The organism is Idiomarina sp. OXR-189 (assembly GCF_034373425.1).
Taxonomy (GTDB): Bacteria; Pseudomonadota; Gammaproteobacteria; order Enterobacterales; family Alteromonadaceae; genus Idiomarina; species Idiomarina zobellii.
Genome location: NZ_CP139706.1, coordinates 2,068,132 through 2,125,603, shown reverse-complemented (window position 1 = coordinate 2,125,603; position 57,472 = coordinate 2,068,132). Strand labels below are relative to the sequence as shown.

Here is a 57,472-nt window from a genome sequence, read left to right as displayed (position 1 = left end):
TTGATAGCTTGGGTGACGACTATATTGTCGCACTTAACCTCGCACCGGCAACACCCGAGTGGCTGAAAAGCTTAGGTGCCCAACCAATGAAACTCGGCCTCGATTTACGTGGTGGTGTCCACTTCTTAATGGAAATCGATATGGACGAAGCAATGTCCAAAATTGTCGATGGCATGAAAGACACCGTAAGAGCTGAGCTGCGTGAAGAGCGTATCCGTTATAGCGCCGTTCGAGTTGACGACACAGCCGTTGAAGTCGAGCTTCGTAACGACGAAGCGTATCAGCAGGCAGCCCAATACCTTGATAACCGTTATCAAGGTTATGTACTTGTTGAAGACGAAGAAAATCGTACTCTGCGCTTAGAAATGAGCGAACAGAAGATTGTCGAAACGCGCGACTACGCAGTTGACCAAAATATTACCATTATGCGTAACCGTGTGAACGAGCTTGGCGTCGCCGAGCCGGTCATTCAACGCCAGGGCTCCAATCGCATTGTTGTTGAGTTACCTGGTGTTCAGGACACTGCCCGGGCAAAAGAAATTCTCGGCGCGACAGCAACGCTGGAATTTCGCATGGTCGACACTGAAAACGATGTCCGTGATGCGCAAAATGGCCGCGTGCCTTTTGGTAGTGAATTATTGCCAATGCGAGATGGTCCACAGCAACTGCTTAAAGAAGACGTTATTTTAACGGGTGACCACATTGTTAATGCTGGCGTTGGCTACGACGAATATAACCGTCCTCAGGTAAATATAACGCTAGACGGTGCTGGTGGTAACAAAATGTCGTTGGCAACAAAGGACAATGTCGGTAAGCCAATGGCAACGGTCTTTATTGAGTATGAAGCAACTGAAGAGCGCGATTCGGAAGGCAACCTGCAATTCACGAAAAGTGCTGAGGTTATCAACGTCGCGACCGTACAGTCTCGTCTTGGAAGTAGCTTCCGTATTACCGGTGTTGGTGCTAACGAAGCGCAAAACCTGGCGCTGCTGCTTCGCGCCGGTGCTCTTATTGCGCCTATTCAAATTGTTGAAGAGCGAACCGTTGGTCCAAGCCTGGGTCAGCAAAACATCGATTCAGGTATACAGGCTATTTTCTGGGGCTTCGTTTTAGTGTTGGCCTTTATGGTCGTGTATTACAAGAAGTTTGGTCTGGTCGCAAATGCGGCATTGGCAACCAACTTAATTTTAATTATTGGCGTTATGTCGATGATACCAGGAGCGACACTGACCTTGCCGGGTATGGCAGGTATTGTCTTAACCGTTGGTATGGCGGTCGATGCGAACGTACTTATTTTTGAGCGTATACGTGAAGAAATAAAAGCGAAGCGCAGTCCGCAACAGGCTATTCATCATGGTTATGACAGTGCTCTGTCGACCATAGCCGATGCCAACGTCACGACATTAATTGCCGCACTTATTCTGTTCGCTATTGGTAACGGGCCTATTAAAGGCTTCGCTATTACTCTAGCAATCGGCATTATTACATCCATGTTTACAGCCATTGTCGGTACGCGTGCCATTGTTAACTCCGTTTGGGGTGGCAAGCGCTTATCGAAGCTGTCGATATAAGGGAGGTACAGGAATATGATTAATTCAGAAGAACGACTTCCCTTTATGCGCTTCCGGGGTATTGCCGGAATCATCAGTGCATTATTGGTTATTGCGTCTATCGTGTCATTGTCGGTAAACAAACTGAACTTTGGTCTCGATTTTACCGGTGGTACTTTGTTGGAAGTTGGCTTTGAAGAGCCTGCGGACCTCAACCGAGTACGTAGCTCGTTAGAAAGCGAAGGCTTCGGCGATGCTGTTGTTCAGAATTACGGAACGCAGGAAGATATTCTTATTCGCCTGGAACCCCGTGCTGACGTAAAAGCCGAAGAGCTTGGTTCAAATATCCTCGAAGCACTGCGTGCAGAGTTCGATAAGACAGTTGAAATGCGCCGTATTGAATTCGTTGGCCCCAATGTTGGTGACGAGTTCATTGAGCAGGGCGGTTTAGCTATGCTGACAGCGCTAATCTGTATTTTGCTTTACATTGCGATGCGCTTTGAATGGCGTTTAGCGGTCGGCGCAGTCGCTGCGTTGGCGCACGATGTGACTCTTACACTTGGATTGTTCTCAGTGTTAGGCCTTGAGTTTGACTTAACGGTACTGGCAGCGCTTCTTGCGGTTATAGGTTACTCCATTAACGATACCGTTGTAGTGTGTGACCGTATACGTGAAACGTTCCGTAAGTACGCTAAGTTAACGCCTATTCAAACTGTGAACCGGGCACTGACTGACACATTAAGCCGTACTTTGGTCACGTCCATTACCACTATTTTGGTGTTGCTGACGTTGTTCTTCTTAGGCGGTCCATTAATTCACGGTTTCGCAACAGCGTTGTTATTCGGTGTGGTTATCGGTACCTACTCGTCAATTTACATTGCAAGTACCGTCGCCTTAGCCTTTGGTGTAAGCCGAGAAGACTTAATGCCTCCGGAAGTTGAAAAAGAAGGTGCAGACCAGGATCCTCTTCAATAAGAGGGTCCTGAGTTAACATTACAGGAGATTAGAGCATGCTAGCCGTTGTTTCACCTGCTAAAAATCTAGACTATGACAGTGACTTGCCGAAGTTAGACGTCACCCAGCCAAGAATGCTGGACCAGGCAGAGGCCTTGGTTAAAGTCTGTCGCAAATTAAGTCCACAAGACTTAGGCTCGCTAATGAAAATTAGTGATAAGTTAGCCGGGCTTAACGCTGCGCGATTTGAAGAGTGGCAACGGCCGTTCACGGAAGAAAATGCTCGTCCTGCAATGTATGCGTTTAACGGAGATGTCTACACGGGTTTAGAGGCAGCTTCGTTAGATGCTGAGGCAGTGAATAATGCGCAGCAGCATTTACGCATATTGTCAGGGCTATATGGTGTATTAAGACCTCTTGACTTAATGCAGCCATACCGCCTGGAAATGGGCACGAAGCTGCAAACCGAGAAAGGCAAAAACCTTTATGAATTTTGGGGTGAGTCGATAACAGAACAGCTCAATAAAGACCTGGACGCTATCGACAGCTCAATCTTAGTTAACTTGGCATCGAACGAGTATTTTTCTGCGGTAAAACCAAAAGCGCTGAACGCAGACATTGTAACGCCGGTGTTTAAAGACGAAAAAAATGGTCAATACAAAGTCATTAGCTTCTATGCTAAGAAAGCAAGAGGCATGATGGCGCGCTTTATTGTGAACCAAAAGCCACAATCTGTGTCTGATCTTAAAGAGTTTGATGCGGCCGGATACAGCTACAACGAAGACCTGTCAAAAGGTAATGAGTTGGTGTTTTGCCGGGCAGAGCAAAAATAAGGAGCCCTGAATGAGTGAAGACAAAGTAGAAAACTCTCCGGCAACAGAAGATGCCAGCCGGAAAACAACCTGGGCCGTTGTTATTGTCATTGTGGTTGCGGTCATTGCTGCTGTTATTTGGTGGTGGTTGCCCTCGGAAAAGCCACAGCAGCAAGAAAAGGTTGTTGTGGAGCAGTCAACCTCAACAGAGGTAGAAGCAGAGTCATACGAACCTGAAGAGCCTGCAGAACAAGAGCCGGAAACTTTACCCGAACCCGTAGAGCCAGAGCCTGAACCGGTTGAACAAACCGAAGAAGACCCCGAGCCTGAACAAATAGCACTACCAGAGCTTAACAACAGTACGCCGACGGTTTTACAGGAGCTGGACTCAAGCGATATTAACATTCGTCCGCTGAAAAGCTCTCAGCTTATCCGCGACGCTGTCGTATTAGCCGACAATATTAGTAATGGCAGTATTGTTCGAGACCGCACTATTGTGCAGCGCCCGGATGGTCGTTTTAGCGTTATAGAAGTGGATGGTGAGCTTTATATTGATGAGAGTTCCTACCGTCGTTACGACGCACTAGTCGACTGGTTCGTTAGTCTGGACGCCTACGCATTAGCTGACAACTACGAGCTCTTTAAGCCTTTAGTTCAGGAAGCGTATGCGGAAATTGGTTACCCGGATTCAAACTTTGATGACACCCTAATCGAAGCTATCGATGTGCTGCTGTCGACACCAGTGCCGGAAGGTTTGGTCGAGGTGAACGCTGACAGCGTCATGTATACTTATGCGGATGATGCTTATGAAGCGTTACCGGCAGCCCAAAAGCAATTGTTGCGCATGGGGCCGGACAATATCGAGCGTATTAAACAAAAACTTAGAGAAATCCAAAGGGCACTGCAGTAGTTTATGAAAAGTAACGATCAGCTTCCTGAATTTGTAAAAGGCGAATTTCCTGTCAGAGATAATCGTTTCTTGCGCTGGGTTGGCCGTGTTGGAATGCGTCTCATGGGAGGCTGGAAAATTAACGGAAGTATGCCAGCGGTTAAAAAGGCGATTCTTCCTGTGGCGCCACATACGTCAAACTGGGACTTCCCGGTTGGCGCGTTCGTTATGCTTGCTATGGGACTTAAACTGAATTACCTGGGTAAGAATAGCCTGTTCCGCTTTCCTATAAAAACGCTGATGACCAAGCTGGGAGGCATTCCTGTAGATAGAAGTGCCGCTAATGGGGTAGTTGGCAGCATGGTCGAGCAGTTTCGTAGCAAGGACGAGCTTATTCTGGTTATCACCCCGGAGGGTACGCGTAAAAAAGTCACTGAATGGAAAAAGGGCTTTTTGCACATGGCGAAGCAAGCAAAAGTACCGGTTATACCAATTGCATTCGACTTTGCCCGTAAAGCCATTGATATTGGCCCAGCGTTAATGATCACCGACGAAATTGAAAAAGAACTACTTCGTGTGAAGTCGTTTTTTGCGCATGCGCAGGGCAAACGGAGTGAAGCATCGTGCTAAGGACCTTTGTTGCAGTCATTACAAGTGCTCTTTTGCTGGTCGTAATGCCAGTAAAAGCCGGCGACTTTTGGCAGCAGCAATGGACAGTGCCCGGTGAAACAGAAAGCAATAATTTAACCATTCGGCCGCTAAGAGAATCCGACAAGGCACGTTTTTTCCATGCTTATATGACCTCGCAAAAGTGGCTTTACAAAAAGCTTGGCTGGTCGTGGCCTTCAGAGAAAAGCACACTCGAGCAAAACAGTACAATGGTGAACTACCATCTGGAACAGGCAGCCGAAAAAACGGCGTTTACCTACATTGTGATTGATAAGTCAGACAGCTCGATTGTCGGCGCTGTGTACATGGTTCCGGTAGCGCCCGAGCGGCAGGAGCAAAGTGGTATTTCAAGAAATGCTTATAACGCTGAAGTCAGTTGGTGGTTACTAGAAAGCGCAGTCGACAACAACCTTCACAACGACCTTTTCTCGTTACTAACACGTTGGCTCGGTGAGAGTTGGCCGTGGCGGCAGGTCATGTTTCCTGTTTCAGACAATAATGCTACTGCCTTGCAGCTGTTGGAAAGCAGTGAGGCGCGCTACATCGGCAGAAACCTCGATACACAAGAAAAGTATTTCTCATACGCAATTTCACGCAAATAATTCCTCGTTGTGCTATGATCGCGCGCAATTCGCTATTGAGTATAAAAGACAGGTTAATTAAGGAAGACTTATGCAGGTAATTGAAGGCGGTATCAATGCGGCTGGCAAAAAATTTGCCATTATCGTATCTCGCTTCAACCATTTCGTTGTTGAAAGCTTACTGGACGGTGCTGTTCAAACATTAAAGCATTATGGCGAAGTGGCAGACGAAGACATTACTGTGGTACGTGTTCCTGGTGCTTATGAAATTCCGGTTACCGCGAAACGTCTGGCGCAGTCGGGTAAATACGATGCCATTATCGCTGTTGGTGCAGTGATTCGCGGCGGCACGCCTCACTTTGAGTTTGTCGCAGGCGAGTGCAATAGCGGGCTGGGTCGTGTTGCAACCGAATTTGGATTACCGGTAGCCTTTGGTGTTATTACCACAGACTCATTAGAGCAAGCTATTGAACGAAGCGGCTCTAAAGCGGGTAACAAAGGTTCCGAAGCCGCTTTAAGCGCGCTCGAAATGGTCAACGTACTGGATAAAATCTGAAGATGAAACCTGCAGCACGAAGAAAAGCACGAAAGTTAGCGGTTCAGGCTATTTACTCCTGGCAGTTGTCGCAAAACAGTTTTAGCGATATTGAAGCTCAGTTTTTAACAGATACGGACACCGACAAAGTCGACGTAGATTACTTTCTTGAGCTAGTGCGAGGCGTTGGCGGTCATTACCGTTCGCTCGACGAGTCTTTGAAGCCATTTTTGGCACGTCCGATAAACGAGCTTGATCCTATCGAGCTGGCGGTTCTGCGTATTGCGGCTTACGAGTTAAGCGAACGCATGGATGTTCCGTACAAAGTTGCCATTAACGAAGCGATTGAACTTGCCAAGTCATTTGGTGCTGACGAAAGCCATCGTTTTGTGAATGGTGTTCTGGACAAAGCGGTAGATACCTTACGACCCGCACGAAAATAGTTATGCCTAACGACGAGTTTTCTCTCATTAACGATTATTTTGCAAATCGCTCCGCTCGTCGGAGCGATGTTGTAATAGGCATTGGCGACGACGGCGCTGTCGTTAAACCCATGCCCGAGCACGATATCGTTGTGGTTACTGACACCTTAGTTGAAGGTGTACATTTCGACAAAACCACGCCGCCAAGAGCCATCGGCCACAAAGCTGTTGCCGTCAATTTAAGCGACCTGGCGGCAATGGGGGCGCAACCAAGTTGGGTGAGCTTAGCGCTGACGTGCCCCAATACTAACCAAGATTGGTGGACAGAGTTCAGTAGCGGCCTTGATGAAATCTGCCGTTACTATGACTGCCAGCTTATCGGTGGTGACACAACCAAAGGCCCTTTAACGATAACTGTTACTGCTCATGGGCAGTTGCCTTCAGGAACTGCAATTAGCCGAAGCGGAGCAAAGCCCGGCGACTGGGTTTACGTGAGTGGCTCACTTGGTGATGCTGGACTTGGCTTACAAGTCACACAGAATAAAGTCAGCACAACAGGCCGCCACTTGCAGCACGTTATTGAGAAGTTACATTACCCAACGCCTCGTGTGGCAATGGGGCAGGTACTTCGGGGCGTTGCAACGTCTTGCATTGACGTCTCTGATGGCCTGATAGCCGATTTAGGGCATTTACTGAATCAGGCACAAGTTTCCGCGCAAATCAATTTAGAAAAATTACCCCTGTCATTGGCACTTACCGAAACATTAAACGCCAATGAAGCCCTGGCTATGGCGTTAACAGCCGGTGACGACTACGAGCTATGTTTTACATTGCCTGAAGAGCACCGTGGTCGCATGGAAACGCTGACATCGCATTTAAAGACCAAGCCCGTTTGTATCGGCCGGATAATGAAAGGTGCTGAAGCAAAAATTAACATGCACTACGAAGGCGAGCCGTGGGAACTTCCGCAAGGCTATAAGAGCTTTAACCACTTTGCCGAAGAAGAAATAGTCAAAGAAGGCGAGTAAGTCATGCCGAAACTGAATTGGTTTAACCCCATCCACTGGCTTTCCCTTGGTTTCGGCACAGGGTTAGCCCCAAAAGCCCCCGGCACCTTCGGCACACTCGTCGGCATCCCCTTTGTCTACCTGATTACCCAACTCACATGGCAGTGGCAACTCATCGCCCTGATACTGGCTACAATTATCGGTATCTTTCTGTGCCAATACACCGCCAAAGCCATGGGCGAGCACGACCATCCATCCATCGTATGGGACGAAATAGTCGGCTACGGCTTCGCCATGTTTGCATTACCTTTTGAAGCAACCTGGCTCATCGCCGCCTTTCTTCTATTCCGCCTTTTCGACATCTGGAAACCCGGCCCCATCGGTTGGTCCGACAGAAAGCTCACCGGCGGCACCGGCATAATGATGGACGACGTCCTGGCCGGCATCCTAACCACCGCCATCTTGCATGGCGTAGGCCTGATAATTTAGAGAAATAGCTCTTTCGGAAGCGCTGAGGTTCCAGAACATCCTTTTGAGGACGCCCGTGAATACATCCCTGTAGGGCTTGAGCAGCGCCATCCATGGCGCTGCACACCTCAATAGGATGTCCCGGAACCTTTGAGTGCGCTCCCTTCGATCTATTTCTCTAAATTATCAGGCCTAGATGTATGCAAGAAGGGGAGGTTGAGCACTTGTAAGCGTTAAAAGCATAGAGCTTCCCCCTGGCGGAGTGTCGAAGGCCATGGATGGCCTTCGTCAAGCGTTCATGGATGAACTTGTAGCGTCTCCGCCAGGGGGAAGCTTTATGCTCAAGCGAAGCAAGTGAACAACCTCCCCCCTCAGCGCTCGCGTTTTCCTCGATTTAAACGAAGCGGGTTTTGACTTGCTTTTCTATGCCTTTGGCGTCGAGGTTGAGTTCGGTGCGGATTTCGGCTTGGGAACCGTGCTTGATGAACTCGTCGGGGAGTCCGAGTTGCAGGACAGGAATAGACAAGCCTTTGTCGGCGAGATATTCCAGCACAGCACTGCCAGCGCCACCGGCTGTTACGTTCTCTTCAACGGTGACTAAACTGTCGTGTTTGGCAACGGCGTCTTCAATAGCTTGCGTATCCAGAGGCTTCACAAAGCGCATATCAATAACACTGGCGTTTAATGCGTCTGCCGCTTGCTGAACTTCGGGCAATAGTGTGCCAAAGTTCAGGAATGCTACTTTTTCACCTTCTCGGACGGTTCTGGCTTTGCCTATTTCTAGTGGCTTGGGGTCTCTCAACTCGAGCCCGACACCGGCACCGCGTGGATACCTTACTGAAGCAGGCCCTTTATACTGATAACCGGTGGTCAGCATATCCAGACACTCTTGCTCGTCACTAGGCGTCATTATGACCATATTCGGTATGCAGCGCATGTAACTAATATCGAAAGCGCCCTGGTGGGTTGGGCCGTCGGCACCAACAATACCGGCGCGGTCAATCGCAAACAACACATCTAAGTTCTGCAGCGCCACGTCGTGAATTAACTGGTCGTAACCGCGCTGTAAGAACGTCGAGTAAATAGCAACAACAGGTTTCATGCCGGCAATGGCTAAACCAGCGGCGTAAGTAACACTATGCTGCTCGGCAATGGCGACATCAAAGTACTGCTCTGGATAGGCCTGTGAAAATTCGACCATACCTGAGCCTTCCCGCATAGCGGGTGTTATTGCCATCAAGGACTTATCATTTTGAGCTGTGCTACACAGCCACTGACCAAAAATATCGGAGTAACTTGGAACACCCGGTGCCTTTTGTGGCAGCTCTGATGACTTAGGGTCAAACTTGGGCACACCGTGGTAACCAATAGGGTCTTTCTCAGCGGGCTTATAGCCTTTGCCTTTTTGCGTCACTATATGCAGTAACTGAGGACCTTTCAGGTCTTTCATATTACGTAGGGTGTCTACCAGCGCATTAACATCGTGACCGTCAATGGGGCCTATATAGTTAAAGCCAAGCTCTTCGAAAATTGTGCCCGGTGCCATCATGCCTTTCATATGCTCTTCGGCACGGCTGGCGAAATGACGAATATGAGGCAGTGGACTTAGCAGCTTCTTGCCGCTCTCGCGTAATGAGGTATAAAAACGACCAGACAGTAAGCGCGCGAAATGATGGTTCAGCGCACCGACGTTCTCTGAAATTGACATGTCATTGTCGTTCAGAATAACCAGCATGTCGGGCTTTATGTCACCCGCATGGTTCATTGCTTCAAAAGCCATACCGGCGGTCATGGCGCCGTCACCAATAATGGACACCACTTTCTGCTCACGTTTTTGACGCTGCGCGGCAACGGCTAAACCTAAAGCCGCGGATATTGATGTACTCGAATGCCCAACAGAAAGTACGTCATAGTCGCTTTCTTCGCGCCATGGGAAAGGGTGCAAACCGTCTTTTTGGCGAATGGTATGCAGCTGTTCTTTGCGACCGGTCAGAATTTTGTGCGGATATGCCTGGTGCCCAACGTCCCAAACTAATTTGTCATTTGGCGTGTGATAAACGTAGTGCAGAGCAACAGTAAGCTCAACAGTTCCCAGGCCAGAGGCTAGATGACCACTGCTTTGACTGACTGAGGTCAGTAAAAACTGACGCACTTCAGCGCATAAATCGGTCAGTTGACTCGGCGCAAGCTCGCGCAAATCAGCTGGAGAATTAATTTTATCGAGTAACGGGTAATTTTGTATCATTCGCTCAGTGATCCCGCTTCAGCAGGACGTCAGAAAATTGTTCGAGTTTTGCCGTATTGTAAGGGATATCGGCGAGTGACAGTAGTGCTTTCTCATGCAACGAGCTTAAGTATTTTTGAGCACCTTCGACGCCTAATAGCTGAACATAAGTCGACTTGTCTGCCGCTGTGTCCGAGCCCTGCGGTTTGCCCAGTAGCTCTGTGTTGCCAATAACGTCGAGAATATCATCCTGAACCTGAAATGCGAGCCCCAAATGGGTCGCAAACTCTTCAAAATGAGGCTGCCATTTTAGTGCTTCCTCTTCACCACACAACACGCCTATTGTTGCCGACGCTTCAATTAAAGCACCGGTTTTATGTCGGTGCATGTGTTCAAGTTCGTGTTCGTTTACCTGTTGACCGGTGGCTTGTAAGTCAATTGCCTGACCGGCGCACATACCCGCACTGCCACTCGCACGAGCCAATGCATTCACCATAGACAACTGACGCTCTGCCTTCAACCCACCTAACGGTGATTCTGACAACAATTCGAAGGCCAGGGTTTGCAGAGAATCGCCCGCCAAAATAGCGGTCGCTTCGTCAAATGCAATGTGGCAAGTGGGTTGGCCGCGCCTGAGGTCATCGTTGTCCATGGCCGGCAGATCGTCGTGAATCAGTGAATACGCATGAATCAATTCAATAGCACCGGCAGCGGTCAAAGCGGCTTGTTTATCGCCACGGCAAATTTCGGCAATAGTCATTAGTAAATAAGGACGGACACGCTTGCCGCCCAATAGCACGCCGTGCTCCATCGCTCGTCTTAGCGTTTCGTTAATAGAGTGACGCGCCAGCTGCTGTTTTAAAAATGCGTCGACTTGCTCGCGCACATCAGCCGTTAACGCATTAATGCTCACATCACTTCTCCGTCATCATTATCAGCAGAGCCTTCCTGAGCAGCCATGAGTGTCGTCACTTTTTGCTCTGCCTGTTGTAACTGCTGTTGACTGGTGCGAGCCAGCTGAATGGCCTTCTCAAACTTTTCCAGCGACTTTTCCAGTGGCAGCTCACCATGCTCAAGCTCATTAACTAATGACTCAAGCTCTTCTAATGCTTGCTCAAACGAAGGGGCTTTTTGTTGTTCTGACATAATGCTTCTTGCGCAATTGTTGTGTGTTAGGACTAATTATCCGATAAAGAATCCCGAATGTCAGCCGATGATCTCATTATTCCTGTGTAACATAACAAGAAGATGCTTGTCAGAGCAGCGCTATTGTTTAAGAATGGAGCGTAGCTGGAATGGCAAAACGTGAATTGGGGAGGAGAACTGAGTGGATATTGCAACGCTCATAGGAATCATCGGCGCCATTGGCTTCGTGGTTGTGGCGATGATTTTAGGGGGAGACATTGGGCTATTTCTTGATACTCGCTCATTTTTTATTGTTTTTGGCGGCTCCCTGTTCATTACGCTCGCAAACTTCTCGCTTAGCCAGTTTCTGGGCACCGGCAAAGTTGTCGTAAAAGCCTTCTTTTTCAAAATTGAACACCCGCAAGAGCTTATCGACACTGCGGTTGAAATGGCTGATGCTGCCCGTAAAGGTGGTTTTTTAGCACTGGAAGAAGCCGAAATCCCCAATAAATTCTTCCGTAAAGGTGTCGACATGCTGGTCGACGGCCACGACGCAGAAGTTGTCAGAACAACTCTTTCGAAAGACATAAAAATGAGCTTTGCGCGCCATGAAGAGGGCGCTCGAGTCTTTAAAATTCTCAGTGATGTAGCACCGGCCATGGGTATGATAGGTACGTTGATTGGCCTGGTGGCTATGCTGTCCAACATGGATGACCCTAAAGCCATTGGTCCGGCAATGGCCGTTGCCTTGCTGACAACGCTGTATGGTGCGTTTCTGGCTAACGTTATTGCTATTCCAATCGCTAACAAGCTAATGCTGCGTGCCGAGCAGGAAAAGCTTAATCAGCAGCTGGTTCTGGATGCTATTTTGGGCATTCAGGACGGCCAGAACCCGCGTGTTATTGAAGGTATTCTGCGTAATTACTTGGCTGAGTCGAAACGTGTCGGCGATGGGGACGAGGAAGAGTAATAATGGCCTCTGAAACAGTAAGAGACGAAGAAGAAGAGTGCGACTGTCCACCACAGGGACTTCCCATGTGGATGGCAACGTTCGCCGACCTGATGACACTGTTAATGTGTTTCTTCGTCTTGCTGTTGGCGTTTTCAGAAATGGACGTGCTGAAGTTTAAGCAAATAGCGGGTTCAATGAAGTACGCACTTGGTGTGCAGAATAAAATTGAAGTGAAAGACATTCCGAAAGGCACTAGCGTTATTGCTCAGGAGTTCCGTCCGGGGCGTCCTGAACCAACCCCTATTGAAACCATTCAGCAGCAAACCGTTGAAATGACCCAGCAAATGCTGGAGTTTCAGGAAGGTCAGTCCGATTTTGCCGGCGGTCAGCAAACCGAGCGTGGCGGTCAGGAAGCGGACAGTCAGGAAGACGAAAAGCAGGCGGAATCAGAAAACACCGAAGCCATGACTCAGGTATCTAAAGAGCTTATGCGACGCATTGAACGGCAGCTCGAAAATGAAATTAAAGCAGGTACCATTGAATTAGAGCAGCATGGTCAGCAAATCATTATTCGTATTCGTGAGCAGGGTTCATTCCCGGAAGGGTCGGCGTTTTTGCAGCCACAGTTCCGGCCAATTATTCAGGAAGTAGCGACTGCGCTTAAAGAAATTCCGGGTGAAATCACTATTTCAGGACACAGTGACAACGAGCAAGTCGTGTCAGAAATTTACTCCTCGCGTTGGGACCTTTCCAGCAAACGAGCCGTAGCAGTTGCCGAAGAAATGCTTAAAGTTGAAGACTTTAGCGAAGATCGTATGGTGGTTATGGGGTATTCAGACACCAAACCACTGGTGCCTAACAACTCTGAAGAGAACCGCCGCCGTAACCGCCGTGTTGAAATATCGGTGATGCAGGGTAAAGCGGCAGAGTCTGAACAGCAGGTTGACGTTATAGACTAAGCGCTGGTTTCTGGCGCTTAGGACACGTATAATTGCCGACTTTCCCCCAACGTCTAATGATATTGCTATGAAGTTTGTTGTTCGTCTGCACGCCGAAATTACCATCAAAAGCGCATCCGTCAGAAAACGCCACGGTAAGGTGTTAACCAATAACTTGCGCAAAATTTTGGCGCCGATACATCCGTCCATTTATGTGAAGTGGCTTTGGGATCGCATTGAAGTAGCGGCAGATACCGACAGCAATGATGCGCGTGCCGCCATACGTGAAACGCTTAGGCATACTCCGGGCATTTCATGGTTTGCGGAAGTTATCGAACAGCCGTTAACGACCTTTGACGACATTACTGATTTAGTGGGTGAGCATTGGAATAAGCGGCTGCAAGGTAAAAGCTTTGCGGTGCGTGTAAAGCGGCAGGGTAAACACGAGTTTAACTCACAGCAACTTGAACGCTACATCGGCGGCTATCTACTGAAACACGCTGAAAACTCCCGTGTTCAGTTAACCCGACCTGACGAAGAAGTGCAGTTGCAAATTACCAATCAGGTGGTTCATTTAATTGGTGAACGTATCGACGGCCTGGGCGGCTTTCCTATTCCAACTCAGGAAACGGTTCTGTCTTTGCTCAGTGGCGGTTTTGATTCGGGCGTTGCCAGTTACGAGTTTATTCGCCGAGGCGCACGTACTCATTTCTGCTTTTTCAACTTAGGGGGCGACGCTCACGAAGTGGCGGTGCGTCAAATTGCCTATTTCCTTTGGAAAAAATACAGTTCATCGCACCCTATTAAGTTTATTAGTGTCGACTTTGCACCTATTGTCGATGACATTTTAACGAATGTCGATAATGGCCAAATGGGGGTTGTACTAAAACGTCAAATGCTAAGAGCGGCTGCCCGGGTTGCGCACTATGTAAAAGCCCAGGCTTTAGTCACCGGTGAGGCTATAGGTCAGGTGTCGAGCCAGACATTGTCAAATTTACGCGTCATTGATCAGGCGACACCGGCACTGGTGCTACGCCCGCTAATTACCAAAGACAAACAGGAAATTGTCGATGAAGCGAAGAAAATAGGCACCGAGCCGTTAGCTAAGTCAATTCCTGAATATTGTGGGGTTATTTCGAATAAGCCGACGGTTAAAGCTGTGCCTGAAGTTATCGAGGCGGAAGAAGCGAAGTTGAACCAGGATTTGTTAGAGCAGGTCGTGCGTGCATCGAATGTGTTGAGTATGCAGGATATTGCTGAGCAAACTGAAAACGAATTGAAAATGCCGGACACTACAGCGGAACTCAATAAACAGAGTGTCATCATAGATATTCGTAATGACGATGAAATAGAAGCTGCGCCATTGAACGTGAGTGCAGAAATCATCGAAATTCCGTTTTTTAAATTAGCCACGAAGTTTCCTGAGCTGGATCAAAGCCATGACTATTTGCTTTACTGTGATCAGGGAATTATGAGCCGTATGCAGGCGTTGCTATTGCACGAAAATGGCTTTACCAACGTATCTGTTTATAAGCCTGACTAAAGAGACGTATTTATGCTGGCAAGAGTGCTGTTTTTTATTCTGTTAACCGTCACCACGGTGTTGTTTTTATGGCAATTTCCAACGACTGGTGCCCAAAGTATACCTTACTTAGATAAAGCGGTTCATTTTGGAATATTTTTTGTGTTGGCAATGACCTTTCATAAAGCCTTTGCCCTGTCTGCACGATTGTCGCTGTTATTTTTAGCCTGTTACGGCTTGGTTATTGAAGTCGCACAAAGCTATGCACCAGGACGCGGTGCCGATGTCTACGACTGGATAGCCGACGCTTGCGGTGTTATTGCTTACTTTGGCTTACACCATGTATTAAAAAAGTCGCGTTCTTAACGCGACTTTTTAGGTTTTTTCGACTTAACCGGCTTTTTCCCTTTCGTATCTTTCTTCGCCTTTTTCTTAGGCTTAGACTTTTTCGTCGACGGGAATTTGTGTTGAGGACGAAGCCCCTCAATAACACGCCTGTCGAGCTGTGCATCTAAATAGCGCTCAATTTTGCCAAGCAATAGAGCATCATGCGCTTCGATTAATGAAATTGCTGTACCTTTTTGCCCACCACGAGCGGTGCGGCCAATACGGTGCACATAAACGTCAGCTTGTTTCGGTAAGTCGTAATTAACCACCAGGGCAATGTCATCAATATCCAGTCCGCGGGCAGCGACATCGGTCGCAACTAGCGTGATGTTCTGGTTTTCCTTCAGCGTATTAATAATTTGCTGACGCTCGTTTTGAGGCATGTCACCTCTTAGAGTGACAATTTTACGTGTATCAGTAAATTCACTGCGCAGGAAGTTAGCAACTATTTCAACCCGCTCACGAGTACGCACAAACACAAACTGGCGGCCGTCAAAGTCTTTTAGGGATGAGACTAAAAGCTTACGCTTGTGCTCATCGGTGTCAGCCAAATGAACCCACTGAACAATTTTACCGCGCTCGCGCTTGGGTGGTTGCACGTCAATGTACTCGGGCTCTTCCAGCAGTTCTTTAGAAAACTTAATAACCCCAGAGCTACCCAAAGTTGCTGAGAACAACAGCGACTGCTGTCTGTGTCGCGCTTGCAACGCCATTTCTTTTACCGTAGCGGCGAAACCCATGTCCAGCATCCGGTCGGCTTCATCAATAACCAGCCACTCAACGCTTTCTAAGTTGTATTGTTCGGCTTCCAGTAAGTCCATCAGACGACCTGGCGTCGCGACCACAATGTCGTGGCTTTTTTCCAACTGAGACAGTTGACTGCCATAATTGATACCACCAGTGACAACCACTGACGACAAACCCGTTGCTTCAGAAAACAGTGAGGCTTGCTGGTGTATTTGCTCGGCTAACTCACGCGTCGGAGCTAACACCAAAATGCGCGCCGGTCCCGGTTGTTTACGAGGAAAATCCAGCAAATGCTGCAGCGCGGGCAATAAAAAGGCCAGCGTTTTGCCGGTACCTGTTGGCGCACTCACTAACAAGTCCCGACCGTCGAGCGCTTGTGGAATACTTAATTGTTGAACCTTGGCCGGCTTGTTTAAATCGGCCGCTTTAAGAACGCCAATTAAGCGATCATCCAGTTCTAACTCTTCCCAGTCTGGGACCATCTTCTTTCCTCTTAAAAAGCAATTAACGCAACAACAGCAAAGCCGAGTTGGTTGTTTGTAAAATACTGGTGGTGGTACTGCCGACCAGGAATTGACGAATGCGGGAATGACCGTAGGCGCCCATAACCAACACGTCAATATTGTGCTCATTCTGATACGCGTGCAGCGTTGGCTCAACCTCGCCCGAGCGTATTTCAAAGCGTACATCGTGGCCAAGCTCTCGCAGGTGGTTCGCGGCCGACTCAATTGAGGCATGATTGTCGTTGGTGTCAGCGCCAACCATGACTAAATGCAGCGGTAAACCTCGGAATATAGGGCTTTCAGCCAGCAAGCGTATACCTTTTCGAGAAGAGTCACTGCCATCATAAGCCAACATCACGCTTTTCGGTTCAGTAAACTCTTCAGGCGCCACCAGAATAGGGCGGTGCATAGTTCTTACCACGGTTTCCAACTGGCTACCGACACGGTTAGTACGAGTTGTGTCCTCGCCGTGTAACCCCATAACCAACAGACGCATAGAGTCTTCAATTTCATGCAGCGACTCGGCTAAGTCACCATGACGCTGGCGCAGATTGACCTGTTCGACACCATCTTCCAAAGCGCGAGCTTTCGCGCTTTCCAGCATATGATGCCCTTGTTCAAGCGCTAACTTACTGCGTTGTTGGTCGAGTTCTGCAAGCTGTTCCAATAATGCCTCACGACTACCTAAACCAATATTGCCCGTCATATCCGTTTCAGTCGGATAACGCGCTTCGTCCAGTACGTGGAAAAGCGTCAGTGGCGTTTCCAGCCGCAGCGCTGCCCAGCTGGCGTAATCGCAAACCGATTGCGTCGAGGCAGATCCATCAATACAAGCAACAACATGTTTCATCATCGAATTCCTTTTTAGTGGCCGCCGATTAATTTATCAACCGCTTCTGGTTTGTCATGAACACCAAAGCGATCCACGATGGTGGCACTGGCTTCGTTCAGCCCAATTACTTCGACATCAGCGCCTTCACGACGGAATTTAACCACAGCGCGGTCGAGTGCTTCAACGGCGGTGATATCCCAGAAATGGGCATCACTGACATCAATAACAACCCGTTCGACACCTTCTTTAAAGTCAAATGCGGCAAGAAACTTCTCAGACGAGCTGAAAAACACCTGTCCAATAACACGGTATGTGCGTTTTATGCCGTCGGCATCGATGTCTGACGTAATGTACAGATAGTGCCCGATTTTATTGGCAAAGAACATAGCGGCAAGCAATACGCCGACTAATACACCTAACGCCAGGTTGTGCGTTGCGACAACGACAGCAACGGTGCTCACCATAACGATGTTGGTCGATAGCGGATGCTTCTTTAAGTCTCGGATAGAGCTCCAGCTAAAGGTACCAATGGAGACCATGATCATGACAGCAACCAAAGCAGCCATGGGTATTTGTATTAAAATACTGTCCAATACCAAAACCATAATGAGCAGGAAAATACCCGCAACCAGTGTGGATAAGCGCGTACGACCACCTGATTTTACATTAATAATCGACTGACCAATCATGGCGCAACCCGCCATACCGCCGAGTAATCCAGAGCCTATATTGGCAATACCCTGACCTTTACATTCACGATTTTTGTCGCTGGACGTGTCGGTTAAGTCGTCAACAATGGTTGCTGTCATTAGTGACTCGAGAATACCGACAACGGCAAGTGCCGCAGAGTATGGGAAAATGATTGCTAATGTTTCGAAGTTTAACGGAACGTCAGGCCATAAGAATATCGGCAGGGCATCCGGCAGTTCGCCCATATCACCAACGGTGCGAATGTCTAAGCCTAAGAACACGGCAACAATGGTTAAAGAAACAATACAAACCAACGGAGATGGTAAAATTTTTCCGATAACCGGAATGTAAGGAAAGCCATAAATAATAGCCAGGCCAGCCGCCGTCATTGCATACACATGCCAGGTGACATTAGTCAGCTCGGGCAGTTGTGCCATAAATATCAAAATAGCCAGGGCATTCACAAAGCCTGTCACCACCGAGCGCGAGACAAAGCGCATGAGGTCCCCTAACTTGAGGTAGCCCGCAATTATCTGCAGCACACCGGTCAACAGAGTGGCGGCTAGCAGGTACTCAAGCCCGTGGTCTTTGACCAGGGTGACCATAAGCAACGCCATAGCGCCCGTCGCAGCGGAGATCATACCCGGGCGACCGCCGGTAAATGCGATAACCACCGCAATACAGAACGACGCGTACAAACCCACCTTCGGGTCAACACCGGCAATGATAGAAAATGCGATAGCTTCAGGAATTAGCGCTAGGGCAACGACAATACCTGAGAGCAAATCACCACGTATATTAGAAAACCAGTTCTGCTGGATAGACTTCAACATAGTTAAATGACACCAAATTTTTAAACACAATAAAGTATAAGTGGCCGGAATATGGCCAGAAAAGCAGTGAACAGCCTACTGCGCACCTGTGACAGGGAAATGACGGCTAGGGTGGCGTAATACGCGTCAGCACGTAGGTGGCTCCTTATGGTTTGAGGCTGGTCAAAAAAAGAGCGCGAATTTTAGCATAAAATGTGCCAACTACAAGTGCTTTCCACATCGGCGTAGCCTGACATATCAGACGCGATGCTGCTCCCGCTCGGGCAAAAAGCTAATTGCAGCCGTGGATAATAGCAATAGCAGCGTTGATATCATTAGGCAAGTAACCAGCCCCCATTGTTGATACACCCAACCCGATAAAATGGTGCCCAGCAGACGGCCAGCCGCATTCGCCATGTAGTAAAAACCAACGTCTAAAGACACACCGTCGGCCCGTGAATAAGAAACAATTAGGTAACTGTGTAAGGATGAATTAATGGCAAACAGAATGCCGAACAGTCCTAAACCAATAATAATGCTTTGGGCAACCGGCAATTGTTGCCAAAGCGCCAGGGTTAACGCAAGCGGACTCAGCGTCAGTAACGCATTCCATACTACCGCCTGAGTTTTTGGTACGTTATCACCATTTCTCGTGAATTTAGGCGCAATGCTTTGCACAAACCCGTAGCCAATAACCCACAAGGCTAAGAAGCTGCCGACCTGCCAGTGGTTCCAGTCCAGTTGGCTGGCTAAGAACACCGGGAGTGCCACCACAAACCAGACATCGCGGGCACCAAAGAGGAGAAAACGGGCACCCGATAAAATATTGATCGGTCGGCTTTTAGATAAAATGTCTTTGAATTTAGGCTTGAACTTAGCTTTGCCGGATTCTTTTTTCAGGAAGATTAAGCTACCGACCCAAACTACGCTGAGCATAATTGCCATGGACAGCACTGCCCCCTGAAAGCCAATTAACGTCAGCAACAAGCCACCCAGGAAAAAGCCAACGCCCTTTAAGGTGTTTTTTGAACCAGTGAGTATGGCCACCCACTTATACAGCTGAGCCTGTTTGTCGTCCGGCACCAATAGCTTAATGGTGCTTTTGGCGCTCATTTTATTGAGATCTTTGGCAATACCGGACAGCGCCTGAGCCGCCATCACCCAAATAACAGTGAGCATAGAGCTGGGTACCAGCAGCATGGCCAGTGCCACAATTTGTATGCCGAGCCCAATGTTCATGGTGCGGTTGAGTCCCCATCGAGCCCCCAGCCAGCCACCAAACAGGTTGGTAACTACACCAAAAAACTCATAGAACAGGAACAACATCGCTACTTCTAACGCACTGTAACCCAACTGGTGGAAGTGCAGCACCACCAGCATGCGCAGCGCGCCGTCAGTCAGGGTAAAGGCCCAGTAATTACCGGTAACAATTAAATATTGGCGTATTGCCGGCGACAGCTGACGCAGCATTATCCGACCTTTTCGACCAGTTCAACCGCGCGGTTGGCATAACCCCATTCGTTGTCATACCAGGCATAGATCTTAACGTGGGTACCGTTAATGACCTTGGTGGACAGCGCATCGACAATGCTGGAGCGCGGATCGGTTTTGTAATCTATCGACACTAACGGGCGCTCTTCGTAACCCAGAATGCCTTTTAGCTCACCTTCTGCGGCTTCTTTCATCCAGCCGTTGATCTCTTCCACCGAAGTGGCCTTTTCGACTTCGAACACACAGTCGGTTAACGACGCATTGGCAAGGGGTACGCGAACCGCATGGCCGTCAATCTTGTCCTTAAGCTCCGGGAAAATCTCGACAATAGCCGTTGCTGAGCCGGTAGACGTCGGAATCAAGCTCATGCCGCAGGCACGGGCACGGCGCAAGTCTTTGTGTGGCGCGTCCAGAATGCTTTGGGTGTTGGTCAAATCGTGAATAGTAGTGATAGACGCGTGTTTAATACCAATTTTGTCCTGCAGTACTTTGACTACCGGCGCCAGACAGTTGGTGGTGCAAGATGCAGCAGTGACTATTTGATGTTTTTCCGGGTCATAAAGGTGATCATTAACGCCCATAACAATGTTCAGCGCACCGGGCTCTTTGACCGGAGCTGATACGACAACTCGTTTTACGCCTTGTGACAGGTAATCATTCAGAACCTTTACGGTTTTCATTTTGCCGGAAGCTTCTAAAACCACATCACAACCACTCCAGTCGTTGTCAGCAATGGTTTTGTGTTGAGTGAAAGCTACGCGTTCATCACCAATTTGAATGGCGTCGTCCACACCTTCAGCTTCATAACCCCAGCGACCGTGCACCGAGTCAAAATTCAGCAAGTGCGCAAAGGTTGCCGCATCAGCGCCTGGGTCATTCACCTGAACAACCTGCAGCTCAGGATTGTTCCAAGCCGCGCGCAAGGCTAAACGCCCAATACGCCCCAAACCGTTAATTCCAACCTTAATCGTCATAAAAGACTCCTTATGTATCTTTTATCTGCCCGTTATAGGGCTTTGGGGGAGTTTACTGTCTTGTTTCGCTTGAGCATTGAACCTCCTGTGGCGGAGACGTTACGAGTTCATCCATGAACGCTTGACGAAGGCCATCCTTGGCCTTCGACACTCCACCACAGGAGCTTCAACACTCATAACGCTTACAAGACAACAAACTCCCCCTTCTATATCTAAAGGGTTTTAGCATTCATGATTTAAACCAGTGTTTCGTCTTATTCGCGAACCACACTAAAGAGAGCATTACCGGAACTTCAACCAGTACACCAACAACCGTGGCTAACGCTGCGCCGGACTGCAAGCCAAATAGACTGATAGCCACAGCCACTGCTAGTTCGAAAAAGTTTGAGGTACCAATCAAGCAGGCCGGAGCCGCAATTCTATAAGGCAAGTTAATCAACAACGCGATAATAAAAGTGATAGCAAAAATGCCGTAGGTTTGTATCAGCAATGGCGTTGCTATCATGGCAATGTCCAATGGACGTGTAAGCAGAACTTCCGCTTGAAAGCCGAACAGCAGTACGACCGTTAGCAATAGCCCGATAATAGACCAGGGCTTCATGCGCGTATCAAAGGCTTTCAGTGCGGGCTCGACATTATGCTGTCGCGATGTTGCTTTGCTCTTTAGCCGCTGGCGCGTTAACAGCCCGGCAATAAGCGGTGCCACGACGTATAGGCCAACACTTATCAGCAAGGTTTGCCAGGGCACAATAATATCGGTGATACCCAGCAGCAGAGCGGCAATGGGGGCGAAGGCAAAAATCATAATGACGTCGTTGACCGACACCTGTACCAGCGTATAGCTGGCATCGCCTTTGGTCAGCTGACTCCATATAAAAACCATAGCCGTACACGGCGCAACACCGAGTAGAATGACCCCGGCCAGGTACTCGTTAGCAGTTTCGGGCTGAATGAAATCAGCAAATACGCCTTTGAAAAACAGCCAACCCACGAACGCCATTGTAAATGGCTTAATAAGCCAATTAATAACGACCGTTAAAATAAGCCCTTTCGGCTCTTTAGCAATTTGGGTAATAGATTCGAAGTTTACCTGCACCATCACCGGATAAATCATCAGCCATATCAGTACCGCTATAATCAGGTTAACCTGCGCAAACTCAATACCTGACAGCACTTCGAAAATTGCCGGGAAGACATTGCCCAGTAAGGTTCCTGCAATAATCGCCAACGCCACCCAAACCGATAAAAACCGTTCAAACACACCCATTATCGACATCCTTGACCTGTTGAGGAATTAACGACGCGTGATAAGCCGCCGTGGTTTTAATCATAGTCGCCATCCAGTCCTGTAGGGCGGGATTAATTCGATAATACACCCAGCGCTGATCTTTACGGTCGGCTAATAAGCCGTATTCGCGCAGTTGCGCCAAATGCCGCGACACTTTTGGCTGTGACATACCAGTCGCGTCCACGAATTGGCAAACACATAACTCACCATGGTGTTGCAGCATTAGAATCATTTTCAGGCGCAGGGGGTCAGCCATAATTTTGAAGAACTCATGAGGTGCATCAAACAGCTGCGGACGGTCACTTTTCTTGCGTAAAATAAGCAACAGCATCTTTATACGCTCGCTTAATTCATGCGCCGTTTTCTTAAAAGCATCCGCTTTTTTGCTGGTCACCGGGTCGGGGAAGTCCCAGGCAATGAAGTGCTGATCACCGCACAAAGCTTGGCACTCAGTGCGAGCCCGATCACACAGGCTTATCACGTAATCAAAGCTATTGAGATCAATATCAGCAAGCGCTTTTGAATGCAGCCCATCAGTTTCAACACCCAAGTGCTCTAATGCCGCTAAAGCACCCGGCTCAGGTTTTGTCGGCTCAGTACCCGCACTGGCAACCTCAAAGTCATCACCAGCAAACTGCCGAAAAATAGCCTCCGCCATCAAAGACCGCGCAGAATTCGCCGTACATAGAAACAAAACTTTCGTCATCAGGTAACACCATATATTCGATATTCCATATATATGTTATACCGAATATATTGACTGCGCAATAGCCAAGCTGGGAGGAGGGCCGGTTATCACTTGTTTCGCTTGAGCATTGAACCTCCTGTGGCGGAGACGCTACGAGTTCATCCATGAACGCTTGACGAAGGCCATCCTTGGCCTTCGACACTCCGCCACAGGAGGTTCAACACTCGTAACGCTTACAAGTGAGCAACCGGCCCTATCTACCATTGGTCGTGTGGGGGAATGGACCATGAGTGCGCCCAATGGTTTCGGGAGCTACTGAGGAGGTGTGCAGCGCCATGGATGGCGCTGCCCAAGCCCTACAGGGATGTATTCACGGGCGTCCTCCGCAGTAGCTCCTGAAACCTCAGCGCTCGTGGTTTCAGCCCCACTCTCACAGCTAAAGCCCCAGCACGTCTTTGCCTTGTTTGAAGGTGACGTCAACCGGGATGCCGGCGTCGGCGAGTTTGTCGAGGTCGGCTTTGAGCTGTGGGCTGACAACGCCTAAGGTTGCAACCAGTTCAGCCACACCGTTGTAGTCACCGTCGCCTTGCAGGGTCAGGATTTTACGAGACAAGCTATTCATGGCGGCACGCATTTTGTCCATATCAATGGCGTATTGGCCTTTTTCATTGCGCTTGAAGGCACCTGCATCGGCAAAGTAGTTGAAACGAATCATGTTGGCTTTGCCGTGGGCACTGGATGCACCAAAGCGCACTGAACGGAAAATACTGGCCATAAAGGTGGTGTAATAGTCTTCCAGTTCACCTTCAGCTAAAACGCCTTGTTCAAACAGCTGAGTCACCATGTAAAGCCCCAGAATATCGGCTTTACCTTCTTCCAGTGCTGAAGCGTGTTCTTTCAATGCCGAACGCACGGTACCTTTGTCATTCAGTGTGTTTTTAATACCCAGGCCGTGTGCCACTTCATGGAACATGGTATTGGCGAAGAACGCATTAAACGTAATGTTTTCGCGCTGCTCCGGTACAATTAACTGCTCGGCAATAGGTACCAGAATTTTATCGAACTTAGCCTGCATGGCGTTTTTCAGCTGTAAGCGGCGGGTGCCTTTTTCTAGCTGAACTTCTTCGTCGTTAGGCAGGTTTATCGCAATAGTTTTGCTGCCGGCGTTTGAGTGCCCCGCATAGTAGACTGCATCGTAAGCGTTCAACTGGGCATTGGCGCCCGGCATTTCTGCTTTATAAGCGTCTTCAACTGGCAGGCCACGTTGCAATTCGGGCAGGTATTCAGCGTATTTCGCTAAGCGCTTGCTCCATGCTTTGTCTTTAATCAATACGTAAGACTCAAACGCGGTTTTGTAGCCGTATAAATGGTCTTCGTAGTTTTCGATAGGGCCAATAACCACATCAACATCGTTGTCGGTCATCTCCATCCAGGCCATATCAGACGGCTGATACTCGTTGCTTAAAAACGCCTCGGCGCGCAGGCGCAAATACTTCGCAAAGTCTTCGCTTTCCGCAAGTTCAGCGGCTTGACGCAGTAACTCCGCCGCTTCAGTCAGTGAATCATTAAACGCTTCAGAGTAAGGAACCGTCATTAAGTCGCCGTTTTCATCACGACGCAATAATGTATAAAGGCTGTCTTTGTCAGCAAGCTCTGCATTTTCAAACTCGGTTTTGGTCATATCTTCCGGGTAGAAGTTAGCGCCTTCAGGCTTATCGTCAAAGCCGGTTAAAAAGGGTTGGTTGTTGTTAAGGCGATCCCACGGGCCATAGTTAATCACTGTGAATTCTTTAGCCCGCTTTTCAACTTTAGCCAGCAGCTCGTCTTTGCTGCCCGGGAAAGCTTGCTGCCAGAACAGATCATCCATTATTTTCGACGCATCAATCAGTAAGCCGATCATTTTCTTCTGGTCGCTGGACAAGTGCGATAGGTCACTGGTCAATTCATATGGCGTGTAAATATCGAGTCTATGCTCTTTTCCTTCAACCAATTGGTAGCTCTCAGGGGCTGCGGTTTCGGTACTTTCAGTGGTTGTTTGTTGACCGCAGGCGGCTATAGCAAGCGCCAGCGGCGCAATAAAAAAGGCTGATTTTTTCATAATGATACTTTTGTCAAATTGAGTTGTTGGAAAGTTCTGTTAATCTACTGCTATGCCTGACTAGAAGCAATAGAATAACCATAAAAAAGGATCTCTCAATGGCATCGCAGAATGCGCTTTATTTACTCATTGATGAACGGTTGCAGCGTGACGAACTTACCTTGCCGGGGCTACCGAAAACGGCGGAGCAAGTGCGTAACGCCACGCTCGATCCTGACTGTAATTTGCATGACCTTGCGCATATCATTCAGCAAGATGCGGTATTGTCAGCCCGGTTAATACGACTGGCAAACAGTGCCTATCTGGGGGGCCGAAACAAGGCAGAAAGCCTGATGCAGGCGTTAACACGTATTGGCATGCGTCGAATTCGCACGCTGGCTTTTGCAATGGCAATGGAGCAGGTGTTTAAACCCGACAACGACATTGTGAAGATGTTCTCAGAGCAATACATTAAGGAAAGTCGGCAAATTGCAGCAGCGTCGGTGGTTATTACGAAAGACCTCCAACGCCGCGGAATAGGGCACCGGCTGCATCAGGACGTCTCTCTGCTGGCAGGCATGGTATCCAGAATAGGGGTAACACCTATTCTAAGAATGGCCAGTGAATTCGAGGACAGCTTTGCAAACCCAACGTTTATTAACGAATGTATTTCACAGCTAAGTTCGCCGCTAGGCACCAATATTTTGAAATACTGGCAGTTCACACCAAACTTGGTGCAGGTGCCACTACATTACGATAAAGGACGTACCAACCTCGACGACGCCATTACCGTTAACTATTGCGACATTGTGCATTTAGCGAGCCTTTTAACCGGAAATAATTCAGGCGAAAGACAGAACGTGACCGTGGTGGAGTATGAAGTAAGAGGGGTTATTGAAAGCGCGGACTTCTGGCAGCAAGACTCGACTCAAGAGTCTTACCACCAGGTGCTGGACTTATTTGGCTAACTCGCGTTACTCAAACGCCTTTTTCAAATCATCAAATAGCTGCCCGGCTTCGCCGCTAATTAGTGCAAAATCGGCATCCACTTTCTCTTCCGGGGTTGGGTCTACCAAATCATCTTTTGCGTCCAGTAGTACGTCGGTTGGCTTAACACGTTTTAGTGCCATATCGGCTTCAAGAATAAACTCCAAGTTTTCCTGCCACACCAAACCTAACCGAGTCACTTGCTTACCGGCAGTTAAATGAGCCTGAATGTCGTCACGAGTCAGGTCTTCTTGCTTACAGCGAATGATGCCACCGTCGGCCTGAGGTGAACGCAGCTCTGCTTCGTCGCCCAGTTCAAAGGGGGCAGGAATGTCTTGTTTTTGTAGCCAGTCGGTCAAGTACACTTCAACTGCCTCAGACGGGCTGAAAGGTCTGACAGGTAAAGACCCCACTGAGCCACGCAATAAACCAAGAAAATCTTCTGCTTTATTCGCCGCCGACTCGTCAACCGCAATAAATTGACGGTCTAAATCAATGTAGCCCCAGCTTAAGCGAAAACGGCTAAACGCCTGTGGCAATAACTGATGAATTAAGTCTTCTTTTAAGTTTTGTTTTTCTTTGCGCGGCACAGAGCGGCCTTCGGCTTCACTAATCTGACGGACTTTTTCATCGAGTTGAGCATTAACAACCGTGCTGGGAAGCACTTTTTCTTCTCGCTTAGCGCAGAGTAACCAGCAGTTACCGACGCTATGGGTTAACGTCTCGTTGTCTGGGCCAAAGGGAGAGAACCAGCCAAAACTGCTTTGCTCAGTGCGAGAGCACGGATGAAAACTATGCTCCGCTAGCTGCTCTTCAAAGTTTTCGGGCAACGAGAAGTTTTCACTGAAATGATAAAAGCGAAGGTTTTTAAACCACATAAATAAGGGTTCCTGTCCGGCATTAGAAACCCTGAATTGTATCGACTAACGGCGTCTGTGTCAGTTTAAAACCTGTACAGGAAATGAAAAGGTGTAAGTCAGCCCTTCACCCGGTTGACTGGTGGCGTCAATATCGCCCTGCAGGGTTTGGGTAACCAGGTTACGTACAATGTGAGTTCCCAAACCACTGCCACCGTCATTGAGCTTAGTGGTGAAAAATGGGTTAAAGAGCTTGGTTAAAGCGTCTTCTGAAAGACCATTGCCGTCGTCTTTATAAACAACATGAAGCTCGCTGTCGCGCAGCTCAATATCAATGATCATGGTACCTTGCTCAATGCCGTCGAAGGCATGACGTAATGAGTTTAAAATTAAATTGGTAAATATTTGCGACAGCGCACCCGCCGGGCAACGAATAAATAAATCGTCGGCACAGTTCAATTCTATTTTATGCTTGGTTTTCTTTAAGTGCGGTTGCAGCGACTGAATCAGCTCTTCTATGTAGCGTTTCACATTTATATCGCGAATGGCGTCAGACGCCTGGTCGACCGCTACCTGCTTAAAGCTACTGATAAGATCAGAGGCTCGATGCAGGTTGTTATCCAGTAAGCTGAGGCTTTCTCTGCCTTCTTCTATAAACTTTTGTAGTTGTTGCTGTGTCAGCTCTTTACTGGTCAAAGCCGAATCCAGCGAATCCAGTTTTTCTCGCAGGTAAGAAGCCGCAGTCACACTAATGCCTATTGGTGTATTCACATCGTGAGTAATACCGGCAACAAGTCCACCTAACGACGCCATTTTTTCCGACTCAATAAGTTGCTGCTGAGTTTCGCGTAAGTGGTTCAACGACGACTCAAGCCGCTGGTTAGACTGACGCAGCGTGTTTTCCATAGCACGACGCTGGCTAATCTCTTTTTCGAGTTTTTCCTGTCGCATTTCCAGTTCGTTTTTGCGCTGTTCAAGATCCAGCATCACCTGGCTGAGGCGAGAGGTTTTGCGGGCCACCTCCTGCTCTAAAATCGCATTTTGTTCATCCAGCTGTCGGTTTGCCGCTTTCAGTTTATTCTGTGTGCGTTCCAGGTCAGCCTGATATTCTTCAATGTTATCGAGTAACTGATTATACGCCTGCTCAATAAGTACCAACTCGTTATTGTGTTGGTCTTTTAAGCGAATGCGGGAGCGCTCGAGGTTATCCAGGCGGAAGCTCTTAATTTGCTGAGTTAAGTCATTGAGCGGGCGGCTCAACATGCGGCTGAATGCGACCGTAAACAGAATAATTAAAAAGGTACTCTTTATAAGCGCGTTACCAATAATAAAGCCCAAACTGACTTTAATGCGGTCTATGGCTATGTCTCGCGTTGAAAACAGGCTAACGTCGCCGACCTTGGTGGAATGCCCGGAAAACTCGAAAATGAGCGAGTTGTGGTAGCCAAAAATACCGTTACGCTCAGGAAGCAGAATTCCTTCACTGGCTTCTTCGGGCAAGTCAGATATTTCTGAGGTTTCACCCAACTGAACCAAAATATTACCGGCGTCGTCGCGAATCAATACTCCGGCAATAGCCGGAATGCCAATAAGGCCGTCGGCGATGCTGTCAATTTGGTCACTATTAAATTCCCAAAGTGAGCGCGTCAAAGACCCATTAAAGGTTCGTTGCTGGTTTTGCAGCTCGGCAATCAGTATGCGCTTGGTATCAAAGTATTCCGCACCAATTTGTACTGCAGTGACAATAAGCGTCAGCACAAAGTAAACGGACAGAACCCGTGTCAGCAGCGATGATGAAATACTTTTGATGGCCATATAAAAGAGGTGTGTGTAAATTTTTTGTCAATATGACCTTAAACTAAATCATTGCTACCCATAACGCAATAAAGCAAAGCGCCCAGCCCTAAGCAATTGACATAAAACTGACACATTTTGGTCATTAAGCTGTCACTAAAACTCACTAAAGTTGCCACAAATTAATTCACAAGGGTCATAACTTATGAAGTTCATTACCTCCGCTGGCGCTTTCGTTTTAAGCTCTGCGCTTTTTTTACCAGCGCTGACAACTGCGGCGTACGCAGCTCCAATACAAGAGCAGGACAAACTTGAGCCTGTTGTTGAAGAAGCCTCTTCAATTAACCAGTCCGCGCGTCAGTCACAACTGACCATTGACCAAATTTCAGACAACATGCAAGAGCGTTTGCAACAGTATAAACGCATCATGAAGGAAATTGATGGTTTAAAAGTGTATACCGCACAGCTTGAGCAGCAAATTGGTAACCAACAAGAGGAAAAGCAAGACATCAATGACTCAATAGACAAGGTCAGTTATGTCGAGCGTCAAATTACTCCGCTGATGTTACGCATGATCGACTCGCTCGAGTCTTTTGTTGAACTGGACGTTCCGTTCCTTGAAACCGAGCGTAACGAGCGTTTAGTGCAATTAAACGACCTGATGGAGCGCGCCAACGTCGACGTTTCTGAAAAGTTCCGCCGTGTTATGGAAGCTTATCAAATAGAAGCAGACTACGGCCGCAACATTGAAGCCTACACGGCAGAGCATGAAATTAACGGCCAACAGCAAGACGTCACTTTCCTGCGCATTGGTCGGGTAGCGCTTATTTATAAAACCCGCGACGGTCAGCACCTGGGTATCTGGAATCAGCAGGAACGCAACTGGCAAGAACTTGATAGTAAGCACTTACCAGCCGTTGAAGAAGCTATCCGCATAGCCCGAAAACAGTTAGCACCGGACATGCTGATGATGCCCGTTTTTGCTAACAAAGCCGCCACAAACAGCGCCGCTGGCCAATAAGGAGTCGCACCAATGAAATTAACACAACGAATTGTTCAGTGGTTCTCAGTTATTGCGCTGGCAGCGACCTCAAGCGCTGCACTCGCCGCGCCGCTGCCGCAAGACCCAATTAACTTAGACCAGCTGTTACAGCAGTTGGAGCAGGGTAAGTTCTCGCAGTCAGAGAGTAATAAGCAACGCGAGCAGCGTTTCCGCGAAAAAGAGCAAGAGCAAAAAGCCATGCTCGAAGACGCAATTGCTCAAAGAAACCAATTGGAGCAACGCGCCGAGCAACTGGAAACTGATTTTGAACAGAACGAAGTCGATTTAGGCAACTTAAGCGACACTCTGACTCAGCGCATGGGCTCACTCAAAGAGCTGTTTGGTGTGCTGCAGCAGGTTGCTAATGATGCTTCAGGCAAGTTCGACAACTCGGTTATTTCAGCGCAGTACCCAGGCCGTTCAGATGCGCTTGAGGAGCTAGCAGAAAACATGAGCTCGTCGTCTAAACTGGCGTCTATTGAAGACATTGAAAGTGTCTGGTTTGCCCTGCAAGAGGAAATGACCGAATCGGGTAAAGTCGCTGAATTCACGACTGAGGTGACAGCAGCCAACGGCGACAAAGCTGAACAAGAAGTCGTTCGTGTTGGTGCTTTTAACCTGGTTTCAAATGGCAAGTATTTAGAGCGCATGAGCTCAACCGGATCTGTTGCTGAGCTGGTACGCCAACCCTCAGGTCGCTATCTGGACACTGCTGAAAATATCCAGCAAACCGACAGTGGCATTGTCACATTCGGCGTTGACCCAACAGGCGGCTCAATTCTTGGTTTATTAGTTCAGGCACCAAGCTTAGGTGAGCGTATCGACCAAGGCGGTACCGTGGGTTACATCATTCTTGCTTTGGGTGCTATTGGCTTGCTGTTTGCGTTAGAGCGCTTTGTGTCACTGATGCTACTGGGCAACAAAGTGAAACGTCAGCTTAAGAAAGACAAGCCAAGTCAGGACAACCCGCTGGGTCGAGTCATGCTTATTAAGGACAAGTATCCGCAAGCCGACACCGAAACGCTGGAGTTGAAGCTCAGTGAAGGTATCTTGCGCGAAGTTCCTAAAATTACACGCAACCTGACGTTCATAAAAATCATTTCTGTGGTCGCACCGTTGATGGGTCTGTTGGGTACCGTGACAGGCATGATCAATACCTTCCAGGCGATAACACTATTCGGTACGGGTGACCCGAAACTGATGGCAGGTGGTATTTCTCAAGCCCTGGTCACAACCGTACTCGGCTTGGTGGTCGCAATACCCATGACCTTATTGTTTGCCACCTTACACACTCGCAGTAAAAACCTGATTCACATATTGCAGGAGCAGGCGTCCGGCATTATTGCGGAGCGCTCAGAGCGAGGAGAGTAACCGTGTTATTTCTCATCGAGTTTAATAATGCGATTAGAGATTTCATTGAGGCTGGCGGGCAAGTCCTGCTGGTCATCGGAATCCTCATTTTTAGTATGTGGTTAATGATTCTCGAGCGCATTTTTTACTACCTGAAAGGGCATCGTGCGCGTGTTAAAGACACGCTTAAGCGCTGGCAGCAACGTGAAGACAAGTCATCCTGGAACGCAGAGCAAATTCGTCAGGCAATGATCTCACGCGTCGGGTTGGCTCTGGGCGGTAACTTACCAGTGATAAAAGCCTTAGTCGCGTTATGCCCGTTGTTGGGTCTTATGGGTACCGTTACCGGCATGATTGAAGTGTTCGACGTTATGGCAGTAACTGGTACCGGCAGCGCCCGCTCTATGGCATCGGGGGTGTCAAAAGCCACTATCCCGACAATGGCGGGCATGGTTGGCGCACTGTCCGGCGTATTCGCCGCCACCTGGTTACAGCGCACCACCCGTCGCGAGCGCATGAAGCTGGAAGACAAAATACTTTTAGAGCGTCACTAAGGTGAGGCTGAGGAAACAACTATGAAACAGCATTTTGCCAACTTAATTGAAGAAGAAGAGAGCAACATCGACATGACGCCCATGCTGGATGTGGTGTTCATTATGCTGATTTTCTTCATTGTTACCGCGTCTTTTGTCAAAGAAGCGGGTATCGATGTAAACCGCCCTGACGCAGCAACGGCGGTGCAGAAGAACCGTGCCAACATACTGGTTGCTATTAGTGACAACAATGAAATTTGGATAAACAAACGTCAGGTGGATGTGCGTGCAGTGCAGGCTAACATCGAACGCTTGTATGCGGAGAATCCGCAAGGCTCTGTGGTGATTCAGGCCGACGAAGAGTCGAACACACGTGTCCTGATTAAAGTAATGGACGCAGCGCGAGCCGCTGGTGTGTATGACGTATCTGTTGCAACTGACGAAGAGTAACCCGCAATGAGACTTTTGGCAGCATTATTGGTCGCCGCGTTTGTCACTATTGGACTGTTTTACTTGATGCAGTCGTTAATAAGCGGTGGCGAAGGGGCAATGAGCGAGCCGCCGCGAGGCAGTGTGCTGGACTTTGTGCGTACACCAGAGCCTGAAGAAGTGCAGGAAAAGGAGCGTAAGCCTGAGCGTCCCCCAGAGCCTGAACAGCCGCCTGAAGATTTGCCGCAACCACAAATGGATAACGACATTGCTGATGCGGATAGCGGCTCAGGTTACGACTTCTCGGCCGGTATGGATGCCGGTGCCGACATTGGCAATGGCATGTCACTGCAAGCCAGCGACGGCGAGTATCTGCCTATTGTGAAAGTGCAGGCGGCTTACCCTCGGCGTGCGTTACAGCGTGGTATTGAAGGTTATGTGGTGGTGGAATTTACTGTGACCAAACAAGGCTCGGTGCGTGATCCTGTCGTTGTCCAGGCAGAGCCGGAAGGCATTTTTGATCAGGCCGCCATGGATGCGGTACTGAAGTTTAAATACAAACCACGGGTCATTGACGGCGAAGCGGTAGAAGTGGACGGAGTCAGAAACCGCATGACCTTCGAAATGAACTGATTGGGTGACTTATGAATATGAAATTTGTGGTTATTGCCGCCTTAAGTGGCTGGATAGCGTTAACGCAGCCAGTGCTTGCACAACAGACAGAACGTGTGCCAGCACTGCGCGAAAAAGTATATGGTCAGCTGGCACGGGCGCAGGAACAAGCCGACAGCGGTAATGTTCAGCAAGGGCTCAGCATACTGTCAGACATTGAAGGTAAAGCCGACAGTATGAACAGTTATGAACGCGCCATGCTCTGGAACTTCTATGGTTTTATGTATTACGAGCAGGACCAAATAAGCCAGGCCATTAACTATTTTGAAAAAGTCGTGAATGAGTCGCCAATTCCCGAGTCGCTCAAAAAAAGTACCTTGTTCAGCCTGGCTCAGCTGGCGTTAAGCGAAGGTCAGTATCAACGCTCTGTAGAATTTCTGGGGCGCTGGGAAGCGTTGGCTGAACAAGACGAATTGGGCAAAGCCTGGGTATTAAAAGCGCAAGCCTTTTATCAGTCGGGAGACTTTAATAAAGCGCTGCCGCTCATTGATAAAGCCATTGCTAATGCCGACGCCAACAATAAAACGCCCGACGAAAACTGGTTAATTCTCAAGCGCGCACTGCACTACGAACTACAGCAGCCGAAGCAAGTTGCCAAAGTCATGGAACGCCTGGTCACAGACTACAGTAAACCGGAATACTGGCTGCAACTGGCAGGCGTTTATGCGCAGTTAGAGCAGGACAAAAAGCAGTTAGCGGTTTTGGAAGCGGCGAATCAGCAGGGTTTTATTGAAAAAGCCAGCGACTGGCGTCAGCTCGCACAAGCGTACTACTTTAATGAACTGCCGTTCAAAGCAGCTGAGACATTAAGCAACGCCATGCAAAAAGGAACGGTTGAAACGAACGTAGACAACCTGAAGTTTGTGGCGCAAGCCTACGCTCAGGCAAAAGAGTACGAATTAGCCATTCAGGCCTATGAGAAAGCGTCAGAGCAGGTCGACCATGGCGACTTTGCCGCGCAAATTGCACAACTGCATTTAAACCTGAACAATAATGACCAAGCCATTAAGTACGTTGAACTAAGCCGTAATAAAGGCCAGGTTTCAAACCCGGGACATTTGCATTTAGTAGAAGGAATGGCGGCGTTAAATTTAGAAGACTACAAACTGGCGCTACAAGCCTTTGAACAGGCAAGCGAATATGAAAAAACAGCATCTGCTGCAAAGCAGTGGTTAAAGTACGCGAAAGCGCAATATCGACAAAAGGAGCAGTTGGCTTCGTTAATTGACTTATAGCTGTCATAAAGATGTAACAAAAAAGACATAGAATTGACTCATGGCAGAAAAATAACTGCAATAATTCTTATCGTGTCGATAATGCGGTTAAGAATTAGGCAGTTTAGTAATGAGTTAATGAGGGTTCTATGAAAAAGTCTTTAATTGCGTTGTTAATTGCAGGTGCCACGTTTCCAGCATTTGCGAACGATGATGGCACCTTGACCGTTTATGGTCGTGCCAATGTGTCTTTACAAAGTAATGACACTGGTGACGGTGCTGAAGCCGAAGTAGTCAGTAACGCGTCGCGCTTCGGTTTTAAAGGCGCGGCTGAGCTTAAGAGCGACTTGGAGGTATTTTATCAGCTTGAATTTGGCGTTGATCTGGCAGACTCCAGCGACGACAAAGATGCGGTAACTAATCGTAACCAAGTTGTTGGCCTGCGCGGTAACTTTGGTGAAGTCATGATTGGCCGTTACGATACCTTCCTGAAGGACTCGCAAGGCTCTATCGACGCGTTTAAAGACTACGAAGCAGACCTAAAAAGCTTATTCGTTGGTGAGGAACGCCCGGACAACACGGTAACCTATTACTCGCCAACCTATAACAACTTCACCTTTGGTGTGACTTACATTGCATCTGAAAACGACGCAGAAGATGACGGCGTTTCAATGGGGGTGTTGTACGGAGACGACAAACTTAAGAAAACACCATTTTACGCTGCCATTGCGGTTGACCGTGACGTCGACGGTTACGACACCGAGCAACTCAGTGTGCACACCAAATTAGGTGACTTTAAATTAGGTGCCGCTGTTCAGCAGTTTGAAAGTACCGACGGCCTGGAAGACGGCGACGGTTATTTGCTGAGCGCGACTTACCCAATTAATAACTGGGTATTGAAAGGCCAATATCAGTCAGTCGACGAAAGCGGTGAAAGCGATGCGTCGTTCTCGTTCGGCGCTGACTATCATTTCACCGGTGACACTCGTGTTTACGCATGGTACACCGGTCGTGAGTGCGACATTGCCACCTACGAAAGCCGTGGCTGTGGTGCAACACCAGGCGCAGAGCAAGACTTTTTCGCCGTTGGCATTCGCCACGACTTTTCCTGGTAAGCGTCTAAAGCAGACTAATGTAGCCTGATCGCCTCGGTCAGGCTACACTATAGGCGTCATTCTCAACCTCTGTACTTAATATGACCAACCTGGCGGTACTTGGCTTTTACCTACTTATTGGTTTTATTCTAAAACGCTCCGGGAAGTGCCCCGACAACACGGCCGAAGTTCTTAACTTATACGTTATTTATGCTGCGTTACCCGGCGTTATTTTTAGCAAAGTACCAGGTCTGGAATTTTCCGCTGACTTACTTATTCCGGTTATTATTCCCTGGGTGCTGCTGGCGTTTAGTGCCGTGTTTATCTTCCTTATTGGCAGGGCACTGAACTGGCGCAAAGAAATTGTCGGCGCTCTGTTAGTTTGTGTTCCTTTAGGGAATACTTCTTTCTTCGGTTTTCCGATGATAGAAGCCTTCTACGGCAGCGACGCTATTGCCTATGGTTTGCTCTATGACCAGTTTGGCTCGTTCTTCGGGTTGGCCATTTACTCAACCGTTATTATTGCGCTTTATAAAGACCAAGACGAAAAGCCGACCGTGGCAGGTGTTTTTAAAAAAATTATTACTTTCCCGCCGTTTATCGCTTTGGTGCTGGCGCTGTTAACCAAAAGCCTGAGTTACCCGGATGTTTTCCAGCGCCTCATTGAGTCATTAGCAGTCACCTTAGTACCGGTCATTATGATAGCCGTTGGCTTTCAGCTGAAGTTTCGTCTGCCCAAGGGCAGTAAAACACCGTTGGCCATTGGCTTGTTAACCAAACTGGTACTAATGCCGGCGGTCGCTATGTTACTGCTCTTCAGTTTTGGCTTCGACAGCACACTTATTCAAGTTACTGTCTTTGAAGCGGCTATGCCGCCGATGATAACGGCTGGTGCCGTTGCGATTATGGCGGGTTTGGCGCCGCGGCTATCGGCAGCCATGGTCGGTTACGGCATACTACTGGCCTTTATCACACTGCCGTTAACCTACGAATTAATGCAATTTTTGGCGTAAAACAGGAAGCGGCTATCGCCGTTTCCATGCTTTAAACATGGCTTCGGTAATACCTAAGCCGATAATTGCGCCTTCATGTAATTGCTCTAAGTCGGCTATTGTCATAGCAATAAACTTGTCTGGCTGCTCAATCTGGTTGTCATGGCAATAACGGCTCAAAAACGCACTTATTTTTGCTCCGCTAATGTCATTTCTTATGACCAGTCCCATCGCTTCTTTTCTGGCCGCTCGGTATTTAATGCGGTAGGCATCGATATCACCCAAAGACTCTTTTACCACATCATACTGTTCACAAGACTTTTTATAAGCCCACTCAAATAGCTCCAAAGCTGGCTGTACTTCGTTAGTTTCATAAAAATACAGCAGAGCCTTAAAGTAGTCCTCTTGCGGCACATCAGTAAAACTTAACGGGCATAAGTTGCCCTTTATAAATGGAATGTTACAGGTAAGCCGGGCTGTTCGTTTGTTCACATCTTCAAATGCCTGCAAGTAAGACAAATGCACTAGCAGAAAAAAGCTTTGTTCAAAAGGGTCGCTAATTTGCTCGGCTTTTAACAACACGCGTGCTAATACTTCTTTAATTTGGTGAGGGTTGCTGAGAGGTGTATACGCCGACTTCCCAATAGTCACTTCAAGCTCTCGCTCTCTTCCACACGCATTAGGATTCGCCAGTAAGTCTTGAGACAACAAGTAATGAATGTTTCGAACGGTAAAAGAGCTGAGTGTTATATCTTCTGCATTTTCAATCAGAAATTCGATGGCTTCCTTATGGTTCATTATCATCACGGTTTCTTCATGAACCTTACCCTCTGCTGATACCCCTTGTTCTATCAGTTTCTGAGTGTCGAGCTTAGAGTACGTATTGCCCTCTAAACGGCTTGAGTTGTACGACAAGTCTATAAGTAGTTTTTGTCCAATCTCTTTAGCATAAGTCCCAGCAGCCAACGCTTTGTCAACTCGCTTACCCATTGTGTGAAGCTTAGTGCGCACAGACAACGGCACGTAAAAAGTCTTGTTAGGAGTATATTGCTCGACTAACTGCCGTTGGTAAGTACTTTTAGTTCGGCCATAGGGGGGCGTGTCCAGGTAGGCTAACTTGGTCAAGGACTCTGCAGAAAAAATGGGGTGTTGATTATATTCATTCCCTTTTTCATTTAGTACAAGGCTTTCCGTAACTGAACGCTCTGTTGCAGAACTGCTAATACCATAAGATGCCAGGCGATAAGTACGAGCTTTCTTCTCACCGTCAGCAATGACTTGTCCATGTTCAACCAGCTTTTTCAGCCTTCGCTGTAGCGTCTTTTTGGGCATGTCGACTGCTAGGTGGTTTTGCAAGGCACCTATGGACAAGGGCTGTCCAATACTTTCCAGACATGTAAGTATAGCTTCTAATTCAGCTTGAATGGTCATAAAACTCACTTTATTGGACAGCTAATGCAATATTAATGTCCATTAAAGCATATTTATTGGACATTGCACAGTATTTTTGTCCAATAAATGAAGCGATATTGGACAAACAGACCCAAAATCATCATAAACAAAAGAAATCTTACAGCAATGTGTCGCTGGTCATAAAAATGTCATATTCTTTAGTAATAATTGGCTCAACTGATCCAATAAGGGACTAAATACATGTCGCGTAGAATTCTAATAGTAGAAGATGAAGCACCCATTCGTGAGATGTTGAGCTTTGTTATGGAGCAACACGGCTATCAAGCAGTCGAAGCTCATGATTTTGATGCCGCTGTCAGTAAAATTGCAGAGCCATATCCCGATATGGTTCTGCTGGACTGGATGCTGCCGGGCGGCTCAGGTATTCAACTGGCCAAAAAAATTAAAGGCGATGACTTTACCCGCAATATACCTATTATAATGTTGACCGCCCGCGGCGAAGAAGAAGACAAAATAAAAGGTCTGGAAGTCGGCGCTGACGATTATATTACCAAGCCATTCTCGCCCAAAGAGCTGATGGCAAGAATGCGTGCTGTATTCCGCCGTGTAGCGCCAACGGTGTTAGACGAGCCGTTGGAAGTTGAAGGCTTAAAGCTCGACCCCGTATCGCACCGCATTTCGGTTGGCGACAACAGTGTCGACATGGGACCAACTGAATTCAAGCTACTGCACTTTTTTATGACACACCCAGAGCGCGTGTACAGCCGTGAACAACTGCTAGACCACGTTTGGGGCACTAATGTTTATGTCGAAGACAGAACCGTCGATGTGCACATTCGTCGCTTACGCAAAGCGTTGGCTGACCATGGTTTCGACCGGTTAATACAGACCGTGCGAGGAGTCGGTTATCGTTTCTCGAGTCGTTAACAGCGGGTCTGCTTGATATGGACAGAGACTATTCAAACTGGCAGTCGCTGCGCAATCTGGCGCTTTTTCTGCTGCCATTTATTTTTGTCGGCTGGCTGTTCGATATTCTCTGGCCGCTGCTGACGTTTGCTCTGCTGGGCCTGGTGTGCTGGCATTATTTTTATCAGCAAAAGCTCATTAAATGGTTATGGCAAAGTCGTACCTTAATGCCGCCATCAGCGCCGGGTAGCTGGTCCTATATTTATGACGGCATTTATCGTTCGCAACGCCGCAGTCAAAAGCGCCGTAAATCGCTGGCGCGCTTGTTAAGACGTTTTCGGGAAGCGGCAGAAGCATTGCCGGACGCAGCTATTGTCTTTCGAGCAGACGGTGCGCTGTTGTGGAGCAACAAACTCGCACAGTTTTACTTCGGCCTGCGTTGGCCGGACGACGCCGGACAAAGGCTGTCTAACCTTATTCGTCACCCGGAGTTTTCGGTGTATCTCAGCAAAGGCCAGTTTGATGATGCTCTCACTATTCCTTCTCCTGTGCGTGACAGTCTCGACATTGAAATTCGCATTATGCCGTACAGTGAAGACCAGTTCTTACTGGTGGCGCGTGACGTCACCCAAGTTAAACGTCTGGACTCAATGCGTCGTGAGTTCGTTGCCAACGTGTCGCACGAGTTAAAAACGCCGTTGACGGTGTTGCAGGGGTACCTGGAAATGCTGGAAGAGCCGGAACAAACGCCGCCGGCTATGCTGAAAAAAGCGGTCGAAAATATGAACGCGCAAAGTGATCGCATGGCCAACCTGGTTGACCAACTTCTGGTTCTGTCTCGCATGGAAACTCCAAGTGACGACGTGTTCGACCACGAAGTGAATGTGCCTGCTTTACTGGAGCAGCTACAAACGGAAGCGCATCGCCTTAACGAACAGAAGCAACACAAGCTACAGTTTAATGTCGACCCCATCCATATTTACGGCAAAGAATCGTTACTACGCAGTGCCATGCAGAACCTGATTACTAACGCCATTCGTTACACGCCGGAAGGTGGCGAAATAGAGGTGTGCTGGAAAGAGACCTCGGGCGGCGTTGAATTCAGCGTGACCGATAATGGTAAAGGCATACCGGCGCAGCATTTGCCGAGACTGACTGAACGTTTTTATCGCATCGATGAAGACCGAAACAGCGCCAGTGGCGGAACCGGGCTAGGGTTGTCTATCGTTAAGCAAGCTGTCGAACACCATAACGCACAACTGGACATAAGCAGTACACCGGGCAAAGGCAGTCGCTTTGCTTTTCAACTGCCGCACGGATTAATTAAGTCATAAATTTTTCACATTGTCATAAAGCTGTCATAAAACGTTCTTAAACTACGCATTATCGAAGAACGACTTTCTGAAGTTAGACAAAACCCATAGAGGTGAAAAACATGTTTCAATCTACTTTGAACAAGACATTAACTGGTTTAGTAGCGGCGGGCACTTTAATGTTCAGCTCGCTGGCAGCAGCAACCGACGACTTACCAGAATACGAAAAAGTCAGCGGCTTATCAGGCAACTTATCATCGGTAGGCTCTGACACCCTGGCAAACATGATGACGTTTTGGGGCGAAGAGTTTAAGCGCATGTACCCAAGCGTTAACATCCAAATTCAGGCGGCGGGCTCTTCTACTGCGCCACCAGCACTGACCGAAGGCACTTCAAGCTTCGGCCCTATGAGCCGCGCGATGAAGTCAAAAGAAATCGAAGCTTTTGAAAAGCGCCACGGTTATAAGCCGACACCAGTGCGTGTTGCTATCGACGCGTTAGCGGTATTCGTGCATAAAGATAACCCAATCGAAGGTTTATCGATTGCCGAAGTTGACGCTATTTTCTCGTCAACCCGTAAATGCGGTGCTAACCAGCAAGTGAACCGCTGGGGACAACTGGACTTAGACGGCGACTGGACTAGTCGTGACTTACAGCTGTACGGTCGCAACTCGGTGTCAGGTACTTATGGTTACTTTAAAGAAGTGGGTCTTTGTGACGGTGACTTCCGCTCTAACGTAAACGAGCAACCTGGCTCAGCGTCAGTTGTTCAGTCAGTCTCTACGTCACTGAACGCAATTGGTTACTCAGGTATTGGTTATGTCACTTCTGGTGTGAAAGCGGTACCTATTGCTAAAGGCGACGGCGACGACTTTATTGAAGCGTCACGCGAAGAGGCGTTAGCGGGTAAATACCCACTGGCACGTTTCCTCTACGTATACGTGAACAAGCACCCGAACAAACCATTAGGTAAAGCAGAAGCTGAGTTCATGAAAATGATTCTGTCGAAACAAGGTCAGGACATAGTGAACAAAGACGGCTACATTGGTTTGCCGAAGCAGGTTGTTGACGCTGAGCTTAAAAAGCTAGGCCTTAGCCACTAAAAAATTACGTCATAACAAAGCCGGTAGTTCTTTGAAGCTGCCGGCTTTTTTCTATTTTGACAGTTTAGTGAAGAAAATATGACGGTACTGTAACAGTACTGTCATAAAACTTTACTACACTATCACTCAGTTAAATTTGAAGTCATTTTAGAGTCCGAGGTCACAATGGCAACACAATCTGCCCAACAGCTGTCGGCCAATCGCATGCGATTGTTCAAAGACCGTTTCGCACGTTATGGCGTAACGGCTGGCGGCGTTATGGTATTGGTCGCACTGCTTCTGATCTTCTTCTACCTGCTTTATGTGGTGCAACCGATATTCGAGTCGGTCAGCCTGAAAAAAGTAAACAGCTTTAACCTGCCCGAATCGGGACAGGTCGAAGCCGTAGGTATGGAAGAGCAGGCCGAAATTGGTTATCGCTTTTTAAGCAGTGGTGAACTGCAGTTTTTCTCCCTTATCGACAAAAATGATCGTCGCTCAGGCGATATTTTACTAAGCGAAACTTTTGTCGAACCGGAAAATGTTAGCAGCTTTGCGAAAACCTTACCGGTAAACCACCAGTACGCCTATGGGTTAGAGTCGGGTGAAGCTGTTGTGGTTGAACCTAAGTTTTCTGTGACTTTCCCGGAAACCGCCGCAACCGCTGCAACAGACAAAGTTGAACGTGTCATTACGCCTCGCTTTGAGGTGAAAAATGACGGGCAGCCGCTGGTTGTCGATGAAAACGGTCGCGCCCTTGAAAAGCTCGCCTATGAAACCGACGGCGACGGCATGCTGTTCGCGGCAGCGGTGGAAAACAGCACCTTACTGATAACGCACTTTGTTGCTGAAGAAAACTTCATGACCGGCGCCGTCACATTAACGCCGAACTACACTGAAATTCCTTTAAATACCGCTATTGATGACATTGTTGTCACGCCGGACTTACGACAAGTCATTGCGCGTCGTGGCAACCGCGTGCACGTATTCGATATTTCCATTAGTGGTAACGTAACCGAGCGTGAACTACTGCCTATGCGCACGCGCGAGCTGGGTAATGCCACCGGCATGTACCTGCTGGCCGGGGCGTCTTCTGTGTTGTTAACCCATGACACAGGTAAAGTCTCACAGTGGTTTGAAGTGCCGGGTGACGATGGCCGTCAGTATCAGTACATTCGCAGCTTCGACGCCGGCTCACCGATCACTGAAATTGAAGTAGAATATTATCGCCGTACGTTTTACACCTTGTCTGAAAACGGCGACATGAACATTTTTCATACCACGGCAGAGGCAGATCTCTATCGAGGTAAGCCCGCCGAGGCTAAAGTTCAAGCAGTCATGGTTGACCCGCGCGCTAACTATCTGCTGATGAAAACAGCCGAAGGTTATGGCTTGTACGACGTCGACAATGAGCACCCGGAAGTCAGCTGGAGCGGTTTGTGGCAGGAAGTCTGGTACGAAGGTTACCCAGAGCCGGAATATACCTGGCAATCCACTTCAGGCTCTGACGACTTTGAGTCCAAATTCAGCCTGGTGCCTATTTCTTTCGGTACTATAAAAGCAGCGGCTTACGCCATGTTATTCGCGGTGCCTATTGGTTTAGCGGCAGCGGTTTACACGGCTTACTTTATGTCGTCGTCGGTGCGCAGATACGTCAAACCGACCGTCGAAATAATGGAAGCATTGCCTACGGTTATTCTTGGTTTTCTTGCCGGCCTTTGGTTAGCACCCTTGGTCGAGGCCTATTTGCCTGGGTTTGTGGCGGTGCTCTTGCTGGTGCCCTTGGCCATTATTCTTATGGCAGCCCTGTGGAGCCAGTTACCGACTCAAATTAAGAGCAAAGTCAACGACGGCCGCGCCGCGTTACTGTTAATTCCTGTTGTCCTGGCAGTGGGTTGGTTCTCGTTTGAAATCAGTCCGTGGGTCGAGCAGGTCATGTTTGACGGTGATGCACGTCGCTTTATTACTAACGAACTTGGCGTTACTTTCGACCAACGTAACTCGCTGGTGGTGGGTATTGCAATGGGCTTTGCGGTTATCCCAACCATATTCTCCATTGCTGAAGACGCGGTATTTAGCGTGCCCAAGCACTTGTCCAACGGTTCATTAGCTCTTGGTGCTACGCCGTGGCAAACCCTGACCAAAGTCGTGTTGCTGACCGCCAGCCCGGGCATTTTCTCCGCAGTGATGATGGGGCTTGGTCGTGCTGTGGGTGAAACCATGATAGTGCTCATGGCCACGGGTAACACGCCAATTATGGACTGGAACATATTTGAAGGTATGCGCACCTTGTCGGCGAACATTGCGGTTGAAATGCCGGAGTCAGAGGTAGGCAGCTCGCATTACCGCATTCTGTTCCTGGCAGCCTTTGTGTTGTTCATATTCACCTTCTTCTTTAACACCATTGCTGAATTTGTGCGCCAACGCTTGCGCGACAAATACAGCTCAATGTAATCCGGAATTGAGGTTTAACGATGAAAAAGTGGTTTAGAACCGGAAAACCCTGGATTTGGCTAACCGCTGGCTCGGTCAGCATCAGCCTAATTGCGGTCATTGGGCTGGTTATCATGATTGGCTGGCGCGGACTGTCTTTCTTCTGGCCGTCTGCCATCCATGAAATGGATATTAAGCAGGCCGACGGCAGCACCAAGCACATAATCGGTGAGGTGTACGACTCAGAAGTGGTGCCGACAACGCGTTTGCCACAGTCTATGGTCGACTTGGCTGACATAGAGTCAGAAACCGTCACTCGTTACCTAATGAAAATTGGTAACCGTGAATACGTGCCGCTGGACTTTACCTGGGTGCTGGAGTCATTGGTTACCAAAGACACCACGCCAAAAAACATGGCGGTTATTGAGCGCAGTAAAGACGGCAACTTCTACGGCCGCATTACGGCAGTCACCGAAAATGGCGAAGTTGTTGCCAAGCAAAGTGACGAAGACTTCCGAAAAGTCATGTTCGAGCGTGTTGAACGTGCTGTCGAGCTCAATATGCAAGCTATGGGACTGCAGGAAGGCGAAATATCGTCGATCAACTACCAGCTGAATGAGCTGTCGCTTGAGCGCCGTCGACTGGAGTTACAGGACGAGTTGACTGAGCAGGCTATCGCCGACTTACAGGCGCAACGTGAGCAGTTAAACGCCGACTATCAAGTCTACGAAAAAGAGCTATTCGATCTGCGTGAACAAGCACAGCGAGACGCGTTAATCGTGAAAGACTTTCGCGGCGAAGACGTAAAAGTGCCAATGTACCGGGTGTTGGACGTTAACTTCCCGAATGACATGGGCTTTTTCGCCAAGCTGGGGCATTTCTTCCAGCAAATTGGTAAGTTTGTCAGTGACGACCCGCGTGAGGCAAACACAGAAGGCGGCGTATTCCCGGCCATTTTCGGTACCGTATTTATGGTACTGCTCATGTCCATTATTGTGACACCCTTTGGTGTGGTTGCAGCGGTTTATCTGCACGAATACGCCGGTAAAAACCCGGTCACCAAGCTCATCCGTATTGCGGTCATTAACCTGGCCGGTGTCCCGTCTATTGTTTACGGCGTATTTGGTCTGGGCTTCTTCGTGTACATGGTGGGTGGCAGCCTGGACCAAATTTTCTATCCGGAAGCTTTGCCTAACCCAACCTTCGGTACGCCGGGCGTGCTCTGGTCTGCCGTAACACTGGCAATATTGACACTGCCGGTGGTTATTGTCTCGACCGAAGAAGGCTTGTCACGCATTCCGCCATCGTTGCGCGAGGGCAGTTTGTCGCTGGGTGCAACCAAGTGGGAGACCATCTGGCGCATTATATTGCCAATGGCATCGCCGGCTATTATGACAGGGCTTATTTTGGCCGTCGCTCGTGCGGCGGGTGAAGTAGCACCGCTAATGCTGGTGGGTGTGGTCAAGTCGGCACCTATGCTGCCGGTAGACGGGAACTTCCCGTACTTACACTTAGACCGTAAGTTTATGCACTTAGGCTTTCATATTTACGACGTTGGCTTCCAGAGCCCGAACGTTGAAGCGGCTCGACCGCTGGTGTACGCCACCTCGTTCTTACTCATTACCGTCATTGTCGGTCTTAATCTGACGGCCATTGGTGTGCGTAACCATTTACGTGAAAAATATCGCTCTCTTGAGCACTAAAGTTTACAAAGAAGATTTTGATGAATTAGCGAAAGGGTCAGAATTTATGATTTCGGTAAACCCGAGTACAAGCAACATGGAAAAGCTGGACTTACACAACTTGCCAGCCGAGCAAACTGCGTTGGATATTAAGAACCTGAACTTATACTACGGTGAAGATCAGGCGCTGCATGACATTTCCATGCGCATTCCGAAAAACCGCGTTACCGCGTTTATCGGACCGTCGGGTTGTGGTAAATCAACCTTATTGCGTTGCATTAACCGTATGAACGACCTGGTGGAAATTTGCCGCATTGAAGGCGAAATTGAAATGCACGGCCAGAACATTTACGACAAAAGCGTCGATGTTGCCGCATTAAGACGCCGTGTTGGTATGGTGTTCCAGCGTCCTAACCCGTTCCCGAAATCCATTTATGAGAATGTGGTGTACGGTCTGCGCCTGCAAGGCGTAAAAGACAAGCGCGTACTGGACGAAGCGGTTGAAACGTCATTGCGCGGTGCCGCCCTCTGGGACGAAGTGAAAGACCGTTTGAACGCCAGCGCGTTCAGCCTGTCGGGTGGTCAGCAGCAGCGTTTGGTTATCGCCCGCTCTATTGCCATTGAGCCGGAAATTCTGCTGCTGGACGAACCAACATCGGCGCTGGATCCTATCTCAACCTTAACCATTGAAGAGCTTATCACCGAGCTGAAAGAGAAGTTCACCGTGGTTATTGTTACCCACAACATGCAACAGGCGGCACGTGTGTCAGATCAAACGGCATTCCTGTACATGGGTAAAATGATAGAATACGCCGATACCGACACCTTATTTACGACGCCTTCGGAAAAGCAAACCGAAGACTACATTACCGGTCGTTACGGCTAAGGAGAGTGTTATGGATAAAATGAACATGAGTAAGCACATATCCGGTAAGTTCAATGAAGAACTTGAAGCTGTGCGTAACCGGGTATTAAGCATGGGCGGAATGGTTGAACAGCAAATCAGCGATGCGCTGGAAGCCATTCAAAAAGGCAACGTTGAGCTGGCCGAAAAAGTCCTGAGCAGCGACCATAAAATTAATAAACTGGAAGTGCAAATTGACGAAGAGTGCGTGCACATTATCGCTAAGCGTCAACCGGCTGCCAGTGACCTGCGTTTGGTTATTGCTATTATCAAAACCATTGCTGACTTAGAGCGCATTGGTGACGAAGCCGAGCGCATTGCCAAAGTGGCGAAAGAAAGCTTCAACAAAGACCAGCAGCAGCTGTTGGTCAGCCTGGAAAACTTAGGTCAGCACATTCTCAGCATGTTGCGTAAAGTGCTCGATGCCTTTGCACGCATGGATTTAGAGGCCGCTTACGAGGTGCATCAGCAGGACGAGCAAGCCGACCGCCAGTACGAAGCACTGACGCGTCAGTTAATGACCTACATGATGGAAGACTCGCGTTCCATTCCGAAAATTATGGACGTGCTGTGGTCTGCCCGCTCGCTGGAGCGCATGGGTGACCGTTGTCAGAACATTGCCGAGTACATTATCTTCTTTGTGAAAGGTAAAGACGTGCGCCATGTCTCGCCAGAGAGCATGGAACGCACGGTAATGGGGAATAAACTCGACTAAAACAGACGCCGGGCGCGAATGGTGCCCGGAATGTCTTTCAGTTGTTGCAGGATATCGGCACCATTCTCGCTGTCGATATCCATAACAACATAACCCACGGTTTCATCGGTTTGTAAGTACTGACCCGCCACGTTTATTTGGTTGTCACTAATAATGCGGTTAATAGCGTTCAGCATACCCGGCTGGTTTTTGTGAATATGCAGTAACCGTTGTGTGGTTGCATGCGTTGGCAAGCTGACTTCCGGGAAGTTCACCGCCGACAACGTTGAGCCATTGTCCGAATAACGCACCAGTTTCCCGGCCACTTCCACACCAATGTTTTCTTGTGCTTCCAGTGTTGAACCACCAATGTGTGGTGTCAGCAGACAGTTTTTCAAACCGCGCAGCGGCGACACAAATTCGTCATTATTGCCTTTAGGCTCAACGGGGAACACATCAATAGCCGCGCCGCCTAAGTGGCGAGACGACAAACCGTCGGCCAAAGCCTCAATATCAACCACTGTGCCGCGCGACGCGTTAATCAGTAAGCTACCGGGTTTCATGCGCTCAATTTGGCGACGGCCAATCATCCACTGAGTTTGCTCAGTTTCCGGTACATGCAACGTCACAATGTCGGCCTGGGCCAGCAAGTCATCCAACGTTGGTACTGACTGCGCATTGCCCATAGGGAGTTTGTCTTCCACATCGTAGTAGCGAATGTGCATGCCCAGTTGCTCGGCAAGCACGCTCAGCTGACTGCCAATGTGGCCATAACCAATAATACCGAGAATTTTACCGCGCGCCTCGAACGACTGTTTCGCCGACTTCAGCCAGCCACCTTCATGAGCTACTGCGTTTTTCTCAGGAACACCGCGCAGCAACATAATAATTTCAGCCAGTACCAGCTCGGCCACACTGCGGGTATTAGAAAACGGCGCATTAAACACAATAACACCGTGTTTTTTCGCCGCTTCAAGGTCGACCTGGTTGGTACCAATACAAAAACAGCCAACCGCAATGAGTTTTTCAGCCGCCGCAAACACCCGCTCATTCAACTGGCTGCGAGAGCGTATGCCGACAATGTGCGCGTCTTTAATTTTCTCACACAACTCGTCCTCGCTGAGCGAGGTTTGCAGAATCTCTAAATTGTTATAACCGTGGTGACGGAAAAGCTGTATGGCACTGTCGTGCACACCTTCTAACAATAAAACTTTTATCTTGTCTTTCGACAATGACTTTTGCATTAGCCTGCTACCTTCAGTGTTTCAACGCCGTCTTCGCGAGCAATCAGCGCAACATCGGCGCCACGCTGCGCGAATAAGCCGTTGGTGACCACACCGACAATATTGTTAAGGTCTGACTCAAGCTCCATAGGCTTCATAATGTCCAGGTTGTGTACATCCAGAATCCAGTTGCCGTTGTCAGTCGTGAAGCCCTGGCGCCACACCGGGTCGCCGCCTAACTTCACAATTTCCCGAGCCACATAAGAGCGTGCCATAGGAATAACCTCAACCGGCAACGGGAAGCTGCCTAAACGACCCACGCGTTTACTGTCGTCGGCCACACAAATGAATTTATCGGCGACCGCCGCAATGATCTTTTCGCGAGTCAGCGCTCCGCCACCGCCTTTTATCATCTGGCCGTGCTCGTTAATTTCGTCGGCACCGTCAATATACACCGGAACATCGGCCACTGAGTTTAAGTCAAATACCTCAATGCCATGGGCTTTCAGGCGTTTGGTCGACTCCTCAGAGCTTGACACCGCACCTTCAATATCGTCTTTTCGTTTTGCCAGCTCATCGATAAAAAAGTTAACTGTCGAGCCGGTACCAACACCGACCACAGTGCCATTTTCAATGTACTGCATGGCTGCTTCAGCAGCGGTTTTTTTAAGTGAATCTGTATTGCCTGACATAGTGGAATTCCCCGTTTGACTTTTAGCGTCAGTATAAGGCTTTTGTTAGTTTTTATCGAACGCTTTGCCGCAAAAACGTGATTAAAAACGCCAGTGTTTACCCGGAGTAATAATTTCCGGTAAAGGAATATCCCAGGCCTCGACAGGCAGCTCACTAACCCGCTGCTCGTCATAACTTAGCCCAATCGGGAATAAATGGGGTGTATGTCCGTTATACCACTGCGCTAATGTACGGTCGTAATAACCGCCGCCCATGCCCAGGCGGTTGCCTTTTTCGTCAAAACCCACCAGTGGCAGAAGTAGTACATCAATATCAGCTAGCGGCACCACATTATCGACACGCAGCTCCGGCTCTTCTATACCGTACTTGTTTTGAGTCATGCGGGTGTCAGGGGAGTAGCGCAAAAACAATAAATGACCTTTCGCGAACGGGTGTAATACCGGCAGTACCGTTTGAAAGCCGTTTTCCCAAAGTCGCTGAATAACTGGCTGTGTTGGCAACTCGCCGGCAAAACTGTGATACACCGCAACAGTGGTTTGGGCTGGCTCTAACCCGCGCAGTCGCTGCTCAACAGCGTCAGCAACCGCCATGCCGGCCTGTTTGGCATAGTCCTGGGGTAAGCTGCGGCGAATTTGCTGTAACTTGCGTCGGAGTTCTTGTCGGGTCATGCTAAAACAGCCCTAGCGAAGTATACGAACTTTTGCTGTGTTCCACTTTAGAAGAACGTGAGTCCTGAACCACCTTGGCTTAGTATCGCTATATTGCTTCTCTTTTACATCCAGAAAGCCGTTGGGGGTGACTTCCGCTATAGGTACGAGCAAGTCGGTGTTATCAAAAAAGTAAGCTCTATGGCATTGTGCTGCCATGTCATAAAGTTGAGACAAGCTGCGTTCGTATCGACTTCGAACTTTATCAATTGGCACAGGGTGTCCGCCCAATTTAACGCGCTCGTCAACACGATCGATATTAATGTCAGGGTCAGCGATACAAACGTAGTAAAGGTAGGTTTTGAAACCCAGTTCATTCGCTTTTTTTATGTAGTCGAGGTGGCTATGGTGACTCATAACTGACTCATAGCTATGAGAAACCTTTTTTTCTAGCCACATCTCCCTTTGTCCCTTCGCTATTACCTGAGCTAGTTTGGAACGTTCCTGCGGGTCGGGCTCATGTTCACGTAGAGTAAGTTCTATTTCATCAGGGTTAACGTATTGACCTAATGGTACATCGTATTTATGGCGTAACTCATCTGTTAACGTTGTTTTGCCAGAGCCATTAGGGCCTGCAATTAGTCTTAGTCGCGGCATAAGTCTGCTTCAAGAGATGGGAACGCAGTTGCATCACTTAAAACCCTAACAAATTGTTCAGAACCGTCAGGAAAACGTCTCATGATGCGGCCATCTTTTGCGTACGTGAAACTTACTCCATGACTTAAGGCTTTCTCTCTTGCTGAACGAGATGCGTGACGGCCAATTGTCATTAGGGTGTTAAAGTCTATGAGAGGATCTTTCCTCTTCGTTACTGATACCTTTTTAATCGACTTGATCATTGGTCTCTCCTTCATTAGCCAATACTTATATAAATTATTGGTAATGCAGCTATCAAGTTATGTTGCTTATTAGTATACAACAAATAGAAACTAAAAGTCTCCGTACTGGAAAGGGTGGTTCCCCAAGGTGCCGCTGCTGGCTGTAGCCCTTGAACCCATTGGTTCAAGGCGGGGAGCAAGTGGTATCCGTCGTAGGCTTCCCGGTGCATGCCGGGCTTGCTCATGACGGGCCAGTGATCCCCTTTTAATACAAGCATCGGCTCAGGGACATTAGCCTGCTGGCAAACACCCCAGGGAACCGCAGAAAAGGGTTACTGTTTTGTCTATTTAGCGATTACGCTGCGAGCGCTGCTCGCTCATTGCTTGTTCAATTGTAGCTTGAAGCAGTTGAATTTTCTCTTCAAGCTTGGCCGTTTTGGCCGACTGTTCGTTCTGGTCTTGTATCCATTCGTGACACAAGTTTAATGCGGTCATCACGGCTATTTGTTCAACATTGGTCAGCTGCGTGTTTTCCTTCGTTTCCTGCAGCCTTTGGTTTAAGGCATCTGCCGCTTGCTGCAACGCGCTTTCCTGACCCACAGGGCAGGCAACCTTATAGTTACGCTCCAGCAATTTAATATCCATGGTTTTCGCGGCCATTCAAAAGACTCCTTGCAACTGACTCATCAGCGTGAATAACTGCATTATGGCACGAGCAGCGGGCGTTTGTCAGCTAGCGATTATGTAAAGCCAGTGTTAGGATTATGGCAAGATTCACAAAAGGCGAGATTTCATGTCCACACGCTTTAATTATGACCGTTTAGCCGAACTTTATGCGGGCTACGATATGACACCGGGAGCTTCTGAAATTCAGGGTATGCTCACGGGTTTAATAGCCACCGGCAGCGAGCCAAAAAGCGACGAGCTTATGGCGGTGTTGTCAGACTTAGCTTACGACGGGCAAAGCATTCCAACAGAGCTTAAAAATTTATTACAGCAACAAGCCGAAGAAATTGAACATTCGCTGGGCGACCACGACTTAGGCTTTCGCTTGTTATTGCCGGAAGACGGCGAGCCACTGCCAGAGCGTTTAAGTGCACTAGCTGGCTGGGTGAATGCGTTTCTCGCAGGCTACGGTGTTAACCAACAAAGCATGGCCACCTTAAGCGCCGACTTAAAAGAAGCCATTGAAGACATGGTCGAGCTGGCAAAGATTGAGTTCACCGAAGAAAGCGGCGAGGAAGAAGAGCGCGCTTACTTCGAAATTGTCGAATACCTGCGTGTATCGGCCATGATGTGCTACACCGAGTTAGGCCGCAAAGAGCAGCCGGCCAATCAACCACCCAAAACACTGCACTAATTTATGACCGCTGTAATTTCCGTAGAAGAATTTGCACAACGCCGACAGGCGCTTATGAAGCGCATGCCGCTGGGCGCTGTCGCCATTATTGCTGGTAACAGTGAAGTCACGCGCAGTAACGACACCGAGTATCCGTTCCGGCAAAACAGTGACTTTTTCTATTTGACCGGTTTTGCCGAGCCCGACGCGGTGTTGTTACTGGTTAACGGCGAAAAACCGCAAAGCCTGCTGTTTTGCCAGGACAAAGATCCGCAGCAGGAAGTTTGGCACGGTCTTCGTTTAGGCTATGAAAATGCAGAGCAGACGTTAAAGGTCGACGCCGCTGAAGACATAGACGCCATTGAAGAGCGACTGCCGGACATACTGAAAGGTATGGATAGCGTGTTCTACCTAATGGGCGACCAGGCCGAAGTGGGCGAGCTAATTAACGGCGCCCGCAATCAACTGCAACTAGCAGCACGACGCAGCGGCGAATTACCGCCACAAAGTCTGCGCGACTTACGTGCGTTATTAGACGACATGCGACTGATAAAGTCAGAGGCCGAAATTAACGTTATGCGCGAGTCGGCGCGCATTAGCAGCAACGCGTTTCGCCGTATTATGCGCTTTGTTGAGCCCGGCAAACACGAGTATCAGGTCGGTGCCGAGCTGCATCATGAGTTTGCCATGAACGGCGCACTGTATCCGGCCTACGGGATGATCTGCGGTGGCGGCGCCAACGCTTGCGTACTGCACTACACCGACAACAAAGACGTACTAAACGACGGCGATTTGATCCTCGTCGATGCCGGTGCCGAGTATCAGGGGTATGCTGCCGACATTACCCGTACCTTCCCGGTTAATGGCAAGTTCAGCGACACTCAGCGCACCTTGTATGAGATGGTATTAAAAGCGCAACAAGCGGCGTTTGAGGAAATAAAGCCCGGCAGCAATTTGGTCAACGCCAGCAACGCTGCCGCGCGGGTGATTAACGACGGTCTGGTTGAGTTGGGTATTATTGACGGTGACCCGGACACCGCCTTTGAAGCCATGCGCTGGAAAACCTACTTTATTCACGGTTTAGGGCACTGGCTGGGGCTCGACGTACACGACATGGGTCGCTACAAAGACGACAACGGCAAGCCTGTTTCTTTTGAGCCGGGTATGGTGTTGACCGTTGAACCGGGTATTTATATTCCCGAAGACGCTGACGTTGATGAAAAGTGGCGCGGCATTGGCATTCGTATTGAAGACGATCTGGTGGTCACCGCCGAAGGCTATGAAAACCTCAGCAGCGACGTGCCTAAAACCATAGAAGAGATAGAAGCATGGATGAGCGGCAAGTAATATCTGCCGATATTGCCATTGTTGGCGGCGGCCTGGTTGGCGCGCTGACCGGTATGATGCTGGCGCAGCAGCGACCGGACTGGCGTATTGTCATTTGCGAACCTCGTAAAGAAGGTCCGCCCAACGACAAACGCATTATTGCGCTGGCCGCTGCATCTGCCCACCGTTTGTCAAAGCTGGGCGTACTCGACAATATTACCCACGAGCCCATTAAGCACATTCATATTTCCGATCGCGGCTTTATAGGCGGTACCGAACTGCATGCTGAACAAGAAGGCGTGGAAGCTTTGGGCAAAGTGGTGGCGGCATCCGAGTTAGTAGAGCGCCTGTATAAAAGCTGCCAGAAACTGAACAATATTACCTGGTTAGGCGGCGTGCGTGCCGAACAAGTGCAACAAGCGTCTGCGCAGGCGACCGTGGTATTGGACAACCAACAGCAGGTACATTGCCGTTTACTGATTGGTGCCGACGGTCAAAACTCGCTGGTGCGCGAACAGCTGCGGCTAAAGTCAGACGTAACCGACTACGGGCAGTATGGCTGTATTGCGACGTTAGAGCTCGAACAGCCACTCAACGGTTGGGCGTACGAACGCTTTACCGAAAACGGACCCATTGCGCTTTTGCCTATGCAGGGGAATCAGGCGTCGCTGGTGTGGAGCTTCACCGAAAGACAGCTGGCCGAAGCCGAACAATGGACAGACGCAGAGTTTTTACAACGTTGCCAAAAAGCCTTTGGTTATCGAGCCGGACGTTTTAAATCGGTATCGCCACGAGTGTTTTATCCGCTTATTTTGCGCCGGGCGAAACGTTCAACGCATCACCGTGCGGTTATTATTGGTAATGCCTCGCATGCGTTGCATCCTATTGCGGGGCAGGGCTTTAATTTAGGACTGCGCGACGTCGAACAGCTGTGTAAAAGCTTAGCCAAAGCGATTGACCCGGGGGCTTTTGAACACCTGAATGACTACGAACAGCACCGCGAGCGCGACTACGAGTCTATTATTCGGTTAACCGACGGTTTAGTGCGCGGCTTTTCCAATCAATTCTGGCCAACCGTGCTGGGGCGTAACAGCGCACTCATGCTGTTGCAGCACTGCGCACCGTTAAAGTCCCGCTTTGCCCGCCTAACCATGGGGATGAAACCATGACACGCAAACACACTGACATTGTGGTTGTTGGCGGCGGCATGATAGGTCTGAGCCTGGCCACCAAGCTGGCGCAACAGGGTCGGCAAGTAACCGTTATAGAACGCCACGACCAGCCCGAGCTGACTGAAGAACTGGCATTACGGGTTAGCGCATTAAACGATCGCAGCCGCAGCGTACTGGCCGACTGTGGTGCCTGGCAAAAAATACAGGCGCATCGCACCGGGCCTTATAACAGCATGCAAGTGTGGGACAAAGACAGCCCCGCCCATATTGAATTTTCCGCCGCCGAAATTAACGCCGAAGACATTGGCGCTATTGTCGAAAACAATGTGGCCGAACACTTTTTGTGGGAAAGTGCCGAACAGGCTGGCGTAGAGATCATTCAAACAGACAGTTGGAAGTTATTGAGCGCGGGCGACGACAGCAGTCCCGCAGAAATAAACGTGGGTGAGCAATTACTTTCCGCTAACCTCATTATTGGCGCGGACGGCGGTCGCTCGCAAGTGCGTCAGTTTGTCGAACTTCCCATTAGTTTCTGGGACTACGAGCAGCGTGGCATTGTCGCCAACATTCGTACCGAACAGCCTCATAACGGCGTTGCCCGGCAGGTGTTTTTACCCACCGGACCGCTGGCCTTGTTACCGACGCCCGACCCACAGATTGTTTCTATTGTCTGGTCGGCAGATGAACCCTTAGCGGCGCAGTTACTGAATGAAATACCAGAGCGTTTTACGAAACAGGTAGAAACAGAGTCCGGCCGAGTGCTGGGTGCGTGCGAATGTGTGTCTGACATAAAAGCCTTTCCGCTTCGAATGCAGTATGCCCGCCAGTGGTTTCATCAGCGCATTGTGCTGGCCGGCGACGCTGCGCACACCATTCACCCGCTTGCCGGGCAGGGCGCTAACTTAGGCTTTGGCGACGTTAACGAGCTGTGCGAACAGTTGCAGGGCGTGGACTTAAAAGCGCTGAACGACTTAACCAAACACTTAAGCGCCTACCAACGAGCCCGCAAAGCCGACACCCAGGTTATGATAGCCGCCATGGAGCTGTTTAAACGTGGCTTTGGTACCGCCAACCCGGTTGTAAAAGGCCTGCGGGCATTAGCCTTTGCTATTCCCAACAAGTTCACGCCGTTAAAACGTAAACTGGCGGAAGTGGCGTTAGGTTCAAATTAACCGTTTGTCAAAAGAGTAAGGCCATATTTCAACTGATTTTAGGCGTTTCTGTAGGTCCGGATGGTTAGGGTTTATTAAGCAATTTTTCTCATGTTTAGTGAATACACTTGGCACAAGTAGCGCCAGGCTTTTATTAGACTTTAACCAACCATCTCCTAACCGACGGGCATCCTGGCTGCCACCGTCAGCACTCCATGAATCAGGCCAATGCTCTTCAGGCAGAGTTAATAGGTCATCTTCTTTTAGTTTTATTCGAGTAAATGAGTACGAATGTAACGGAGCTTCATTTTGTAGATGAACTAAAACCTCAATAATAGCCTGAGCTTCCGACATTGAACCATAAATACAGGCTTTGCCTTTGTTGTTCCATCGTCCGCCAACTAACCGAGCTCCGTTTCCGGTAAATGATGTGTCCAGATATTTTGTTTTACTTAAGCGATAAACCCACATCTTAAGAATAAACCCCGTATTCCAAACGGGTAATTATGTCCAATACAGCTTCAGTATTTGTGTGACTGTCTAACATATCAATAGGGCGCATATGACCAAGTCCGGGGACTTTTTTGGTCATCCATTCAACGGCCGCCTTACGGTCGCCGTCAAATAAATCAGTTGAACGAGCAAGTACTTCAATAAGGCTATATAACTTATCACTCTCCTCCGTGGTAAGGCGTCCTCCTTTCTTACGACGCAAGAAAGTTGTTGGCGGTATGTGTAACGCTTCAATAATGCTTTTCTGAGTCATTTCCATAGAGTTTGCCACGTGATTAAGTACTTTTATTGGTAATCCATTGGCAATTTGCTCTCTCAATCTTGAGTCTTCATTTGGAAGGCCTAACTCTGCCCATATATCTTTAGGCTGCATTACTGGAGTGTATTCTCGCAACTCCATAAATCCTCCGCATGGATGTTTAAAAATAACCATTTGGTTAATGATAGCACAGTTCAAAATTTCTGCAGTTTTAATTGAAATTAGTAGCTTGGTGAACCAAGTAACAAGGTTACACAAGCTGGTATGGGAAAAGAATCAGGCGAAGCATACTGTGCTGTATGAAGAAGCTGAATTCAGGGGTTTTTACCAATAAAACGTAAATTTAAAAATTTGTGTTTTCTCATAATTTAAGCTATATATTAATTCATTAAATTAGTCATGGAGTTTTATATGGCAAGGGTTAGAACACCGCCTTCGACGGATGAACTTTTTTCAGTTTATTCTCCGGAAGATGTTTTCAAGGTTATGAAAACCTACAGTATCACCAACTCTAAAGGTGAGTACTTGCCATGGGACAAATTTAAGTGGCGTGTCAACAAAGGCGATAACCCAGAACTTGCCTGGTTAGCGACTAAATTGGCTCGGATTAATGTCAGCCGGAACTTGCCAGAGCTTTGCGGCGTCAATGAATTATCATGTTTTAAACTGTGTATTCCAGACTCTCTTCAGGCCAAGCTGCATTATATCGACAAGCTAACCGGCGGCTCGCAAAGCGTTTCCGATCATCCCTTTTTCGGAAAGCAGGAAAAGAACGCCTATCTAGTCCAAAGCTTACTGATGGAAGAAGCTATTACCTCATCGCAATTGGAAGGGGCGTCGACAACGCGCAAAGTTGCAAAAGAAATGCTTGAGTCCGAACGTCAGCCACAGAACAAGTCGGAACAAATGATAGCCAATAACTATCGGTTAATGAAGCGGGCTGTCAGCTTGAAAAACGACGAGTTAACCATTCCGCTTATTCTGGAATTACACGAAATAGCGACCCATAAAGGCATTGATAATGACGCCGTGCCGGGCGAGTTCAGAACCAGTAACGACATTGATATACGCGACCAATACAACGACGTAGCGCATGTTCCGCCAGCGGCCAGAAGCCTACAGGAGCGCATGGAAAAGCTTTGTCAGTTTGCCAATGAAGAGCATGGGCAACTGAACTCCGATAACTTTATTCATCCGTTGGTAAAAGCCATTATTTTGCATTTTATGGTGGCTTACATTCATCCTTTTGGCGATGGTAACGGACGTACCGCAAGAGCGCTTTTTTATTGGTTTATGCTGAAATCGGGCTACTGGCTGTTCGAGTATGTGTCCATTAGTAAGCTCATTCAGGAGAAGCGCACCGACTATGATCGCGCGTTTTTATACACTGAAACCGACGACAATGATCTCACCTACTTTTTGTACCATCAGGTCGACATTGTCGTAAAAGCGGTCGATGCGTTACGGGAGTATATAGAGCGCAAACAAAAAGAAATGTTCGAGTTTATGAACTGGGTTGAAAAAAGCGCCGTAGCCAACGCTCTAAAACGAGGGCAGCTCGACATACTCAAAGAAGCAGTGAAGAACCCCGGACGGGTATTTACCGTGAAAACCGTAGCAAACAACCTTGGCTGCAATGAAAATACCGCACGCACCTATTTGAATGACCTCGCCAAGCGAGACCTGCTATTGGTCGGTAAAGCTAGCAAAGGCAAAGCCATGCGCTACATTGCGCCCGCTGAT

57 protein-coding genes and 1 other RNA gene (2 of these 58 running past the window's edge) are annotated in these 57,472 nt (G+C 48.6%); 35 read left to right on the top strand and 23 right to left on the bottom strand.

From position 1 onward, the window contains the following. From secD to UM402_RS10450, 10 genes are all read left to right on the top strand, one after another. Positions 1-1,571, top strand: the 3' portion of a protein-coding gene (gene secD, locus UM402_RS10495; protein WP_053953702.1) for a protein translocase subunit SecD. The gene continues 274 nt to the left of window position 1, outside the view; 1,571 of the gene's 1,845 nt are visible here — the last part of the coding sequence; its start codon lies off the left edge, out of view; its stop codon occupies positions 1,569-1,571. 15 nt (positions 1,572-1,586) lie between these two features. Continuing rightward, on the top strand, positions 1,587-2,525 hold the full coding sequence (secF, locus tag UM402_RS10490) for a protein translocase subunit SecF (protein WP_053953703.1): 939 nt from the start codon (positions 1,587-1,589) through the stop codon (positions 2,523-2,525). Positions 2,526-2,560: 35 nt separating this feature from the next. Further along, positions 2,561-3,337: a peroxide stress protein YaaA gene (gene yaaA, locus UM402_RS10485; RefSeq protein WP_053953704.1), complete on the top strand. Its 777-nt coding sequence runs from the start codon at positions 2,561-2,563 to the stop codon at positions 3,335-3,337. A gap of 10 nt (positions 3,338-3,347) precedes the next feature. Beyond that, the gene (locus UM402_RS10480; protein WP_053953705.1) at positions 3,348-4,226 is read left to right on the top strand and encodes a DUF3014 domain-containing protein; all 879 of its coding nucleotides are present in this window, start codon (positions 3,348-3,350) and stop codon (positions 4,224-4,226) included. Between the two features lie 3 nt (positions 4,227-4,229). Further along, the gene (locus tag UM402_RS10475; RefSeq protein WP_053953706.1) at positions 4,230-4,835 is read left to right on the top strand and encodes a lysophospholipid acyltransferase family protein; all 606 of its coding nucleotides are present in this window, start codon (positions 4,230-4,232) and stop codon (positions 4,833-4,835) included. Next, positions 4,829-5,476: a GNAT family N-acetyltransferase gene (locus tag UM402_RS10470; protein WP_286873528.1), complete on the top strand. Its 648-nt coding sequence runs from the start codon at positions 4,829-4,831 to the stop codon at positions 5,474-5,476. The genes UM402_RS10475 and UM402_RS10470 overlap by 7 nt, the downstream gene beginning before the upstream one ends. Positions 5,477-5,546: 70 nt before the next feature. Further along, a complete protein-coding gene (ribE, locus tag UM402_RS10465; protein WP_058576194.1) occupies positions 5,547-6,011 on the top strand; it encodes a 6,7-dimethyl-8-ribityllumazine synthase in 465 nt (154 codons plus the stop codon). A 2-nt stretch (positions 6,012-6,013) separates the two neighbouring features. Continuing rightward, the gene (nusB, locus tag UM402_RS10460) at positions 6,014-6,433 is read left to right on the top strand and encodes a transcription antitermination factor NusB (RefSeq protein ID WP_053953708.1); all 420 of its coding nucleotides are present in this window, start codon (positions 6,014-6,016) and stop codon (positions 6,431-6,433) included. A 2-nt stretch (positions 6,434-6,435) separates the two neighbouring features. Further along, positions 6,436-7,440, top strand: a complete 1,005-nt coding sequence (gene thiL / locus UM402_RS10455) for a thiamine-phosphate kinase (protein WP_058576195.1) — start codon at positions 6,436-6,438, stop codon at positions 7,438-7,440. Between the two features lie 3 nt (positions 7,441-7,443). Further along, positions 7,444-7,908, top strand: coding sequence for a phosphatidylglycerophosphatase A (locus tag UM402_RS10450; RefSeq protein WP_058576196.1), 465 nt, complete (start codon positions 7,444-7,446; stop codon positions 7,906-7,908). A gap of 373 nt (positions 7,909-8,281) precedes the next feature. Here the strand turns inward: UM402_RS10450 and dxs are convergent, their stop codons facing one another. Genes dxs through UM402_RS10435 form a run of 3 tightly spaced genes read right to left on the bottom strand, consistent with a single transcriptional unit; the run spans position 8,282 to position 11,257 of the window. Next, positions 8,282-10,132, bottom strand: coding sequence for a 1-deoxy-D-xylulose-5-phosphate synthase (gene dxs / locus UM402_RS10445; protein WP_058576197.1), 1,851 nt, complete (start codon positions 10,130-10,132; stop codon positions 8,282-8,284). A gap of 4 nt (positions 10,133-10,136) precedes the next feature. Beyond that, complete coding sequence (locus UM402_RS10440) at positions 10,137-11,024, bottom strand: farnesyl diphosphate synthase (RefSeq protein ID WP_058576198.1); 888 nt, start codon at positions 11,022-11,024, stop codon at positions 10,137-10,139. Further along, positions 11,021-11,257, bottom strand: a complete 237-nt coding sequence (locus UM402_RS10435) for an exodeoxyribonuclease VII small subunit (RefSeq protein ID WP_058576199.1) — start codon at positions 11,255-11,257, stop codon at positions 11,021-11,023. Before UM402_RS10435 ends, UM402_RS10440 begins: the two co-directional genes overlap by 4 nt. Before the next feature lie 181 nt (positions 11,258-11,438). Here UM402_RS10435 and pomA point away from each other — a divergent pair, with 181 nt between their 5' ends. From pomA to UM402_RS10415, 4 genes are all read left to right on the top strand, one after another. Beyond that, positions 11,439-12,206, top strand: a complete 768-nt coding sequence (gene pomA, locus UM402_RS10430) for a flagellar motor protein PomA (protein ID WP_058576200.1) — start codon at positions 11,439-11,441, stop codon at positions 12,204-12,206. A 2-nt stretch (positions 12,207-12,208) separates the two neighbouring features. Next, entirely contained in the window at positions 12,209-13,147 is a 939-nt protein-coding gene (locus UM402_RS10425) for a flagellar motor protein MotB (protein ID WP_058576201.1), read from the top strand. 67 nt (positions 13,148-13,214) lie between these two features. Next, positions 13,215-14,669: a tRNA uracil 4-sulfurtransferase ThiI gene (gene thiI, locus UM402_RS10420; protein ID WP_058576202.1), complete on the top strand. Its 1,455-nt coding sequence runs from the start codon at positions 13,215-13,217 to the stop codon at positions 14,667-14,669. A gap of 12 nt (positions 14,670-14,681) precedes the next feature. Beyond that, positions 14,682-15,014, top strand: coding sequence for a VanZ family protein (locus UM402_RS10415; protein WP_058576203.1), 333 nt, complete (start codon positions 14,682-14,684; stop codon positions 15,012-15,014). Here the strand turns inward: UM402_RS10415 and srmB are convergent. The 8 genes from srmB to UM402_RS10375 all read right to left on the bottom strand — a co-directional run bounded on the left by srmB (position 15,011) and on the right by UM402_RS10375 (position 25,158). Beyond that, a complete protein-coding gene (gene srmB / locus UM402_RS10410) occupies positions 15,011-16,264 on the bottom strand; it encodes an ATP-dependent RNA helicase SrmB (RefSeq protein ID WP_322295307.1) in 1,254 nt (417 codons plus the stop codon). The two genes, UM402_RS10415 and srmB, sit on opposite strands and share 4 nt — an antisense overlap. A gap of 22 nt (positions 16,265-16,286) precedes the next feature. After that, positions 16,287-17,135: a universal stress protein gene (locus UM402_RS10405; RefSeq protein WP_058576205.1), complete on the bottom strand. Its 849-nt coding sequence runs from the start codon at positions 17,133-17,135 to the stop codon at positions 16,287-16,289. Between the two features lie 14 nt (positions 17,136-17,149). Beyond that, a complete protein-coding gene (locus UM402_RS10400; protein WP_058576206.1) occupies positions 17,150-18,640 on the bottom strand; it encodes a SulP family inorganic anion transporter in 1,491 nt (496 codons plus the stop codon). Between the two features lie 237 nt (positions 18,641-18,877). Further along, positions 18,878-20,089 carry an organoarsenical effux MFS transporter ArsJ gene (gene arsJ / locus UM402_RS10395; protein WP_058576207.1) on the bottom strand — a complete coding sequence of 404 codons (1,212 nt, stop codon included), beginning with the start codon at positions 20,087-20,089 and terminating at the stop codon, positions 18,878-18,880. Beyond that, positions 20,089-21,084, bottom strand: a complete 996-nt coding sequence (locus tag UM402_RS10390) for an ArsJ-associated glyceraldehyde-3-phosphate dehydrogenase (protein WP_058576208.1) — start codon at positions 21,082-21,084, stop codon at positions 20,089-20,091. The genes arsJ and UM402_RS10390 overlap by 1 nt, the downstream gene beginning before the upstream one ends. Positions 21,085-21,313: 229 nt before the next feature. After that, on the bottom strand, positions 21,314-22,351 hold the full coding sequence (gene arsB / locus UM402_RS10385; RefSeq protein WP_058576209.1) for an ACR3 family arsenite efflux transporter: 1,038 nt from the start codon (positions 22,349-22,351) through the stop codon (positions 21,314-21,316). Next, a complete protein-coding gene (locus tag UM402_RS10380) occupies positions 22,338-23,078 on the bottom strand; it encodes a metalloregulator ArsR/SmtB family transcription factor (RefSeq protein WP_053953724.1) in 741 nt (246 codons plus the stop codon). The genes arsB and UM402_RS10380 overlap by 14 nt, the downstream gene beginning before the upstream one ends. A gap of 418 nt (positions 23,079-23,496) precedes the next feature. Next, entirely contained in the window at positions 23,497-25,158 is a 1,662-nt protein-coding gene (locus UM402_RS10375; RefSeq protein ID WP_058576210.1) for a dipeptidyl-peptidase 3 family protein, read from the bottom strand. Between the two features lie 98 nt (positions 25,159-25,256). Here UM402_RS10375 and UM402_RS10370 point away from each other — a divergent pair, with 98 nt between their 5' ends. Then, positions 25,257-26,105 (top strand): HDOD domain-containing protein, encoded by an 849-nt coding sequence (locus UM402_RS10370; protein WP_058576211.1) that lies wholly within the window; start codon positions 25,257-25,259, stop codon positions 26,103-26,105. Between the two features lie 6 nt (positions 26,106-26,111). On the opposite strand, the gene rdgC is transcribed toward UM402_RS10370, so the two are convergent. Continuing rightward, a complete protein-coding gene (gene rdgC / locus UM402_RS10365) occupies positions 26,112-27,002 on the bottom strand; it encodes a recombination-associated protein RdgC (RefSeq protein WP_053953727.1) in 891 nt (296 codons plus the stop codon). Between the two features lie 60 nt (positions 27,003-27,062). Beyond that, on the bottom strand, positions 27,063-28,796 hold the full coding sequence (locus UM402_RS10360) for a sensor histidine kinase (protein ID WP_058576212.1): 1,734 nt from the start codon (positions 28,794-28,796) through the stop codon (positions 27,063-27,065). 184 nt (positions 28,797-28,980) lie between these two features. Between UM402_RS10360 and UM402_RS10355 the strand changes: the two genes are divergently transcribed. The 8 genes from UM402_RS10355 to UM402_RS10320 all read left to right on the top strand — a co-directional run bounded on the left by UM402_RS10355 (position 28,981) and on the right by UM402_RS10320 (position 36,122). Then, the gene (locus tag UM402_RS10355) at positions 28,981-29,796 is read left to right on the top strand and encodes a DUF3450 domain-containing protein (protein ID WP_058576213.1); all 816 of its coding nucleotides are present in this window, start codon (positions 28,981-28,983) and stop codon (positions 29,794-29,796) included. 12 nt (positions 29,797-29,808) lie between these two features. Further along, on the top strand, positions 29,809-31,188 hold the full coding sequence (locus UM402_RS10350) for a MotA/TolQ/ExbB proton channel family protein (protein ID WP_058576214.1): 1,380 nt from the start codon (positions 29,809-29,811) through the stop codon (positions 31,186-31,188). 2 nt (positions 31,189-31,190) lie between these two features. After that, on the top strand, positions 31,191-31,721 hold the full coding sequence (locus UM402_RS10345; protein WP_058576215.1) for a MotA/TolQ/ExbB proton channel family protein: 531 nt from the start codon (positions 31,191-31,193) through the stop codon (positions 31,719-31,721). 21 nt (positions 31,722-31,742) lie between these two features. After that, a complete protein-coding gene (locus UM402_RS10340; protein WP_053953732.1) occupies positions 31,743-32,150 on the top strand; it encodes an ExbD/TolR family protein in 408 nt (135 codons plus the stop codon). Positions 32,151-32,156: 6 nt separating this feature from the next. Beyond that, positions 32,157-32,762 (top strand): energy transducer TonB, encoded by a 606-nt coding sequence (locus UM402_RS10335; RefSeq protein WP_053953733.1) that lies wholly within the window; start codon positions 32,157-32,159, stop codon positions 32,760-32,762. Positions 32,763-32,773: 11 nt separating this feature from the next. Beyond that, positions 32,774-34,036, top strand: a complete 1,263-nt coding sequence (locus UM402_RS10330) for a tetratricopeptide repeat protein (RefSeq protein WP_058576216.1) — start codon at positions 32,774-32,776, stop codon at positions 34,034-34,036. A 128-nt stretch (positions 34,037-34,164) separates the two neighbouring features. Beyond that, on the top strand, positions 34,165-35,130 hold the full coding sequence (locus UM402_RS10325; RefSeq protein WP_058576217.1) for a porin: 966 nt from the start codon (positions 34,165-34,167) through the stop codon (positions 35,128-35,130). Positions 35,131-35,210: 80 nt separating this feature from the next. Continuing rightward, the gene (locus tag UM402_RS10320; protein ID WP_058576218.1) at positions 35,211-36,122 is read left to right on the top strand and encodes an AEC family transporter; all 912 of its coding nucleotides are present in this window, start codon (positions 35,211-35,213) and stop codon (positions 36,120-36,122) included. 12 nt (positions 36,123-36,134) lie between these two features. On the opposite strand, the gene UM402_RS10315 is transcribed toward UM402_RS10320, so the two are convergent. Further along, on the bottom strand, positions 36,135-37,532 hold the full coding sequence (locus tag UM402_RS10315; protein WP_058576219.1) for a Fic family protein: 1,398 nt from the start codon (positions 37,530-37,532) through the stop codon (positions 36,135-36,137). Between the two features lie 222 nt (positions 37,533-37,754). On the opposite strand from UM402_RS10315, the gene phoB reads away from it, so the two are divergent. The 7 genes from phoB to phoU all read left to right on the top strand — a co-directional run bounded on the left by phoB (position 37,755) and on the right by phoU (position 46,549). Continuing rightward, the gene (gene phoB / locus UM402_RS10310; RefSeq protein ID WP_058576220.1) at positions 37,755-38,441 is read left to right on the top strand and encodes a phosphate regulon transcriptional regulator PhoB; all 687 of its coding nucleotides are present in this window, start codon (positions 37,755-37,757) and stop codon (positions 38,439-38,441) included. A 17-nt stretch (positions 38,442-38,458) separates the two neighbouring features. Then, entirely contained in the window at positions 38,459-39,754 is a 1,296-nt protein-coding gene (gene phoR / locus UM402_RS10305) for a phosphate regulon sensor histidine kinase PhoR (RefSeq protein WP_058576221.1), read from the top strand. A gap of 158 nt (positions 39,755-39,912) precedes the next feature. Continuing rightward, complete coding sequence (locus UM402_RS10300; protein ID WP_058576275.1) at positions 39,913-40,836, top strand: PstS family phosphate ABC transporter substrate-binding protein; 924 nt, start codon at positions 39,913-39,915, stop codon at positions 40,834-40,836. Between the two features lie 165 nt (positions 40,837-41,001). Further along, positions 41,002-43,269 carry an ABC transporter permease subunit gene (locus UM402_RS10295; RefSeq protein WP_058576222.1) on the top strand — a complete coding sequence of 756 codons (2,268 nt, stop codon included), beginning with the start codon at positions 41,002-41,004 and terminating at the stop codon, positions 43,267-43,269. Positions 43,270-43,289: 20 nt separating this feature from the next. Further along, positions 43,290-44,951, top strand: coding sequence for a phosphate ABC transporter permease PstA (pstA, locus tag UM402_RS10290; RefSeq protein WP_053953741.1), 1,662 nt, complete (start codon positions 43,290-43,292; stop codon positions 44,949-44,951). 46 nt (positions 44,952-44,997) lie between these two features. Beyond that, a complete protein-coding gene (gene pstB, locus UM402_RS10285; protein WP_058576276.1) occupies positions 44,998-45,816 on the top strand; it encodes a phosphate ABC transporter ATP-binding protein PstB in 819 nt (272 codons plus the stop codon). A gap of 10 nt (positions 45,817-45,826) precedes the next feature. After that, positions 45,827-46,549: a phosphate signaling complex protein PhoU gene (gene phoU / locus UM402_RS10280; protein ID WP_058576223.1), complete on the top strand. Its 723-nt coding sequence runs from the start codon at positions 45,827-45,829 to the stop codon at positions 46,547-46,549. Here the strand turns inward: phoU and serA are convergent. The 7 genes from serA to zapA all read right to left on the bottom strand — a co-directional run bounded on the left by serA (position 46,546) and on the right by zapA (position 50,629). Continuing rightward, on the bottom strand, positions 46,546-47,772 hold the full coding sequence (gene serA / locus UM402_RS10275; RefSeq protein WP_058576224.1) for a phosphoglycerate dehydrogenase: 1,227 nt from the start codon (positions 47,770-47,772) through the stop codon (positions 46,546-46,548). The two genes, phoU and serA, sit on opposite strands and share 4 nt — an antisense overlap. Further along, the gene (gene rpiA, locus UM402_RS10270) at positions 47,772-48,443 is read right to left on the bottom strand and encodes a ribose-5-phosphate isomerase RpiA (RefSeq protein ID WP_058576225.1); all 672 of its coding nucleotides are present in this window, start codon (positions 48,441-48,443) and stop codon (positions 47,772-47,774) included. The genes serA and rpiA overlap by 1 nt, the downstream gene beginning before the upstream one ends. 81 nt (positions 48,444-48,524) lie before the next feature. Then, positions 48,525-49,112, bottom strand: a complete 588-nt coding sequence (locus tag UM402_RS10265) for a 5-formyltetrahydrofolate cyclo-ligase (RefSeq protein WP_058576226.1) — start codon at positions 49,110-49,112, stop codon at positions 48,525-48,527. 12 nt (positions 49,113-49,124) lie between these two features. Beyond that, positions 49,125-49,748: a zeta toxin family protein gene (locus UM402_RS10260; RefSeq protein WP_058576227.1), complete on the bottom strand. Its 624-nt coding sequence runs from the start codon at positions 49,746-49,748 to the stop codon at positions 49,125-49,127. After that, positions 49,736-49,990 carry a hypothetical protein gene (locus UM402_RS10255; protein ID WP_058576228.1) on the bottom strand — a complete coding sequence of 85 codons (255 nt, stop codon included), beginning with the start codon at positions 49,988-49,990 and terminating at the stop codon, positions 49,736-49,738. Before UM402_RS10255 ends, UM402_RS10260 begins: the two co-directional genes overlap by 13 nt. 115 nt (positions 49,991-50,105) lie before the next feature. Further along, a non-coding RNA gene (gene ssrS, locus UM402_RS10250) (6S RNA) lies at positions 50,106-50,290 on the bottom strand. A gap of 27 nt (positions 50,291-50,317) precedes the next feature. Further along, entirely contained in the window at positions 50,318-50,629 is a 312-nt protein-coding gene (gene zapA, locus UM402_RS10245; protein ID WP_058576229.1) for a cell division protein ZapA, read from the bottom strand. 133 nt (positions 50,630-50,762) lie between these two features. On the opposite strand from zapA, the gene UM402_RS10240 reads away from it, so the two are divergent. Genes UM402_RS10240 through UM402_RS10225 form a run of 4 tightly spaced genes read left to right on the top strand, consistent with a single transcriptional unit; the run spans position 50,763 to position 54,978 of the window. After that, positions 50,763-51,329: a UPF0149 family protein gene (locus UM402_RS10240; protein ID WP_058576230.1), complete on the top strand. Its 567-nt coding sequence runs from the start codon at positions 50,763-50,765 to the stop codon at positions 51,327-51,329. Positions 51,330-51,332: 3 nt separating this feature from the next. Continuing rightward, entirely contained in the window at positions 51,333-52,655 is a 1,323-nt protein-coding gene (gene pepP, locus UM402_RS10235; RefSeq protein WP_058576231.1) for a Xaa-Pro aminopeptidase, read from the top strand. Beyond that, the gene (ubiH, locus tag UM402_RS10230; protein ID WP_058576232.1) at positions 52,637-53,803 is read left to right on the top strand and encodes a 2-octaprenyl-6-methoxyphenyl hydroxylase; all 1,167 of its coding nucleotides are present in this window, start codon (positions 52,637-52,639) and stop codon (positions 53,801-53,803) included. Before pepP ends, ubiH begins: the two co-directional genes overlap by 19 nt. Beyond that, entirely contained in the window at positions 53,800-54,978 is a 1,179-nt protein-coding gene (locus UM402_RS10225; RefSeq protein WP_058576233.1) for an FAD-dependent oxidoreductase, read from the top strand. Before ubiH ends, UM402_RS10225 begins: the two co-directional genes overlap by 4 nt. Here UM402_RS10225 and UM402_RS10220 read toward each other — a convergent pair. Together UM402_RS10220 and UM402_RS10215 are read right to left on the bottom strand one after the other, a co-directional pair. Further along, positions 54,970-55,428 carry an RES family NAD+ phosphorylase gene (locus tag UM402_RS10220; protein WP_063744281.1) on the bottom strand — a complete coding sequence of 153 codons (459 nt, stop codon included), beginning with the start codon at positions 55,426-55,428 and terminating at the stop codon, positions 54,970-54,972. The two genes, UM402_RS10225 and UM402_RS10220, sit on opposite strands and share 9 nt — an antisense overlap. A 1-nt stretch (position 55,429) precedes the next feature. Continuing rightward, a complete protein-coding gene (locus UM402_RS10215) occupies positions 55,430-55,870 on the bottom strand; it encodes an antitoxin Xre-like helix-turn-helix domain-containing protein (RefSeq protein ID WP_063744282.1) in 441 nt (146 codons plus the stop codon). Positions 55,871-56,215: 345 nt separating this feature from the next. Here UM402_RS10215 and UM402_RS10210 point away from each other — a divergent pair, with 345 nt between their 5' ends. Next, positions 56,216-57,472, top strand: the 5' portion of a protein-coding gene (locus UM402_RS10210) for a Fic family protein (protein ID WP_322295306.1). 18 nt of this gene lie beyond the right edge of the window; only the first 1,257 of its 1,275 coding nucleotides appear in the window; its start codon is at positions 56,216-56,218; its stop codon lies beyond the right edge, outside the window.

Bases quoted from the DNA above. Each gene is read 5' to 3' on its own strand.
- secF (WP_053953703.1), top strand. From the start codon at position 1,587: ATGATTAATTCAGAAGAACGACTTCCCTTTATGCGCTTCCGGGGTATT.
- yaaA (WP_053953704.1), top strand. From the start codon at position 2,561: ATGCTAGCCGTTGTTTCACCTGCTAAAAATCTAGACTATGACAGTGAC.
- UM402_RS10480 (WP_053953705.1), top strand. From the start codon at position 3,348: ATGAGTGAAGACAAAGTAGAAAACTCTCCGGCAACAGAAGATGCCAGC.
- UM402_RS10475 (WP_053953706.1), top strand. From the start codon at position 4,230: ATGAAAAGTAACGATCAGCTTCCTGAATTTGTAAAAGGCGAATTTCCT.
- ribE (WP_058576194.1), top strand. From the start codon at position 5,547: ATGCAGGTAATTGAAGGCGGTATCAATGCGGCTGGCAAAAAATTTGCC.
- nusB (WP_053953708.1), top strand. From the start codon at position 6,014: ATGAAACCTGCAGCACGAAGAAAAGCACGAAAGTTAGCGGTTCAGGCT.
- thiL (WP_058576195.1), top strand. From the start codon at position 6,436: ATGCCTAACGACGAGTTTTCTCTCATTAACGATTATTTTGCAAATCGC.
- UM402_RS10450 (WP_058576196.1), top strand. From the start codon at position 7,444: ATGCCGAAACTGAATTGGTTTAACCCCATCCACTGGCTTTCCCTTGGT.
- dxs (WP_058576197.1), bottom strand. From the start codon at position 10,132: ATGATACAAAATTACCCGTTACTCGATAAAATTAATTCTCCAGCTGAT.
- UM402_RS10435 (WP_058576199.1), bottom strand. From the start codon at position 11,257: ATGTCAGAACAACAAAAAGCCCCTTCGTTTGAGCAAGCATTAGAAGAG.
- UM402_RS10425 (WP_058576201.1), top strand. From the start codon at position 12,209: ATGGCCTCTGAAACAGTAAGAGACGAAGAAGAAGAGTGCGACTGTCCA.
- thiI (WP_058576202.1), top strand. From the start codon at position 13,215: ATGAAGTTTGTTGTTCGTCTGCACGCCGAAATTACCATCAAAAGCGCA.
- UM402_RS10415 (WP_058576203.1), top strand. From the start codon at position 14,682: ATGCTGGCAAGAGTGCTGTTTTTTATTCTGTTAACCGTCACCACGGTG.
- srmB (WP_322295307.1), bottom strand. From the start codon at position 16,264: ATGGTCCCAGACTGGGAAGAGTTAGAACTGGATGATCGCTTAATTGGC.
- UM402_RS10405 (WP_058576205.1), bottom strand. From the start codon at position 17,135: ATGAAACATGTTGTTGCTTGTATTGATGGATCTGCCTCGACGCAATCG.
- UM402_RS10400 (WP_058576206.1), bottom strand. From the start codon at position 18,640: ATGTTGAAGTCTATCCAGCAGAACTGGTTTTCTAATATACGTGGTGAT.
- arsJ (WP_058576207.1), bottom strand. From the start codon at position 20,089: ATGCTGCGTCAGCTGTCGCCGGCAATACGCCAATATTTAATTGTTACC.
- UM402_RS10390 (WP_058576208.1), bottom strand. From the start codon at position 21,084: ATGACGATTAAGGTTGGAATTAACGGTTTGGGGCGTATTGGGCGTTTA.
- arsB (WP_058576209.1), bottom strand. From the start codon at position 22,351: ATGGGTGTGTTTGAACGGTTTTTATCGGTTTGGGTGGCGTTGGCGATT.
- UM402_RS10380 (WP_053953724.1), bottom strand. From the start codon at position 23,078: ATGACGAAAGTTTTGTTTCTATGTACGGCGAATTCTGCGCGGTCTTTG.
- UM402_RS10375 (WP_058576210.1), bottom strand. From the start codon at position 25,158: ATGAAAAAATCAGCCTTTTTTATTGCGCCGCTGGCGCTTGCTATAGCC.
- UM402_RS10370 (WP_058576211.1), top strand. From the start codon at position 25,257: ATGGCATCGCAGAATGCGCTTTATTTACTCATTGATGAACGGTTGCAG.
- rdgC (WP_053953727.1), bottom strand. From the start codon at position 27,002: ATGTGGTTTAAAAACCTTCGCTTTTATCATTTCAGTGAAAACTTCTCG.
- UM402_RS10360 (WP_058576212.1), bottom strand. From the start codon at position 28,796: ATGGCCATCAAAAGTATTTCATCATCGCTGCTGACACGGGTTCTGTCC.
- UM402_RS10355 (WP_058576213.1), top strand. From the start codon at position 28,981: ATGAAGTTCATTACCTCCGCTGGCGCTTTCGTTTTAAGCTCTGCGCTT.
- UM402_RS10350 (WP_058576214.1), top strand. From the start codon at position 29,809: ATGAAATTAACACAACGAATTGTTCAGTGGTTCTCAGTTATTGCGCTG.
- UM402_RS10340 (WP_053953732.1), top strand. From the start codon at position 31,743: ATGAAACAGCATTTTGCCAACTTAATTGAAGAAGAAGAGAGCAACATC.
- UM402_RS10335 (WP_053953733.1), top strand. From the start codon at position 32,157: ATGAGACTTTTGGCAGCATTATTGGTCGCCGCGTTTGTCACTATTGGA.
- UM402_RS10330 (WP_058576216.1), top strand. From the start codon at position 32,774: ATGAATATGAAATTTGTGGTTATTGCCGCCTTAAGTGGCTGGATAGCG.
- UM402_RS10325 (WP_058576217.1), top strand. From the start codon at position 34,165: ATGAAAAAGTCTTTAATTGCGTTGTTAATTGCAGGTGCCACGTTTCCA.
- UM402_RS10320 (WP_058576218.1), top strand. From the start codon at position 35,211: ATGACCAACCTGGCGGTACTTGGCTTTTACCTACTTATTGGTTTTATT.
- UM402_RS10315 (WP_058576219.1), bottom strand. From the start codon at position 37,532: ATGACCATTCAAGCTGAATTAGAAGCTATACTTACATGTCTGGAAAGT.
- phoB (WP_058576220.1), top strand. From the start codon at position 37,755: ATGTCGCGTAGAATTCTAATAGTAGAAGATGAAGCACCCATTCGTGAG.
- phoR (WP_058576221.1), top strand. From the start codon at position 38,459: ATGGACAGAGACTATTCAAACTGGCAGTCGCTGCGCAATCTGGCGCTT.
- UM402_RS10300 (WP_058576275.1), top strand. From the start codon at position 39,913: ATGTTCAGCTCGCTGGCAGCAGCAACCGACGACTTACCAGAATACGAA.
- UM402_RS10295 (WP_058576222.1), top strand. From the start codon at position 41,002: ATGGCAACACAATCTGCCCAACAGCTGTCGGCCAATCGCATGCGATTG.
- pstA (WP_053953741.1), top strand. From the start codon at position 43,290: ATGAAAAAGTGGTTTAGAACCGGAAAACCCTGGATTTGGCTAACCGCT.
- pstB (WP_058576276.1), top strand. From the start codon at position 44,998: ATGATTTCGGTAAACCCGAGTACAAGCAACATGGAAAAGCTGGACTTA.
- phoU (WP_058576223.1), top strand. From the start codon at position 45,827: ATGGATAAAATGAACATGAGTAAGCACATATCCGGTAAGTTCAATGAA.
- serA (WP_058576224.1), bottom strand. From the start codon at position 47,772: ATGCAAAAGTCATTGTCGAAAGACAAGATAAAAGTTTTATTGTTAGAA.
- rpiA (WP_058576225.1), bottom strand. From the start codon at position 48,443: ATGTCAGGCAATACAGATTCACTTAAAAAAACCGCTGCTGAAGCAGCC.
- UM402_RS10265 (WP_058576226.1), bottom strand. From the start codon at position 49,112: ATGACCCGACAAGAACTCCGACGCAAGTTACAGCAAATTCGCCGCAGC.
- UM402_RS10260 (WP_058576227.1), bottom strand. From the start codon at position 49,748: ATGCCGCGACTAAGACTAATTGCAGGCCCTAATGGCTCTGGCAAAACA.
- UM402_RS10255 (WP_058576228.1), bottom strand. From the start codon at position 49,990: ATGATCAAGTCGATTAAAAAGGTATCAGTAACGAAGAGGAAAGATCCT.
- zapA (WP_058576229.1), bottom strand. From the start codon at position 50,629: ATGGCCGCGAAAACCATGGATATTAAATTGCTGGAGCGTAACTATAAG.
- UM402_RS10240 (WP_058576230.1), top strand. From the start codon at position 50,763: ATGTCCACACGCTTTAATTATGACCGTTTAGCCGAACTTTATGCGGGC.
- pepP (WP_058576231.1), top strand. From the start codon at position 51,333: ATGACCGCTGTAATTTCCGTAGAAGAATTTGCACAACGCCGACAGGCG.
- ubiH (WP_058576232.1), top strand. From the start codon at position 52,637: ATGGATGAGCGGCAAGTAATATCTGCCGATATTGCCATTGTTGGCGGC.
- UM402_RS10225 (WP_058576233.1), top strand. From the start codon at position 53,800: ATGACACGCAAACACACTGACATTGTGGTTGTTGGCGGCGGCATGATA.
- UM402_RS10220 (WP_063744281.1), bottom strand. From the start codon at position 55,428: ATGTGGGTTTATCGCTTAAGTAAAACAAAATATCTGGACACATCATTT.
- UM402_RS10215 (WP_063744282.1), bottom strand. From the start codon at position 55,870: ATGGAGTTGCGAGAATACACTCCAGTAATGCAGCCTAAAGATATATGG.